Annotated in this window: 55 protein-coding genes (2 of these 55 cut by a window edge); 47 read left to right on the top strand and 8 right to left on the bottom strand. The window is 57.5% G+C overall.

The genetic code is table 11. From position 1 onward, the window contains the following. From HMPREF9451_RS05960 to accD, 10 genes are all read left to right on the top strand, one after another. A protein-coding gene (locus tag HMPREF9451_RS05960; RefSeq protein ID WP_009139401.1) for a bifunctional folylpolyglutamate synthase/dihydrofolate synthase crosses the window boundary here: on the top strand, positions 1-242 show its 3' portion. It extends 1,066 nt beyond the left edge of the window; the window shows 242 of its 1,308 coding nt (coding positions 1,067-1,308); the start codon falls outside the window, past its left edge; its stop codon occupies positions 240-242. A gap of 178 nt (positions 243-420) precedes the next feature. Continuing rightward, complete coding sequence (locus tag HMPREF9451_RS05955; RefSeq protein ID WP_009139400.1) at positions 421-1,278, top strand: DegV family protein; 858 nt, start codon at positions 421-423, stop codon at positions 1,276-1,278. An 82-nt stretch (positions 1,279-1,360) separates the two neighbouring features. Further along, positions 1,361-1,837, top strand: coding sequence for a MarR family winged helix-turn-helix transcriptional regulator (locus HMPREF9451_RS05950; protein ID WP_009139399.1), 477 nt, complete (start codon positions 1,361-1,363; stop codon positions 1,835-1,837). A 105-nt stretch (positions 1,838-1,942) separates the two neighbouring features. Continuing rightward, positions 1,943-2,164: an acyl carrier protein gene (locus HMPREF9451_RS05945; protein ID WP_009139397.1), complete on the top strand. Its 222-nt coding sequence runs from the start codon at positions 1,943-1,945 to the stop codon at positions 2,162-2,164. Positions 2,165-2,174: 10 nt separating this feature from the next. Continuing rightward, on the top strand, positions 2,175-3,149 hold the full coding sequence (locus tag HMPREF9451_RS05940) for a nitronate monooxygenase (RefSeq protein ID WP_009139396.1): 975 nt from the start codon (positions 2,175-2,177) through the stop codon (positions 3,147-3,149). 2 nt (positions 3,150-3,151) lie between these two features. Next, a complete protein-coding gene (locus HMPREF9451_RS05935) occupies positions 3,152-4,090 on the top strand; it encodes an ACP S-malonyltransferase (protein WP_009139395.1) in 939 nt (312 codons plus the stop codon). A gap of 44 nt (positions 4,091-4,134) precedes the next feature. Beyond that, positions 4,135-4,899 carry a 3-oxoacyl-[acyl-carrier-protein] reductase gene (gene fabG, locus HMPREF9451_RS05930; RefSeq protein WP_040626602.1) on the top strand — a complete coding sequence of 255 codons (765 nt, stop codon included), beginning with the start codon at positions 4,135-4,137 and terminating at the stop codon, positions 4,897-4,899. Further along, a complete protein-coding gene (gene fabF / locus HMPREF9451_RS05925; protein ID WP_009139393.1) occupies positions 4,896-6,176 on the top strand; it encodes a beta-ketoacyl-ACP synthase II in 1,281 nt (426 codons plus the stop codon). The genes fabG and fabF overlap by 4 nt, the downstream gene beginning before the upstream one ends. A gap of 12 nt (positions 6,177-6,188) precedes the next feature. Then, positions 6,189-6,626, top strand: a complete 438-nt coding sequence (gene fabZ / locus HMPREF9451_RS05920; protein ID WP_009139392.1) for a 3-hydroxyacyl-ACP dehydratase FabZ — start codon at positions 6,189-6,191, stop codon at positions 6,624-6,626. Between the two features lie 10 nt (positions 6,627-6,636). After that, positions 6,637-9,123, top strand: coding sequence for an acetyl-CoA carboxylase, carboxyltransferase subunit beta (gene accD, locus HMPREF9451_RS05915; RefSeq protein WP_009139391.1), 2,487 nt, complete (start codon positions 6,637-6,639; stop codon positions 9,121-9,123). Positions 9,124-9,147: 24 nt separating this feature from the next. Here the strand turns inward: accD and HMPREF9451_RS05910 are convergent, their stop codons facing one another. Then, the gene (locus tag HMPREF9451_RS05910; protein WP_009139390.1) at positions 9,148-9,732 is read right to left on the bottom strand and encodes a GNAT family N-acetyltransferase; all 585 of its coding nucleotides are present in this window, start codon (positions 9,730-9,732) and stop codon (positions 9,148-9,150) included. 735 nt (positions 9,733-10,467) lie between these two features. Here HMPREF9451_RS05910 and HMPREF9451_RS05905 point away from each other — a divergent pair. The 12 genes from HMPREF9451_RS05905 (at position 10,468) to efp (ending at position 24,609) form a co-directional block, all read left to right on the top strand. Further along, positions 10,468-12,144, top strand: a complete 1,677-nt coding sequence (locus HMPREF9451_RS05905) for an ABC1 kinase family protein (RefSeq protein WP_009139389.1) — start codon at positions 10,468-10,470, stop codon at positions 12,142-12,144. A 106-nt stretch (positions 12,145-12,250) separates the two neighbouring features. Beyond that, the gene (locus tag HMPREF9451_RS05900; protein WP_009139388.1) at positions 12,251-13,603 is read left to right on the top strand and encodes a replication-associated recombination protein A; all 1,353 of its coding nucleotides are present in this window, start codon (positions 12,251-12,253) and stop codon (positions 13,601-13,603) included. A gap of 41 nt (positions 13,604-13,644) precedes the next feature. Then, entirely contained in the window at positions 13,645-14,334 is a 690-nt protein-coding gene (locus HMPREF9451_RS05895) for a DUF948 domain-containing protein (protein ID WP_009139387.1), read from the top strand. A gap of 16 nt (positions 14,335-14,350) precedes the next feature. Beyond that, positions 14,351-15,709: an AI-2E family transporter gene (locus tag HMPREF9451_RS05890; RefSeq protein ID WP_009139386.1), complete on the top strand. Its 1,359-nt coding sequence runs from the start codon at positions 14,351-14,353 to the stop codon at positions 15,707-15,709. A gap of 123 nt (positions 15,710-15,832) precedes the next feature. Next, positions 15,833-18,466, top strand: a complete 2,634-nt coding sequence (alaS, locus tag HMPREF9451_RS05885; RefSeq protein WP_009139385.1) for an alanine--tRNA ligase — start codon at positions 15,833-15,835, stop codon at positions 18,464-18,466. A gap of 138 nt (positions 18,467-18,604) precedes the next feature. Continuing rightward, entirely contained in the window at positions 18,605-19,030 is a 426-nt protein-coding gene (ruvX, locus tag HMPREF9451_RS05880; RefSeq protein ID WP_009139384.1) for a Holliday junction resolvase RuvX, read from the top strand. A 41-nt stretch (positions 19,031-19,071) separates the two neighbouring features. Further along, positions 19,072-20,247 (top strand): endolytic transglycosylase MltG, encoded by a 1,176-nt coding sequence (gene mltG / locus HMPREF9451_RS05875; RefSeq protein ID WP_009139383.1) that lies wholly within the window; start codon positions 19,072-19,074, stop codon positions 20,245-20,247. 14 nt (positions 20,248-20,261) lie between these two features. Continuing rightward, positions 20,262-20,753, top strand: coding sequence for a YqeG family HAD IIIA-type phosphatase (locus tag HMPREF9451_RS05870; RefSeq protein ID WP_009139382.1), 492 nt, complete (start codon positions 20,262-20,264; stop codon positions 20,751-20,753). A 104-nt stretch (positions 20,754-20,857) separates the two neighbouring features. Next, positions 20,858-22,021 carry a chorismate synthase gene (gene aroC / locus HMPREF9451_RS05865; protein ID WP_051000975.1) on the top strand — a complete coding sequence of 388 codons (1,164 nt, stop codon included), beginning with the start codon at positions 20,858-20,860 and terminating at the stop codon, positions 22,019-22,021. A 4-nt stretch (positions 22,022-22,025) separates the two neighbouring features. Next, a complete protein-coding gene (locus HMPREF9451_RS05860; RefSeq protein WP_009139380.1) occupies positions 22,026-22,553 on the top strand; it encodes a shikimate kinase in 528 nt (175 codons plus the stop codon). A gap of 35 nt (positions 22,554-22,588) precedes the next feature. Continuing rightward, positions 22,589-23,704 (top strand): M24 family metallopeptidase, encoded by a 1,116-nt coding sequence (locus tag HMPREF9451_RS05855; RefSeq protein WP_009139379.1) that lies wholly within the window; start codon positions 22,589-22,591, stop codon positions 23,702-23,704. A gap of 344 nt (positions 23,705-24,048) precedes the next feature. Next, positions 24,049-24,609, top strand: coding sequence for an elongation factor P (gene efp / locus HMPREF9451_RS05850; protein WP_009139378.1), 561 nt, complete (start codon positions 24,049-24,051; stop codon positions 24,607-24,609). A gap of 697 nt (positions 24,610-25,306) precedes the next feature. Here the strand turns inward: efp and HMPREF9451_RS05845 are convergent. Further along, positions 25,307-25,597, bottom strand: a complete 291-nt coding sequence (locus HMPREF9451_RS05845; protein ID WP_148508543.1) for a hypothetical protein — start codon at positions 25,595-25,597, stop codon at positions 25,307-25,309. 65 nt (positions 25,598-25,662) lie between these two features. After that, positions 25,663-26,496: a hypothetical protein gene (locus HMPREF9451_RS09840; RefSeq protein WP_040626089.1), complete on the bottom strand. Its 834-nt coding sequence runs from the start codon at positions 26,494-26,496 to the stop codon at positions 25,663-25,665. 125 nt (positions 26,497-26,621) lie between these two features. On the opposite strand from HMPREF9451_RS09840, the gene HMPREF9451_RS05835 reads away from it, so the two are divergent. The 7 genes from HMPREF9451_RS05835 (at position 26,622) to dxs (ending at position 34,749) form a co-directional block, all read left to right on the top strand. Further along, complete coding sequence (locus HMPREF9451_RS05835) at positions 26,622-27,257, top strand: 4Fe-4S binding protein (protein WP_009139376.1); 636 nt, start codon at positions 26,622-26,624, stop codon at positions 27,255-27,257. A 310-nt stretch (positions 27,258-27,567) separates the two neighbouring features. Then, positions 27,568-29,457 (top strand): acetyl-CoA carboxylase biotin carboxyl carrier protein, encoded by a 1,890-nt coding sequence (accB, locus tag HMPREF9451_RS05830; protein ID WP_009139375.1) that lies wholly within the window; start codon positions 27,568-27,570, stop codon positions 29,455-29,457. A 2-nt stretch (positions 29,458-29,459) separates the two neighbouring features. Then, on the top strand, positions 29,460-30,809 hold the full coding sequence (gene accC, locus HMPREF9451_RS05825; protein ID WP_009139374.1) for an acetyl-CoA carboxylase biotin carboxylase subunit: 1,350 nt from the start codon (positions 29,460-29,462) through the stop codon (positions 30,807-30,809). Between the two features lie 764 nt (positions 30,810-31,573). Next, a complete protein-coding gene (locus tag HMPREF9451_RS05820; RefSeq protein WP_009139372.1) occupies positions 31,574-31,924 on the top strand; it encodes an Asp23/Gls24 family envelope stress response protein in 351 nt (116 codons plus the stop codon). A gap of 21 nt (positions 31,925-31,945) precedes the next feature. After that, positions 31,946-32,581 carry a transcription antitermination factor NusB gene (gene nusB / locus HMPREF9451_RS05815; RefSeq protein ID WP_009139371.1) on the top strand — a complete coding sequence of 212 codons (636 nt, stop codon included), beginning with the start codon at positions 31,946-31,948 and terminating at the stop codon, positions 32,579-32,581. Positions 32,582-32,589: 8 nt separating this feature from the next. Continuing rightward, positions 32,590-32,790, top strand: a complete 201-nt coding sequence (locus HMPREF9451_RS05810; protein ID WP_009139370.1) for an exodeoxyribonuclease VII small subunit — start codon at positions 32,590-32,592, stop codon at positions 32,788-32,790. 57 nt (positions 32,791-32,847) lie between these two features. Then, entirely contained in the window at positions 32,848-34,749 is a 1,902-nt protein-coding gene (dxs, locus tag HMPREF9451_RS05805; RefSeq protein ID WP_009139369.1) for a 1-deoxy-D-xylulose-5-phosphate synthase, read from the top strand. 155 nt (positions 34,750-34,904) lie between these two features. On the opposite strand, the gene HMPREF9451_RS05800 is transcribed toward dxs, so the two are convergent. Together HMPREF9451_RS05800 and HMPREF9451_RS05795 are read right to left on the bottom strand one after the other, a co-directional pair. Next, positions 34,905-35,357: a hypothetical protein gene (locus HMPREF9451_RS05800; RefSeq protein ID WP_040626087.1), complete on the bottom strand. Its 453-nt coding sequence runs from the start codon at positions 35,355-35,357 to the stop codon at positions 34,905-34,907. A 166-nt stretch (positions 35,358-35,523) separates the two neighbouring features. Then, the gene (locus tag HMPREF9451_RS05795) at positions 35,524-36,291 is read right to left on the bottom strand and encodes an RNA polymerase sigma factor (protein WP_262361691.1); all 768 of its coding nucleotides are present in this window, start codon (positions 36,289-36,291) and stop codon (positions 35,524-35,526) included. A 361-nt stretch (positions 36,292-36,652) separates the two neighbouring features. Between HMPREF9451_RS05795 and HMPREF9451_RS05790 the strand changes: the two genes are divergently transcribed. The 7 genes from HMPREF9451_RS05790 (at position 36,653) to HMPREF9451_RS09835 (ending at position 44,416) form a co-directional block, all read left to right on the top strand. After that, the gene (locus HMPREF9451_RS05790; protein ID WP_051001028.1) at positions 36,653-37,381 is read left to right on the top strand and encodes a TlyA family RNA methyltransferase; all 729 of its coding nucleotides are present in this window, start codon (positions 36,653-36,655) and stop codon (positions 37,379-37,381) included. Positions 37,382-37,471: 90 nt separating this feature from the next. Then, positions 37,472-37,870: a hypothetical protein gene (locus HMPREF9451_RS05785; protein ID WP_009139364.1), complete on the top strand. Its 399-nt coding sequence runs from the start codon at positions 37,472-37,474 to the stop codon at positions 37,868-37,870. Between the two features lie 156 nt (positions 37,871-38,026). Continuing rightward, positions 38,027-38,767 (top strand): TetR/AcrR family transcriptional regulator, encoded by a 741-nt coding sequence (locus tag HMPREF9451_RS09430; RefSeq protein WP_009139363.1) that lies wholly within the window; start codon positions 38,027-38,029, stop codon positions 38,765-38,767. A 113-nt stretch (positions 38,768-38,880) separates the two neighbouring features. Next, on the top strand, positions 38,881-41,499 hold the full coding sequence (locus HMPREF9451_RS05775) for a cation-translocating P-type ATPase (protein WP_009139362.1): 2,619 nt from the start codon (positions 38,881-38,883) through the stop codon (positions 41,497-41,499). A 371-nt stretch (positions 41,500-41,870) separates the two neighbouring features. Next, positions 41,871-42,317, top strand: a complete 447-nt coding sequence (locus tag HMPREF9451_RS05770; RefSeq protein ID WP_009139361.1) for a hypothetical protein — start codon at positions 41,871-41,873, stop codon at positions 42,315-42,317. A gap of 279 nt (positions 42,318-42,596) precedes the next feature. Next, on the top strand, positions 42,597-43,193 hold the full coding sequence (locus HMPREF9451_RS05765; RefSeq protein WP_187364032.1) for a protein kinase domain-containing protein: 597 nt from the start codon (positions 42,597-42,599) through the stop codon (positions 43,191-43,193). Positions 43,194-44,209: 1,016 nt separating this feature from the next. Then, positions 44,210-44,416, top strand: coding sequence for a hypothetical protein (locus tag HMPREF9451_RS09835; RefSeq protein WP_148508539.1), 207 nt, complete (start codon positions 44,210-44,212; stop codon positions 44,414-44,416). Positions 44,417-44,582: 166 nt separating this feature from the next. Here HMPREF9451_RS09835 and HMPREF9451_RS05755 read toward each other — a convergent pair whose 3' ends face one another. Beyond that, positions 44,583-44,828 (bottom strand): hypothetical protein, encoded by a 246-nt coding sequence (locus tag HMPREF9451_RS05755; protein WP_009139356.1) that lies wholly within the window; start codon positions 44,826-44,828, stop codon positions 44,583-44,585. 331 nt (positions 44,829-45,159) lie between these two features. Between HMPREF9451_RS05755 and HMPREF9451_RS05750 the strand changes: the two genes are divergently transcribed. The 9 genes from HMPREF9451_RS05750 to HMPREF9451_RS05710 all read left to right on the top strand — a co-directional run bounded on the left by HMPREF9451_RS05750 (position 45,160) and on the right by HMPREF9451_RS05710 (position 53,967). Next, on the top strand, positions 45,160-47,532 hold the full coding sequence (locus HMPREF9451_RS05750; RefSeq protein ID WP_148508537.1) for a molybdopterin-containing oxidoreductase family protein: 2,373 nt from the start codon (positions 45,160-45,162) through the stop codon (positions 47,530-47,532). After that, positions 47,532-48,071, top strand: a complete 540-nt coding sequence (locus tag HMPREF9451_RS05745) for a 4Fe-4S dicluster domain-containing protein (RefSeq protein WP_009139354.1) — start codon at positions 47,532-47,534, stop codon at positions 48,069-48,071. The genes HMPREF9451_RS05750 and HMPREF9451_RS05745 overlap by 1 nt, the downstream gene beginning before the upstream one ends. A 70-nt stretch (positions 48,072-48,141) precedes the next feature. Next, positions 48,142-49,119, top strand: coding sequence for an NrfD/PsrC family molybdoenzyme membrane anchor subunit (gene nrfD / locus HMPREF9451_RS05740; RefSeq protein WP_009139353.1), 978 nt, complete (start codon positions 48,142-48,144; stop codon positions 49,117-49,119). Between the two features lie 26 nt (positions 49,120-49,145). Then, complete coding sequence (locus tag HMPREF9451_RS05735; RefSeq protein ID WP_009139352.1) at positions 49,146-49,823, top strand: TorD/DmsD family molecular chaperone; 678 nt, start codon at positions 49,146-49,148, stop codon at positions 49,821-49,823. Positions 49,824-49,957: 134 nt separating this feature from the next. Beyond that, positions 49,958-50,368, top strand: coding sequence for a GntR family transcriptional regulator (locus HMPREF9451_RS05730; RefSeq protein WP_232204094.1), 411 nt, complete (start codon positions 49,958-49,960; stop codon positions 50,366-50,368). 14 nt (positions 50,369-50,382) lie between these two features. After that, positions 50,383-51,309, top strand: coding sequence for a slipin family protein (locus HMPREF9451_RS05725; protein WP_009139350.1), 927 nt, complete (start codon positions 50,383-50,385; stop codon positions 51,307-51,309). Between the two features lie 538 nt (positions 51,310-51,847). After that, positions 51,848-52,831, top strand: coding sequence for a hypothetical protein (locus HMPREF9451_RS05720; protein ID WP_009139349.1), 984 nt, complete (start codon positions 51,848-51,850; stop codon positions 52,829-52,831). A 44-nt stretch (positions 52,832-52,875) separates the two neighbouring features. Beyond that, the gene (locus HMPREF9451_RS05715; RefSeq protein ID WP_009139348.1) at positions 52,876-53,442 is read left to right on the top strand and encodes a hypothetical protein; all 567 of its coding nucleotides are present in this window, start codon (positions 52,876-52,878) and stop codon (positions 53,440-53,442) included. A gap of 123 nt (positions 53,443-53,565) precedes the next feature. Next, positions 53,566-53,967, top strand: coding sequence for a DUF6591 domain-containing protein (locus tag HMPREF9451_RS05710; protein WP_009139347.1), 402 nt, complete (start codon positions 53,566-53,568; stop codon positions 53,965-53,967). A 50-nt stretch (positions 53,968-54,017) separates the two neighbouring features. Here HMPREF9451_RS05710 and HMPREF9451_RS09655 read toward each other — a convergent pair whose 3' ends face one another. Next, on the bottom strand, positions 54,018-54,194 hold the full coding sequence (locus tag HMPREF9451_RS09655) for a helix-turn-helix domain-containing protein (RefSeq protein WP_009139346.1): 177 nt from the start codon (positions 54,192-54,194) through the stop codon (positions 54,018-54,020). Between the two features lie 248 nt (positions 54,195-54,442). On the opposite strand from HMPREF9451_RS09655, the gene HMPREF9451_RS05700 reads away from it, so the two are divergent. Together HMPREF9451_RS05700 and HMPREF9451_RS05695 are read left to right on the top strand one after the other, a co-directional pair. Further along, complete coding sequence (locus tag HMPREF9451_RS05700) at positions 54,443-55,513, top strand: hypothetical protein (protein ID WP_009139345.1); 1,071 nt, start codon at positions 54,443-54,445, stop codon at positions 55,511-55,513. 209 nt (positions 55,514-55,722) lie between these two features. Then, on the top strand, positions 55,723-57,093 hold the full coding sequence (locus HMPREF9451_RS05695; RefSeq protein ID WP_009139344.1) for an ATP-binding protein: 1,371 nt from the start codon (positions 55,723-55,725) through the stop codon (positions 57,091-57,093). Between the two features lie 30 nt (positions 57,094-57,123). Here HMPREF9451_RS05695 and HMPREF9451_RS09830 read toward each other — a convergent pair whose 3' ends face one another. After that, positions 57,124-57,147 carry the end of a hypothetical protein gene (locus tag HMPREF9451_RS09830; protein WP_009139343.1) on the bottom strand. 138 nt of this gene lie beyond the right edge of the window, so the window shows 24 of its 162 coding nt (coding positions 139-162); the start codon falls outside the window, past its right edge; the stop codon is at positions 57,124-57,126.

Here is a 57,147-nt window from a genome sequence, read left to right as displayed (position 1 = left end):
TGGCCGCTCCGCCCGACAACGACCGCGCTCTTTCTGCCGACGAACTTGCCGACGCCATTCGAGAGGTGCAGAAGGAAAAGGGGTCTGCGTATGCCTCCTGCGTTGCAGAGGCATTCGTCGAATCATGCCCGAGCGTGCATCTTGCGGTGCTGCGCGCTCGTGAGACCGCAGGTTCTGACGGCGTAGTGTGCTGCTTCGGAAGCCTGTACTCCGTTCAAGAGATCATGGAGGCGTTGGCGTGACAACGGCGCATAACCGAGCGCATCGCTTCGGAGCAATTGTGTCGAAAATATTATTAGGTAATAAAATAATTAGAAAGTCTAACTAAATACGGCTATACTACCGAAGTCGCCGAAAAAGCGTCCTGCGCTCGCATGATTGCGTTGGTCGAGCGCCGGAAACGAAACAAAAGGAGACCAGGTGAAAATAGCCATCATCACAGACTCTACGTGCGATTGGCTCGTCGAAGATTACGCGGCGCGAGACGTGACCATGGTTCCGCTACGCATTTGCTTCGGTGCTCAGAGCTTTCTCGACCAAAGGGAGATTGCTTCCGAAGAATTCTACGATCGCATGATCGGGGCGTCCGACTTGCCAAGCACCTCCCAGCCTTCCCCGGGCGATTTCGCGCGGGAGTTCGAGCGTCTTGCCGCCGAAGGATACGAAGGAGCCTTGTGCATGCACATCGCCCGCCCGCTATCCGGCACGCAGCAGTCTGTCGAAATCGCGGCGCAGAACGCGCCCATTCCTGTCAAGGTGGTCGATTCGTGCGTGACCACGGCAGCGCTCGGCCTTATGGTGGACGCGGCGTGCGACTTGCGTGACGAAGGCGTGGACGACCTCGAAGAGCTTTCCGAGCGCGTTGAGGCATTCGGCAGGAAGATACGTATCTTCCTTTTGCCGGAAACCCTCGAGAACCTCGTGCGCGGAGGTCGTCTTCCTGCCGAGGCGGCCGAGCAGATGGGGCTGCTCAACATTCGTCTCATTCTCACGCTCGCGCAAGACGGCAGCGTGGTACCCTTCGATAAGGCGAAGGGGCTCAAGGGGGTCGTTGCGCGCTGCGTCGACGCAATAGCCGCATACGAAAAAGAACACGGCGCCGTTTCGGTACGCTACGTTCATACGCGCAACGAGGCGGCGGTTGAAAAACTTGCCGATGCGCTTCGGGACGCTGGTGTGACGGTCGCTAAAAGCCACGTGCACGCATGCGGTGCCACCATCGCAACGCATCTTGGCATGGGGGCGGCATGCGTCGCCGTCGCGCCTGCTCAAGCATAGCGTCGTTGTAAAGAGGGCTTGGATTACGCCTGCGCAAAAGGGGCTCGCCGCACGGCGGTTCATGTCGTCAAGGGAAGGATACATGGCAAACACGGTGAAAAACGTCATAGGGAAGGAAGCACGGCGCAGGGAAATCAACGAACTGCTTGTGGGAACCTTCAACAGTATTCTTCGCGTAGAGGAGGGCGTTTTGCGCAACCGCCTCACGGAAGGTCTCACCATTGCCGAAATCCATACCATCCACGCCATAGGACTGCAAGGTGCAAGCCCCATGAATGTGGTGGCGTCGCGCTTGAACGTGACGCTTGCCACGTGTACGACGGCGATCGGCAAGCTTGTCGACAAGGGGTTCGTTAAGCGGACCCGAAGCGACGCCGACCGTCGTCAGGTGCTCGTTTCTTTGACGAAAGAAGGCAGGCAGGCATATCGCGTGCACGAGCTCTTTCACCGAGATATGGTGGAATCCGCTTTGGGGGAGTTAAGCGAAGAGGAGGAGGAAGTGTTTTCCGTCGCCTTGCTGAAAATCAAGGCCTTCTTCGATGCCCACGATCCTGCGTAAACGTGCTCAGGCCGGCCTGCGCGACGCTTCCGTCGTCGCGCAGAAGCCTCTCTTTTTTTGTCTGAAAAAGATAAGAGAATCAAACTATTAGAAAGGTAAACAATCATGACTACTCTTGAAACCGTCGCATCCGTCCTTTCCGACAACCTCGATATCGACGCCGATTCCGTGACCGAGGACGCAACGTTCGAGTCGCTCGGCGTGGATTCTTTGGACATGGTCGAACTGATTTGCGACCTTGAAGAAAGGTGCGATATCGAATTCGGCGAGCCCGAGGGGCTTTCCACGGTCGGTCAGCTCGTGTCCTACATCGATTCCCTTAAGTAGGCGCTGTTATATGGATACGCGTGTTACCAAGCTGCTAGGCATCAAGCACCCCATCATCCAAGGAGCCATGGCCCGCATTGCCGACGGCAGGCTTGCCGGAGCTGTTTCGGCGGCTGGTGGGCTGGGGGTCATCGCGTGCGGCGGGGCAAGTATCGCCTGGATTGAAGAACAGGTGCGCATTGCCCGTTCCATGACGGACAATCCTATCGGAGCGAATGTCATGCTCATGGACCCTCAGGCGCACGAAGTGGCCGATGTGCTCGCGAAACTTCGCGTCGACGTCATAACGACCGGTGCGGGAAGCCCTGGCAAGTACATAGAGCAGTGGAAAGAGGCAGGGGCGAAAGTCGTTCCCGTGGTGGCGTCGAGCGCTTTGGCCGCTCGCATGCAACGTTGCGGCGCCGATGCGGTGATTGCCGAAGGGACGGAGGCGGGAGGCCACATAGGAGAGCTTTCCACCATGGCCCTTGTGCCGCAGGTGTGCGACACCGTCACCATCCCCGTCATCGCGGCGGGCGGCATCGCCGACGGGCGCGGCGTTGCGGCGGCTTTTGCCCTTGGCGCGGAAGGCGTCCAAGTGGGCACGCGTTTTCTTACGGTCGAAGAATGCTGCATCGCCGAGGCCTACAAAGCCAAGGTGCTTGCGGCCAAGGATTCCGACACCATCGTAACCGGTCGCGGGGCCGGTCATCCCGTGCGGTGCCTGAAAAACGCATGGTCTCGCAACGTTCGCTCTCTCGAAGACGCGGCGGCTTCGCCCGACGAGCTCGAAGGGCTGTATGCGGGCTCGTTGCGCCGCGCCGTCGAGGGGGATGTCGATGGCGGGTCGCTTATGGCCGGACAGGCGGCCTGCTTGGTCCATGAGCGTAGAAGCGCGCGCGATGTGGTGGAAGAGTTGATGGCGCAGGGCATGAGTCGCGCTTCGCTCGGCCTGCAGGGGCTTGCTGATGCCTCGGCGCTTCGCGTGGTGCGGAAAAGGAGCTAACCATGGGAAAGGTGGCGTTTCTTCTTTCCGGCCAGGGCTCGCAAAAGCCCGGCATGGGGGCGACGTTATTCGGCGTGCCCGAGATAGACGAGGTGTTCTGCGAGGCGTCTGATGCGTGCGGCTTCGATGTCGCGGCGGCGTGCCTGGACGAAACAGGCGATTTGCTTGCCGACACGGCGGTCGCTCAACCGGCGCTATGCGCGCTTTCCGTCGCCCAGGCCCGGGCGCTTGTTAGGCGCGGCGTTAAGCCCGATTACGTGGCGGGGTTTTCCCTCGGGCAGATGGGCGCGCTTGCCGTTTCCGGCATGCTCGATGCGAAGACGGTATTTTCCCTGGTGCGAGATCGCTCGCGCGTCATGGCCGAAGCGTGCGGGCTGCGATTGGGCTCTATGTGCGCTTTGATGGGCGGCGCTGAAGAGGAAGTCCGTGACGTGTGCTCCTCCTGCGCCGAAGGCGACGTGCTCGTGCCCGCCAACTTCAACGCACCGGGGCAGATCGTGGTCTCGGGAGATGCGGCGGCGGTGGCGCGTGCGAAAGAGGCGTGGTCGGGCCCGGGCAGGCGCAGCGCGATGCTGGCGACGGCAGGCGCATTTCACAGTCCCTTGATGCAGCCTGCCGCGGAGGCGTTTTCAGCCTGTCTCGAAGGCGTCGTATTCGACGAGCCGAAGATCCCCCTGGTTTGCAACGTGGATGCGCGGCCTCTTCGCGCCGACGATGCCGCCGCTCATCTCGTGGCTCATCTGACCTCCCCGGTTCTTTTCAGCCAGAGTGTGGCGTGGCTGGTCGAACAGGGGGTTGACACGTTCGTGGAGTGCGGAACGGGCGGCGTGCTTGTGGGGCTGGTCCGTCGCGTGGACAAGGGCGCCGTGCGCATGCGCATAGAGTCGCGCGAGGATTTAGAGGCGGTTGTCGAGAAGCTCGCAGAAACACAGGATGCTTAAAGCCGGTGCACGGCTTCGAGGAAAGGAATCGCATGGAGTTCCGGATGGCGGATAACGATCTTTGCGTGCAAGGCTGCGCCGTGGTGACGGGCGGTGCGCGCGGCATAGGGAAGGCGGTTTGCGAGTCGCTTGCGGCGGCGGGTTACAACGTGGCCGTCAACCATTCGAACGCAAGAAGCGCCCAGGTAGCGGCCGATCTTGCCCGAGACTTGGAGGAGCGCTTCGGCGTTTCGGCCCGCGCCTTCGAGGCGGACGTCTCGTCTTTCGAGGCGGCCGTTTCGCTGCTTGAAGGTGCTGCTTGCGCCTTGGGGCCGGTGCGCGTGCTGGTCAATAATGCGGGCATCACCAAGGATGGACTCATGATGCGCATGAAGGAAGAGGATTTCGACCGCGTTATCGCCGTGAATCTCAAAGGTACGTACAACTGCTCCCGCGCCGTGATTCCGGCTATGGTGAAGGCCCGACGGGGGCGCATCGTCAACATGAGCAGCGTGGTGGGCGTGTTCGGCAACGCGGGACAGGCGAACTACGCCGCATCGAAGGCGGGCATCATCGGGCTGACGAAATCGCTCGCCCGTGAAGTCGCGTCGCGCAACGTCACGGTCAACGCCATCGCTCCCGGATTCATCGAGACGGATATGACGCGCGCTATGAGCGAAAAGGCAAGGGAGGCGGCTCTTTCCCGCATTGCTTCCAAGCGCCTTGGGCAGCCAGAGGACGTGGCGAACGCGGTCGCGTTTTTGGCGAGCGATGCGGCCGGATACATCACGGGACAGGTCATAGGCGTAGACGGAGGTATTTCGCTATGAGCACGAACGAAATGCGCAAAAGCGACGGCACGCATCGTGTGGTCATCACAGGCATGGGATCTGTGTCTCCTGCTGGCATCGGCGTTATGCCTTTGTGGAGCGCGGTCAAAGAAGGGCGTTGCTGCATAGGCAAGGTGACGAAATTCGATGCAAGCGGTTTTGCGGGAAGCGTTGCGGCAGAAATCCCCGATTTCGACCCTGTGGCATGCGGGTTTTCCAAAAAAGAAGCGCGCAGGTTCGCCCCGTTCGTCCAGTACGCCATCGTTGCGGCCGACGAGGCCATGGCCCAAAGCGGCCTTTGCGCCGAAGAGGGCGACGCCTGCCGCATGGCGTGCGTGTGGGGAAGTGGAATAGGCGGCCTTGAGGAGCTCGAAAAAGGTTGCATCACCCTGCACGAAAAAGGCGCGAAGCGCGTGAATCCGCTGTTCATCCCCACCATGATTGAAAACATGGCGGCAGGAAACCTATCCATTCGCTACGGGCTGAAGGGCGATTGCCTCAGCATCGTCACGGCGTGCGCGACAGGCTCCCACTGCGTGGGCGAGGCGTATCGTCTCATTCGCCATGGGTATGCGGATGCGGCCTTGGCTGGAGGAAGCGAAGAGTCCATCTCTCCTATCTGCCTTGCCGGATTCGGCAATCTGGGGGCGCTGACGAAGGCGGAAGACCCCACGCGGGCTGCGATGCCTTTCGACGTGAACCGCAGCGGATTCGTTCCCGGCGAAGGAGCCGGCGCATTGGTGCTCGAGTCCCTCGAGCATGCGACGGCTCGCGGCGCCCGCATTCTCGCCGAGGTCGCGGGCTTCGGGTCTACGGGAGACGCGTTTCACATGACCGCGCCCGACCCGAGCGGCGAAGGCATCGTGCGCGCCATGCGCCAGGCGCTATCCGAGGGAGGCTTCGCCCTCGAGGACGTGGGGCACCTCAACGCGCACGGCACTTCCACCCATGCCAACGACGCGACCGAGTCTGCGGCGCTTCGCGTCCTTTTGGGCGAAAAGGGGCGCGAGGTTCCCGTCACCTCCGTCAAGGGCACGGTAGGTCATACGCTCGGCGCAGCCGGCGCGCTCGAGGCGATTGTCTGCGCGCTTTCGGTGTCGGAATCCGTCGTTCCTCCGACGGTCGGCACGACGCAGGTCGATCCCGAGTGCGGCGTAAACGTGGTCACGGGCCGCGCGCTCGAAGGGTGCGAGCAGAAGGTGGCCTTGAGCAATTCGCTCGGGTTCGGCGGCCATAACGCGTCGCTTGCCATTGCGCCGTACCGTGGGCTTTCGTAGAAAAGGCGAAGAATGGACATTGCATTCCCTTGTGGAAAAGAGGGCGTTGAAGCATTGCTGCCGCATCGCGCCCCCTTCGTCTGGGTCAGCCGAATTCTTGCGTGCGAGCCTGGCGTGGGCATCGTGGCGGAGCTTGACGTGGATCCCGGGCTTCCTTTGTTCCAGGGACATTTCCCCGGCCATCCCGTTTTGCCGGGCGTCATCATCATGGAGGCGCTTGCTCAGGCCGCCTCGTGCTGCGTGCTTGCTGCTCGCGGGCAAGAGGGCGCGATCGGGTTTTTGACGGGCATCGACGGCGCGAAGTTTCGTCGCCAGGTGGTTCCCGGCGATACGGTTCGCCTCGAGGCGATTATCGCGAAGTCCTCGCGACGCATGTGCGTTGCCGAGGTGAAGGCGACGGTCGACGGCCAGGTTGCGGCGTCGGCGGTTCAAAAGTACGTTTTGGCATAGAGGAGTTACGGTGTTTGCGTCTGGGTCTAAAAAGGCACGCGGGGCCTATATAACCATCCCGACCGAACTTCCCGCCGACGAGCGCGACCTTTCGCGCATCGGCGAACTGGTCGAATCGGCGAAAGAGCAGTACAAGCACGAGCGCGGCGTCTCCGATGCCATGGTTGCAGACGAAGACGAACTCGTGAGCCTTGCGGACATGAGCCTCGACGGCATCGAGCGCGTGCTGGTGGTAGGCTGCGGACCCCGTGTCGAAGAGGTCCTGGCCGCATGCCGTGCCGCGGCGCTTGCTCCCTGTGCGGCCTATACGGAGGATTTGAAAGACGCCCCGTATCTCGCCTTGGCAGAGCAGAAAATCTGCATCGGGGCGCGCAAGGCCGACGGCGCCTTCGACGACAACTACCGCGTGCTTTCTGCGGCGGAGGTCGTTCGTGCCGAGGCTATCTTGCTGATCGATTCTCATCTTGCCGACGACGAACGGTTCGTTGGCATGGCATGCGACGATGCAAGGAGCGTTTTTCGCCTTGAGGAGGCGTCGACGACGGACGCATTCGGGGGTCTGACGAAAGCATGGGCTTTTTGCCGTTGCGAAAGCGGAATGTTGGCCCAAGCGAGCCCTGATGCCTGGATGGTGTGCCCGAAATGCCGCGCGGTGCTCGACGCAGCCCATGTGCGCGAGAGGCACAAGACGTGTCCCTCATGCGGGCATCATTTTCGCATGACCTCTTCGGAGCGCATCTTCGACCTTGTAGACGAAGGGTCTTTCGAGGACTGGGATACAGCGTTCGAGGAAGGCGATCCGCTTCGATTTCCGGGGTATCTCGAGAAGCTCGAGGCCATGCGTGCGCGTACGGATCTTTCCGAGGGCGTGCGTTGCGGCGTGGGCCGCATTGCCGGCATGCCTGTTGTCGTATGCGTCATGGACTCGACGTTTTTCATGGGGTCCATGGGCTCGGTCGTAGGGGAGCGCATCACCTACGCCGTGGAGCGTGCGACGGCCGAGGGGCTGCCGCTGGTGATTTTCTGCGCCTCCGGGGGAGCGCGCATGCAGGAGGGGCTGGTGTCCCTTATGCAGATGGCGAAGATATCATGCGCCATAGAGCGTCACGCGCAGGCGGGTCTGCCGTACTTCTCCGTCATAACCGACCCGACCACAGGCGGCGTTACCGCGTCGTTCGCCATGCAGGGGGACGTGATCATTGCGGAGCCAAAGGCCCTTATCGGGTTCGCCGGGCGCCGCGTTATCCAGGACACCATTCGTCAGGAGCTGCCGAAAGAGTTTCAGACCGCAGAGTTCGCGCTTGAACACGGCCTGATCGACGCCATCGTGCATCGTGCTGATTTGCGCGGCGAGTTGGCGAACCTGCTTGCGCTGTGCGCTGCGGGCTCGTGCGGACGAAAAACGTCGTTTGGCGCGAGCGGCCTGGGGCGTGAATCGGTCAGGGGCGTTTCGGAATTGCACGACGCCTTGGCGGCGCATCCGAGCGCGCGCGAATGCCTGGAGGGCGCCGTTGCGAGCGCGGGAGGCTCAGAGAACGTACGTTCTGCGGAATCGTTGCGCAGTGCTTTCAGAGCTGCGTTTTCCCACATGCCCCGTCCGCGCAAGAAGCAATCCGCATGGGAACGTCGCAGCAGGGAAGAGAGCAGCAGGAGGCTTGCGGCCCTGTTGACGACACCGGTGCGCAACGCAGACGAAACGGGTGCAGACGGTGCGCAAAACCCCGCATGGGCAAGCGTTCAGATAGCACGCGACGTGCATCGTCCGACGTCGATGCACTACCTCAGGTCCATGACGGATGGGTTTTTCGAATTGCATGGGGATCGGGCCTTCGCCGACGACGGCGCGATCGTGGCGGGCATCGGCTGGATCGGACGGCGGGCCGTGGCGGTGATCGCTCAGGAAAAGGGCGCGAACCTCGACGAACGCATCCGCCGCAACTTCGGCTGCCCTCAGCCGGAGGGGTATCGCAAAAGCCTGCGTGTGATGCGCCTTGCCGAGCGTTTCGGCCTGCCCGTAGTGTGCCTGGTGGACACGCAGGGAGCGTTTTGCGGCAAGGAGGCTGAAGAGCGCGGGCAAGGGGGCGCCATAGCCGATAACCTCTTCGCCATGGCGGGCCTTCGCGTGCCCATCGTAAGCGTTTTGGTCGGAGAAGGCGGGTCGGGCGGTGCGCTTGCGCTCGCGCTTTCCGACCGCGTTGCCATGCAGGAACACGCGGTGTATTCGGTGCTTTCGCCGGAAGGGTTCGCTTCCATTCTGTGGAAGGACCGCTCCCGCGCGCCGGAAGCTGCTGCGGTCATGCGCATGAACGCCTATGAGATTTTCGAGATGGGCATCATCGATGCGGTGCTCGAGGAAGGGGAGGGTTCGGCGAGCGCGAACCCCGAGCTTGCCGCGGCCGTTGTGCGCGGGTATGTGATTCACCGGCTTGACGAGCTTTCGTCGCTTGACCTCGAAGAGCTTTTGGACCTTCGTTATGAGCGATTCAGGAAATTTTAGGCATGCGTGCGCAAGGCGGCGGTTCTACTCGACGGCTTCCAGAATCGCCTTGACCTTTTCGGGATCGAGTTCGGTGATGGGTACGACCGGGGCGGGAGGGCAGGAGAAATCGCCCAGAATCTTTTCGTAATGCGCCACATCGCGCCACTGTCCAAGCTTGAATCCGACATTGTCCATGACGCCGACAAGGCGGAATCCCATGGCAAGGTGGAGCTTGTCGCTTTTTTCATTCGGCTCGGTGACTTTGCCGTGAGCGCTGCGGACGCCCTGGAGCGTAAGCAGGTCAAGAAGTTTTTTGTAAATGACGCGTCCAAGGCCGCGCCCGCGGAAATCCTGCGCGAAATACACGGAAAGCTCCACCGCCCATGCATACGCTTCGCGTGCGAAAAGTCGGCTTGCGTATGCGTAGCCTACCGGCTTGCCGTTTTCTTCGCATACGATGAAAGGATACATGCAAACGCGCTCTTCGATGCGTTTGCGGAACTCTTCCACGCTAGGGCACGTGCATTCGAACGTGATCGATGTTTCGATATACGGCGCGTAAATGGCTTGGAGTGCTTCGGCGTCTGCGGCGGTGGCCAGGCGGAACGTATATACGAGTTCGCTCATGCGGGTCCTTTCGAAAACGAATGCGAAATAGGCAAAGGTCGCTGACGGAGCTTGGCCGTAGCGGCGTATATGTTTCGGTTGCCGGGATTGTGACGTGTTTTGAGTGCGTTGAGTGGAAAATGTGACGGCATTTTACACCCGAAAAGGCGCGAAGCGACGGGTGAACAAAAAATATTTTGCCGCTTATACGCTTTGTCTGCGCCATAGCTGTCGGTAATCGCCGGGGCGATGCGTGCATTCGGGAAGGCTTAAGCGACACGATGCTTGTATTCGGCACCGTGCCGAAGCGCTCAGGCGCTTGGAATCTGCGTGTGCGGGGCATGTCGACAAAAAGAGCCCCGCCCCCGGCCTAAGGATGAACCCACCTAGACAAGGTGGGTGCTCGCAACGCGCTGCAAAGCTTTCGTGTCAACGGACGCGAATCCCTGTATTCACGCGTAATCTAGAGCTCCCTGAGAAAATGCATCGGTCCATCGCAAAATGACGGCTTCGGAAGCAGGGCTTGATTCGAGTATATCCAACCCTCAACGGAAAGATACCTCTTGACATGAAAACCGAAAAGAGAATATGACCGCAGGTCTGCGGCGCATTGCGGTTGCTAAATCGTTGCATATTGCGGCCGCGGAGTCGCGATGCGTCGCGGCCGAAGGGTTACGATGCGGTGTCGGTCGCGTAAGGAGGGGCGCGCTGCGCTACAATGGCTGGTGTTGACGCGGCTGGGGAAGGGGGCTGCATATGGCGCGCGCGAAAGACGTCGTCAAGCTTGTGCGCGACGGATTGGGCGATACCACATCGGCGGCCCGTCTGCGCGAGATAATCAAAATCCTGCGTCGCAACGAGGTTTCCAAGGGTCTTACCCCGGAGAAGCTCGTTGCGCTTCTTGAGGATCTTGGTCCGACGTTTATCAAGCTGGGCCAAATACTCTCGTCGCGTTCCGACATGCTTCCGCAGGAATACTGCCTTGCGCTGCAATCGCTTCGAAGCTCGACGACTCCTGAACCGTTCGAACACATCGAGCAGCGTTTTCGCAATTTCTACGGAGAACGCTACGACGACATTTTTTCCTCGATTGAGCAGACGCCGCTTGGCTCCGCTTCCATCGCGCAGGTCCATCGAGCCGTTCTTGCCGAGGGCGATTCCACGGTGGCGATAAAAATTCGCCGCGACCATGTCAAAGAGGACATGCAGCGCGACATTCAGCTTATGCGCCGTGCGGCCGACCTGATGAACCTTGCCGGATCGACTGTGCTTGCGGGCGTGGACATCGTCACGGTCATTGACGAGTTCGACAGAACCGTTCGCGAGGAGATAGATTTCAAAATAGAGCTTGAGAATCTCCGCCGTTTTTCCCTGGGGCTCAAAGGGGAGCGCGGCGTGTCGTGCCCGAGGGTTTATCCCGAGTATTCCGACGAGACCGTCCTTGTGATGGAATTCGTCGAAGGGGTGTCTCTCGAGCATGTCGACGCCTTGAGGGAGGCGGGCTATAGCCTGAGAGACCTCGGCGATCGCATCGCGAATTCCTATATGCACCAAATGGTCGACGCGGGTTTTTTCCATGCGGACCCCCATGCGGCCAACATCATCGTGCGTCCTGCGTTGACGAAGGAAGAACGCGAAGAGGGCAAGAAAGACCGCGGCGAGGTCGTATGGATCGATTGCGGCATGATGGGAGAGCTATCTCCCCACGAACGCGGCCTGTTCTTCGACATGATGAAAGCCATGGTGTTCAAGGACGGCCATGCCCTCACCGATTTGTTCATAGAGTGGGGGCGTGTCAGCGACGCTCCGGGCAAGAAGCTTAATTACGGGCAATTGCTGCAAGACCTCACCACGTTGGTGAACCGCTACGCCGCCGAAGATGCCTACTCCATGGACATAGCCCAGCTGCTAAACGATATCATGGCCATTCTCGACACGGCGAATGTCATCATGCCGCGCAGCTTCGTCATGCTTGTTCGCGGTCTCGCGTCTTTGCAGGGGACGCTTATCTCCCTCACTCCTGACATCAGCATTCTCAAGGTGGTCGAGCGCTATGTGCGCAGCGCGGCGAATAGGCGTTTCGACCCGTTCAAAGAGACCGAAGACAGGCTCGTTCAAGCCGTTGCCACAACCGACAAGGCAATGCAGATTCCCGAACGCGTTGTGAACGTGCTCGATATGGCCGAGAAAGGAAGGCTGAAAATCGGGTTCGACCTTGCCGAGGCGAATCAGCCCATGGAGATGCTCGGTAGGATTGTTGACCGGTTGAGTCTCGCCATCATCACGGCGGGTTTGTTCATAGGGTCTTCGACCATTTATTCGGCGGGTATGCAGCCGCAGCTGTTCGGCGTTCCGGTCATCGGTTTTCTCGGCTATTTCGGAGCGGCGGTGCTCAGCGTTTACATCATTGTCAAAATACGAAAAGGCGCATAAATCGAACAAATGTTTTCTTATAAGGGCCTATCATCTATAATTCGTGCATCGGCGCATAGGTTCGTGTGCCGTGTATTCTGACGTCGAGCGGAAAGGAGGAGCGTCTATGGAGAATCTTTTTACCGAAATGGACAATGCCGCGAAAATGGCGGCAGCGCCTCTTGCTGTTCGCATGCGCCCTCGCACGCTTGACGAGCTGGCGGGGCAACAGCATGCGGTTGGTCCTGGGAGCTGGCTTTTTGCGGCCATCGCATCCGACGCCCTTTCGTCGGTCATCCTCTTCGGCCCTGCGGGAACGGGAAAGACGAGCATCGCGCACATCATCGCCGAAAGCACCAAGGCCGCCTTCGTCGAGGTTTCCGCCATCGGCGGCACGGTTTCCGACCTCCGCCGAGAGATCGCCGCGGCCGAGAAGCGGCTTGTTCTCAATGGAATGCGCACCATGCTTTTCGTCGACGAGATCCACCGTTTTAACCGAAGCCAGCAAGACGCATTGCTCCATGCCGTGGAAAACCGCACGGTCGTGCTTATCGGCGCTACGACGGAGAACCCGTTTTTCGAAGTGAACTCGGCGCTGATATCCCGCTCGCGCGTCATTGAGCTCGAGGCTCTCTCCGACGAGGATATCGCTTCTATCGTCCGCCGGGCTCTCGAGGACGAACGCGGGCTGAAAGGCGAATTCGAACTGACGAATGACGCGCTCGATGCAGTGGTGAACCTTTCGGGGGGCGATGCCCGCAGCGCATTGACAACCCTTGAGCTTTCGGCCGGGCTTGCGCGGGAAAGCGCGCGCAAGGGCGTTTTGTCCGAGGGCGAAGCCTTGCGCATCGATGCCGATATGGTGGCGCTGGCAACGCCTCATCGGGCTCTTCCGTACGATAAGAACAAAGACATGCATTACGACGTCATCAGCGCGTTCATCAAATCCATGAGGGGCAGCGACCCCGATGCAGCCCTGTATTGGCTCGCGCGCATGATAGACGGCGGCGAAGACCCCAAGTTCATTGCTCGGCGAATCTTCATTCTGGCGAGCGAAGATATCGGCAACGCCGATCCGCAGGCGCTGCTTATCGCGGAAGCGGCTTTTCGGGCGGTCGAGGTCATCGGCCTTCCCGAGTGCCGCATCAACCTTGCTCAGGCCGTTATCTACATGGCGCTTGCGCCGAAGAGCAATGCGGCCGAGGCGGGAATAGACGCGGCTCTTTCCGAGGTGCGGCGCGGCCCTCGTCGCGACGTGCCGAGTTATCTGCGCGACAGGCATCGTCCCGGTTCCGAGCACTACGGGGAGTACAAGTACCCGCACAATTATCCGGGGCATTGGGTCGACCAGCGTTATCTTCCCGAAGGCCTTGAACGGGGCTGTTTCTACCATCCGAGCGAAAACGGCTGGGAGTCCTACCGTGTAGATGCGGTCCGTCGAGACAGGAGCTCGGCCGCCCGTGATACACTGCACAGCTGAACACGCTAAATCGGAGCATTTTCGAAGGTCAGGAGTAGTTTATGGACGCATCGGTTATTTCTGGGGTCGTTCTTCCCATCGTCTTCATCGTTGTGGGCGTCGCGCTTGTGTGGGCGCTTGTCGAACTCATCATGGTTCTGCGCCGCACGCGCACGACCGTTGAAACCATGGAGGCGGAAATCACCCCTATTCTCAAGGACGTGCGTGAAATCACGGAGAGCGTCAAGCCTGCGGCGGACAAGGTCGATCCGCTCGTGGAGCGAGTTTCTCTTGCGGTAGATGCTGCCAACCTCGAAATCATGAGATTGGACGGCATCCTGGAAAACGTGAACGAAATCACCGAGACGGCGGCGAGCGCCGCGAATGCGGTCGATGCCGTGGCGAACACCCCGCTGCGCCTTGTTAACACGGCTACCGAGAAGCTGCGCGATGCGTTCTCGGGACGCAGGGTCTCTGACGAATCCGCCTATCTTGCCGATGCTCAGGAATCCGGCGCAGGCAAGGCAGTCCCGAGCGCATCGGGGGAGGATTGCGCTCAGACGGCCGCCGAGAATGCGGCGGCAGAGCAGCCCCGCGCGGCGCACGACGAGGGGGCCTCTGTAGAGCCTCTCCAGGCTTGCGAGCAGAATGCTTCGCAGGACGGCGCTTCTTGCCCCGATGCCGCGAAGTCTGAATCGGGCGAAGCAGGTGCGCAGGAGAAGTATTTCACCTACGGCTCAAAGCAAGAATAGGGTCGGGCGGGGTCGTATGTCTCACAAGGGCAAGACGAGTGCGCAGCGCTGCGATGACGCGCGTCGCCGTTTCTATGTCGTCTGGATGCTCATCGGCATTGCGTTTCTGGTATATCTGCTCGGTCGCGTGCTCGATGTCTTGGCCGTGCCGGTGGCCGTTGTGGCATGGACGGTCGTCTTCGTGCTGTGCTTGAGGACTCCTGTCGCAAAGCTCGAGTCGCTCGGGGTGCCGCGCGTTGTCGGAACGGCCCTTTCGTATCTGGGCATGGGCGCGGTTGCGGCAGTGCTTCTGGCCACTATGTTCTCTCCTGCTTCGGGAATCTCCGAGCAGTTTTCCAACATGCTTGCCGGCTTGCCGGGCTATGCCCAGGCGCTCATAGAGTGGGGAAACCATCTGTACAGCCAATACGCCTCGGTCCTTCAGGACGAATCGGTACGCAATTGGCTGAATTCGGCGGCAGAGACCCTGACTGATTGGGCGTCGACCACGGCGCGGCTCTCGGCGGACGGCGTCCTCGTCTTCGGCACGGGCGTCGCCAATTCCCTGATGATCATAGGTTTTGCGCTTGTTGTGGCATTCTGGGTGCTTATGGAGCTGCCATCGATCGGTCGAGAGGCGAAACGCTTCATTCCCGAGAACCGTCAGCAAGAGGCCGAAATGCTCCATCTCACCTTTACGCGCGTCATGGGCGGTTATTTGAAGGCCACGCTTCTTCAATGTTTCCTCATTGGCCTTGCGTGCGGCATCGGTTTTCATTTCATCGGTATTCCGAATGCTGCTGCACTCGGCCTTATCACGGGAGTCATGAACATCATTCCCGTCGTGGGTCCTTGGATCGGCGGCGTCATAGCGGCGCTTGTGGGATTGTTCGTCGATCCCTGGGCGGCGTTTTTTGCCCTGGTTCTCACCATCGTCGTGCAGCAGTTCGTCTACACGTTCATCTCTCCGAAGATCATGTCGAATTCCGTAGACGTCCATCCCGCCATCGTCATCGTAGTGCTGCTGGTTGGAAGCGCGATAGGCGGTTCCATGGCGGGGCTTGTGGGCAGCGTTGTCGGTATGCTGTTCTCTATTCCGCTCGCGGCTATTTTGAAAACCGTGTTCGTGTTCTATTTCGAAAGAGAGACCGGCCGGCAGGTGGTTTCGGAAGACGGGGTCTTTTTCAAAGGCATGCCGTCCGATTTGTGCGACGAAGACGGGGCTCCCGATGCTGTGGCGGACGCTGTGGCTCCGGTCCGCAAGCACAGGTCGTTTGCCGCCGTCTTCCTGGGCGAGGGAAAGCGCTCACGCGCGGAGACCGACCGTCTTTCGCAATCGCCCCTAGGATCGCATGACGTAGATTCTCGTGAAGAATCGGGCCGTAACTCCGATTAATGCGTAGAATGCAGGAAGCAAACGCGCTTAACGTCAGCGCGCTCGCCTTGTTTTAGGTATTATTTCGCTGTTCAAAAAAAGGCGCGGATGCGCTGAGACGAAAACGAGAGTGAGACCAGCTAGATGAAGTACATGACTACCGCGGAAATCCGCGAGAAGTACCTGAGCTTCTTCGAGGAGAAAGGCTGCAAACGCATGCCGTCCTCTTCGTTGATTCCCGATGACCCCAGCCTTCTGCTGACCAGCGCAGGCATGGTTCAGTTCAAGCCGTACTTTCTTCATGTCAAGGAATTCGACCCCGCCTACATCGGATCGACCACGGTTCAGAAGTGCGTGCGCACCAATGACATCGACATTATCGGTACGACGGGCCGCCACCTGAGCTTCTTCGAAATGCTCGGCAATTTCAGCTTCGGCAAGTATTTCAAAGATGAAATGTGCGCATGGGCCTACGAGTTCGCCACCGAAGTGCTCGAGCTTCCCAAAGAAAAGCTGTATTTCACCGTTTTCGAGAACGACGACGAAACTATCGAGATCTGGAAGAAGCTCGGCGTTTCGGAAGACCACATCTCCCGTCTGGGCGAGGATGACAATTTCTGGCGTGCTGGGCCTACCGGTCCGTGCGGTCCGTGCTCCGAAATCTACTTCGACCAGGGTCCCGACTTCGGCTGCGGCAGCCCGGACTGCGCTCCCGGATGCGATTGCGACCGCTTCCTCGAGTTCTGGAACTGCGTCTTCACCCAGTACGACGGTCAGGAAGATGGCACGCTTGCTCCCTTGCCCACGAAAAATATCGATACCGGCATGGGTCTTGAGCGCATGGCCGCCATCATGCAGGGCGTTCAGTCCAACTACGAAACCGATGTTATGCGCGATCTGATTTCGGTCGGCGAACGCCTGAGCGGCAAGTCCTACAAGGAAAACGCCGAAAGCGATCTTTCGCTGCGCATTATCGCCGACCATAGCCGCAGCGTTACCTTCATGATTGCCGATGGCATCCTTCCTTCCAACGAAGGTCGCGGATACGTTTTGCGCCGCCTGCTTCGCCGTGCCGTCATGCACGCGCACAAGCTCGGCATCGAGGGCGCATTCTTGAGCAACTATGTCGACGCGATCGTGCGTCTTATGGGCCATGTGTATCCCGAGGTCGTCGATAATCGCGAGCTCGTCGAACGCGTCATCCTCTCGGAGGAGGAGCGCTTTGGCGTCACGCTTCGCCAGGGTCAGGCGTACCTCGCCGATGCTCTCGAAAAGCTCGAGGGCACGGTGCTTGACGGCGCCACCGCCTTTACGTTGCACGACACCTACGGCTTCCCGGTCGAAATTACCGAGGAGATTTGCGCCGATGCAAACATCACCGTCGACAAAGAGGGCTTCGAGGCATGCATGGATCAGCAGCGCGAACGCGCCCGTGCTGCCACGAAAGACGATGCCGAGGCTGCATGGAGCACGTACGGCGGCATCCATGACGATCTGCTTAAAGAACTCGGCGCTACCGGCTTCGTGGGCTATGATCGCTTGACCGCTACGGCCGAGGTAAAGGCTGTTGTCAAAGACGGCAAGCGCGTCGAGTCCCTTGCGCAAGGCGAGGAAGGCGAGGTTGTTTTGGGCCTCACGCCGTTCTATGCCGAAATGGGCGGCGAAGTGGGCGATACCGGCACCATCGAAGCCGAGGGAATCAAGCTTCAGGTCGTGGATACCAAAGCGCCCGCGAAAGGCCTTGTTGTCCACTCTGTGAAGGTTGTCGAAGGCAGCGTGCATGCCGGCGATACTGTGCGTGCGATCGTCGACGAGCTTCGTCGCAAGCGCATTACGCGCAACCACACCTGCACGCACCTTCTGCATGCCGCGCTTCGCGAGGTGCTCGGCGATCACGTCAAGCAAGCCGGCAGCTACGTCGGCCCCGATCGCCTTCGCTTCGACTTCACGCATTTCGAGGGCATGACGGCCGAGCAGATTTCCGAGGTGGAGCGCGTTGCCAACAACGTCATCATGCAGGCTCTCCCCATGAACATTTACGAGACTTCGCTTGATGAGGCTCGCGAATCGGGCGTTACGGGCTTGTTCGGCGAAAAATACGGCGACGTCGTTCGCGTTGTCGAAGCGGGCGAGTTCTCCCGAGAGCTGTGCGGCGGCTGCCATGTTGCCAATACGGCGGAAATCGGCTTCGTGAAAATCGTCTCTGAGTCCAGCGTCGGCGCCAACGTCCGCCGCATCGAGGCCGTGACGAGCTTTGACGCGCTCGATTACATGAACAAGGTCGAGTCCGAGCTCAAAGAGGCGGCGGCGCAGCTCAAGGTTTCCATGTTCGACGTTTCCGAGCGTACGGCCGCAAACCTCGAGGCCATCAAGGTCTTCGAGGCCGAGCAGAAGCAGGCCAAGAAAGCGGCGGCCGAAGGAAGCGTCGCCGAATATCTCGAGTCCATGGTCGATGTGGGGTATCCGCTTGTGATTGCACGCATCGACGGTCTTGATTCGGGCGCGCTGCGCAACACTTGGGATATCATGCGTTCTCGCATGCCCAAGCCGGGCGCGTGCGTAATCGGCACGGTGAACGACGGCAAGCCCGTCATCATGGCTGCGGGCACCGATGAGGCGGTTGCGGCTGGCTTTAACGCTGGCGCTCTGATCAAGGAGATTGCTTCCAACATCAAGGGCGGCGGCGGCGGAAAGCCCACCATGGCTCAGGCCGGCGGTAAAGACGCCGAAGGCATGGATGCGGCGCTCGACGCGGCACGTGCCCATTTCAATCTGTAGGAATGATTGCGAAGCGGCTGCGTTTTCGAGCGTGGCCGCTTTTCGCGTTGCGACGAATCTACGTCGAAGCGGTCGACGTCGAGGGCTCGCATGCGAACGGTCCACTTCGGCAAAGGACGCTGTAAAGGAGGGTCATTCGTGAGGACGATGGCTTTGGACATAGGGGAGGTTCGCATCGGCGTGGCGATAAGCGATTCCGAAGGAAGAATCGCAACGCCCCTGAAGGTGCTCGCCGCCTCTGACGTTCTCGGTGACGGAGCCGAGTTTCGTCGGCTCGTGCAGGATTGGGAGGTCGAGCAGCTGCTCTGTGGGCTGCCTTACACCCTGTCGGGGGAAGAAGGCCCGCAGGCCGCTTCCATCAAAGAGAAGGCGTCGCGTATCGCACGCGCCCGCAACCTTCCTCTGTTTTTCGCGGACGAACGCATGAGCTCGCGTGAAGCGAAACGCATTTTGCGTGAAGAGGGTTTGGATGAAAGGGCAATGAGGGGTAAAGTAGACATGATTGCCGCGAGTTTGTTTTTGCAAGCGTGGCTGGATGCTCGATTCGAGCACGAAGACAAGTAAAAGCGCGCACGCAAATGCGCCTGTAGATGTGAGGAACGTGCATGCCTCGTAGACAGATTACGTATAGCTCTCATCCAACCCATCGCGCCCGCATGGTTCATGCGCAAGGGGAGCGCCAGTTCAGGACGTATGATACGTCTCAGATTCGCCCGAAGAAGAGCAAAGCCCCCATGGTGATCGCTCTCGTCTTGGTGGCAGTTGTCGTGATCGTTGCCGCCTTTGCTATCTTCAACATCACCAAAGGCTGTTCGAAATCCGGTCTTGAGGGAACGGAGCAGATTGTCGCCTCCGATGTGCAGGTGACCGTTCCCGAAGGCGCTTCGGCTTCCGACGTTTCGAATGCGCTTGCATCTGCCGGCGTCTCGGTATCCGCGGATGCGTTTCTCGACCGCGCGAAAGAACTTGGTGCCAATCAGAAGTTCCAGGCGGGAATGTATAGTTTTTCCGCGGGCATGACGGTCGATCAGGTTATACAGGCCATCGCTTCGGGCGATTTGGGCGGATATTCGCTCACCATTCCCGAGGGCTATAAGCTTTCTGATATTGCCTCCGCCGTCGAATCCGCCACCAACGGGTCGATCAGCGCGGCGGACTTTTCGGCTGCGGCATCAGATGCAAGCGTGTACGCTGCGGATTACGACTTCCTGGAAGATGCGGGAACCAATTCGCTCGAGGGCTTCCTGTTCCCCAAAACCTACCAGCTTTCTCCGACCGATACGGCCGATGCCGTCGTTCGTATGATGCTCGACCAGTTCCGCAACGAGATAAGCGCCCTGGATTGGTCTTACCCGGAAAGCAAGGGTCTCTCCATCTACGATGCCGTGAGCCTTGCGTCCATTGTTGAAAAGGAATCCAGCGGTGACGAGCAGATTCGCTCTCAGGTTGCTGCTGTCTTCTACAACCGCCTTTCCTCCAGCAACAAAGAGACGTTCGGCTTCTTGCAGTCGGATGCGACCACCGCCTACGAGGTCGGCCACGACCCTTCGGCGGAGGAGGTCCAGGCGGATACGCCGTACAGCACTTACGCCAATGCTGGGCTGCCTCCGACGCCCATCTGCTCGCCGGGCCTTGATTGCCTGCAGGCTGTGTGCGCCCCTGCGGATGATTACGGCGACTATTATTACTTCATCTTCTGGACGAACGACCAGGGTACGACGGAGTATGCGTTCAGCAAAACCTACGAAGAGCATCAGGCCGCTATCGCCGAGCACCTGTAGGGATTGGGATTGTCTTGCTCCGACCCGATTGTTATTTCAGTCGCATTTCGGCGATAGACCCCATTGACGATTTGCGTAAAAAAGGGGTGCGGGCCGTCCTTCTCGACATGGACAACACGCTTCTTACGCGCGATACCCATGAGGTTCCCGAGGATGTGAAACAGTGGCTCAGCGATGTGAAACGGGCCGGTATTGCGCCATGCATCCTGACGAACAATTGGCACAGCAGCGCGCACGATTGCGCCCGGGAAATCGGCCTGCCGATCGTCGCCCGTGCGCTCAAGCCCTTGCCGTTTTCTTATTTCGTCGCTTGTAGGAAGCTTGGCGTCAAGCGCTTAGAGACTGCATGTATCGGCGATCAGCTCATGACGGATGTATGGGGCGGCCGTTTGCTCGGGATGCGCGCCATCATGGTGAAGCCTCTTGTGGCGAAGGATCTGAAGCATACGCTGTTCTTGCGCAGGATTGAAAAGCGCATTTTGTGCGATATGCCGATCGAACGCTGACCGAAGGGGCGTTCGCCCTAAACCCTGGCTTTCTGATCAAGGCCGCAGGGTCCATTGTTTCCCGCCATGCTACAATCGCTTAGAAACAAACGCATGTTGGGAGCATGATGCACTACGAAATAGCTGGAGAATCGAATAGCGCGCTGCTGAGTGCCGTTGTGAGCGGTGTTCCTGCGGGTCTGCGCATAAGCGAAGAGGCCATCGACGCCGATGTGGCGCGGTGGTCTTCTCGTATGAGGGCTTTGTCGGGCGAAGGCCAAAACTCTGATTGCGAAGATCACGTGAACGTTCTATCGGGCGTGGCAGATGGTCGCACGACGGGAGCGCCCATTGTTCTTGTTGCGAACAATGCCGCTCGTCGCCCTGGAAGCGAATTGCAGAATATGCCTTTGGCGGGTTTTCCCGTTCGCCCCGGCACGGTCGACCTGGGTGCTTCGTTGAAGTACGACATTTCCGATTGCTCGGTTTTGGGGCGCAGATTCAATGACAGACTCGATATCATGCGCGTCGCCGCATCGGGGATTGCTCGCGAACTGCTTGCCGAGTTCGGGATTGAGATCATCTCGTGCGTCACCAGAATCGGGGGCGTTTCTGTTCGGGAGGACCCATTCGCAGACAATGCGCCCGCGCTTTCCCCTCTTGAGGTGGAGGTGTCGTCCGTCCGTTGCCCCTCTTCGCAGATGACGCGCGCCATGGAAGACGAAATAGCTCGTGCGGTTGCCCAGAGGGATACGCTCGGGGGATCTTTCGCCCTTGCGGTATATGGGCTGCATGCAGGCATGGGAACCGCTTGCCGCGATAAGGGGAGCATCCAGTCAAGGGTGGCCGCTTCGGTGTTTTCCATAGAGGGCGTAGACGGCATCGAGTTCTGCGATGCATCCGCTCGCTCGCTTCTGTCGGGTTCGGGCGCCTACGACAAGCCGTCGCTCAACGGCGCGCAGGGCTTTTCGCGCGCAAGCAATAAAAGCAAGGGCGTAGAAGGGGGCATCTCGACGGGCATGCCTCTTGTCGTTCGCGCGAATGTCGTTCCTTCTCCTCGCATCGGTCGCAGCCAGTCGTCCTTCGATATGGGAACGCTTTCTTCCTGCGAATACCGAACGGCAAGGTATTGCTGCTGCGAGGTGCCGGCTCAGGCCATTCTTGCCGAGGGCGAAGCGGCCTTTGCGCTTGCGAACATGTATCTCGAGAAATTTGGCTGCGAAAGCATGTCGGATATTCACGCCGCGGTTTCCGCCTACGAGCGTCGTTTGAAGATGTCGGCCCGGTGATTTAATGGGTACGCTATCGCGCAATGTGTTCCTCGTGGGGTTCATGGGGGTGGGCAAAACCACGGTGGCTCGCCGTCTTGCACGCGATCTTGGTGTTGCGGCCATAGACGTCGATTCGTTCCTGCAGCGAAAGTGCGGCAAGGATGCCAACCAGCTTTTCAAGCAGCGGGGCGAGAAAGGGCTGCGCCGTGCCGAGTCGTGCGCGTTTGCCGAGTGCTGCACAATGGGTCCTGCGGTCATCTCGTGCGGCGAAGGGATTGTGGTGGCGCCCAAGAACAGGGGATTGCTGAGAAACGAAGGATTCACCGTCCTTCTCGAATCTTCCGCTGAAGGCTCTTTGGCGCGCGTCAGAAGCTACAAGACAAGGCCCTTGCTGGCTTCGGGGTGCGATACCGACAAGCTTTGGGATGACAGGAAGCCCTTGTATGAAGAGGTGGCCGACGTCATCGTTGACGTGCGGGAAAAGGGTACTGCTTGCGTTGCCCACGAGATCGCCGAGATCCTCAAGGCGGAGGGGGTATACCGCGCGTAGTTCTTTCTGTAGTTTGAGATAAGGAGGAATATCGCATGGAGAGCCATTTGAACCGCATGCGTGCCTGCATGCGCGAAGAGGGTATGGCCTGTTTTTGCTGCACGGATCTTTCCAATGTGAAGTGGCTTACCGCATTTGACAACGTATTCGACGACGAGCCCGCTCACCTTGCATTCGTTTCGGACGACGAAGCCGTCTTGCATACCGATTCGCGCTATGCGGACGCGGCGTGTCGTGCCGCATGCGGCGGACCCTGGAAGGTCGATGCGTCGGGCGGTTTTCATGCGCGATGGGTTGCGGACAAGCTTTCTCGTGATGGGCGCAAAGCGCCTGGGGATGGTTTGCCTGCCCTTGCCATCGAGGACTCCATGTCGCTTGCGGCATTTCGCCGATTTGAAAAAAGCTTTGAAGAGAAGGAGCTTCCGCCCGCTATCGAGACGAGCGATTTTGTTTTGAAGCTGCGTGCCGTGAAAGACGACGTGGAGATCGAAGCGATGAAGGCCGCCCAGGCGATTACCGATGCGGCTTTCGAGCATATCGTGTCGTTCATGCGCGTCGGCATGACGGAGCGAGAAGTCCAGCTGGAGCTGGAAGAGGCTATGCGTCACTTGGGGGCCGAAGGCCTCGCGTTCTCTTCGATCGTGGCTTCAGGAGCCAACGGTGCCGCTCCGCACAGCATTCCGGGCGGAAAGGTTCTTGAGTCGGGGGACATGGTCGTGCTCGATTTCGGCGCACGCAAGGGCGGCTATTGCTCAGACATGACCAGGACCGTCTGCATGGAATACGCGACCGAGGAGGCGAAGCGCGTATACGAGGCCGTTCGCACTGCGAACGAGGCGGTGGAGCGCATGCTTCGTCCCGGCGTTACGGGCGCCGAGGCGCACGAGCTGGCGGAGCGTGTCCTTGAACATGCGGGCTACGGAGGAAAGATGGGCCACGGCCTCGGTCATGGCGTGGGCATCGACATCCACGAGCAGCCGAATCTGTCGCCGCGTAACACGGAACCGCTATGCGCCGGAAACGTGGTGACGGTTGAGCCGGGAGTGTATCTCGGCGGAATCCTAGGCTGTCGCTTGGAAGATTTCGGCGTTATAACTCCCGATGGTTTTGAGGTTTTCACGCAATCGACGCATGAACTCGTTATAATATAGCGTCGCGTTTTTCGTTGAATATGCTGCGATCGCGTGAATCAGCGCCGGCATAGCATCTGGGTCTGTTTGCTCCATGTGGGCCATGCGTCGCTTGGCGAGGAATCTGCGGATGAGGTTTTCGCGGGCGATCGCGGATGACGAGCAGCGCGCAACATAAGGTAAAGGCTGAAGCGTCGGCTTCGTTCGATTCTGCTCAATGACGGCCCAGAGTGCGTCCTTGCACCCGATCGACGGAGCGAATTGCCCTCGGCTTTCTGCGAATTCTTTCGTGGTCTGCTCAGCAGCTTCGAGCGCGAAGGCCAGCGGGGCAAGGCGCCCGTCCAGCGAGTTTGAAGGAGGAAACAATGGCAATCTCTACCGCCGATTTCAAGAACGGCATGTGCATCATGTACAACAACAAGATGTGCACCATCATCGAATTCCAGCACGTGAAGCCTGGCAAGGGCGGTGCGTTCGTTCGCATGAAGCTTCGCGACATCAAGACGGGCCGCGTGCTTTCCGACACCGTGAATGCAGGCGTGAAGTTCGACACCGTTCGTCTTGAGCAGCGCGAGATGACCTATCTGTACAACGACGGTTCCGACTTCTACTTCATGGACCCCAACAGCTACGAGCAGTTCTCTCTTCCGACCGATCACGTCGGAGATGCCGCTCAGTGGCTTAAGGAAAACGACCCCGTTACGCTGGAGTATGCTGACGGTGAGCTAATCGGCTGCGAGCCTCAGATGTTCGTCGAGCTCGAAGTCACCGAGACCGACCCTGGCTTCAAGGGCGATACTGTTCAGGGCGGCACTAAGCCTGCTACGCTCGAGACTGGCGCCGAGGTGAAGGTTCCCATGTACGTCAACGTGGGCGACGTTCTTCAGATCGACACGCGCGACGGTCGCTTCGTCAAGCGCATGTAACAGCTCATTGCTATCGTGGGTCGGTTTGCTGAAAGCGGCGAGTTGTTCTGCCGTGGACGGCAAAGCCGACTCGTTATGGACGATGGATTGCGGCGGCCTTTTCGGCCGCCGTTTTTATGTATGCCGTGGCCGACGGAGCTTCGATTCAGATCCGATTTGCAGCACGGCTCCTTCATCCCGCCGCTCAGCTCGATCTAGCCTCGGTTTCGAGCGCCTTAGGTTGCTTTTTTGGCTTCGGACGTCCAGACTGCGGTATGGCATGCTATTTCGTTCGTTTGTGCATGCGTTTTGGCAAAGCGAACGAAATAGTATGGATTGTTGCGGTGCTTCGTTTTCCTCAAAAGCAAAATACCAGGCCAGAGAGCCGTGCCTTCGGCTCTCTATTCGTCTGTGCTGCTTTTTCCATACTATGTCGGCGAAACGTGCGTTTCGTCTGGCAAGAAGTGTCGAAATAGTACGGATGCTATTCGTGGGTCTAGGGTCGGGGCTGAGATTTGGGGTTCGAGATTCGGAATCGAGAGCCGGGGGAGTGGGATTCGGGGTTTGAGGATTGAAAGTCAGATGCCGTAAGTTGGTGGCTGAGCAATCGGATTAAAAGGTTCCGGCAGGGGATGAAAGGTGCGAGCCAGGAAGTTTCTAGCAAGGGGCTCTGGCTCAGGAGTATCGGAGCGTGCCAAGTTGTTTCGCCGATTGCGAACTAAAGCGCGAATGGCCTGACGAGCTGTGCGTGCAAGCTTTTTTGTCGTTGCTCGGGATCGGAGATGCGCGAGCGTGGCCGAATGCCCAAGGTTTCTTTCAACAACGTAGCGAACCGCTTGAATTGGTCGAAGTCGCGGAATTGCTCGTTGCTTAGGGTGAATACGCGAACTCTCTGCTCGATAAGGGAGTTTCTTTTGATCGAGTCGCGATGGATGCTGAATTGGTGTTCGTGGTATTGTTCGCCCTGGTATTCGACCACGATGGTTTTGCCAGAGATATGCCACACCATGTCGCATTCGAACGACTCGATATAGCTTGTTCCGCCGTATTGGTTTCGCGTTCTCACCGGCTTGTCTAATCGGACGCTTTCGTTGATTGCAGGGCGAGGCAGTCCAAAGCCTCCCTTTCTAATCGGGAGTGACAAAACAGAGCGACATCTACTTCTCTGGGCGAACGGGTATTTTCGATGATGTAGGGCAGAACCGCGGACGCTTGCTTTCTTCCGCTCATCTGAGGAGACGCCTTAAGGTGCTTTCGAATAACGTGTACGTTGGTCAAAGGCTTGCGCGCAGGTAGTCTGCCGGTATCCGCTGGCGCCGCGAAGCGTCCGCATAGTGCGGATCCGTAGCGGATTGCATCAACGCGAGAAAGAAGGCAGGCCATCTGCATAAAGCTTATTCCTGGCGAAACGATGCCGATTTTCGCCCCAGCCGAATATCCGAGAATCGATCGAGGCGGAAGTTCGCCGTCGATGCTGTGAGACACGGCTCCTTCAAGGATGCGTTTGTTATTCTGCCCGCTTACGAGGAAATGGAGCGGTTCGTCCTGCTCGATCGAAAAGGCGGAGCGGGCGGCATCGAGGCAATCGGCGCTCAGCGGCCGGCGTTCGGCAGCGTCGTGTCTGCAGGTCGCGGCATCGCAATGGCAATCGGCAATGCCGGCTTGGCGATTGGCGGCAAGCGCGCGTCGGCTGGCATTGCCGAGATGGCAATCGGCGCTCAGCGGGTATTCCTTGCTGTTTGACGAGGAGTCGAGGAAATGGCGCGGAATGTCTTGCTGGCCGCAAGAGAGCCAGAACCGCGCTGCCGATATGTGAGAAATCGCTGGAACCATGCGAGCATGATAAAAATCGGAAAATTCTTTGTCCAGTGAGCGAAAAATATAGAAAAATGGTACTTCATCAGGCATTATTAGAACTAGGTAAAGAGCTTGCGAGCTCTTTTGGCCCCTTTGGTAAGATTGAACGAGGAAAAAGGTCAGACTGCGTCCGAGTGCGTTGTGGACTTGAACCGCATAGGCGAAAGGGAAAAAGAATGGATTTCGTCAACGATTTGATGCGCATCGTGCGCGATGTGCAGCGTGTAGTGATCGCCACGGTCGATGATGCGGGAATGCCCGAAACGCGTGCCGTGGAGATGCTCGACGCGGACGCCGAGGGTCTTTATTTCATCGTCGATCGCACCACGGCTTTCTATGCGCAATTGATGGCCAGGAAATCGCTTGCTTTCACGGGGGTTCAGGGAGCTTCGTATGGCGAGTGCGCTACGGTGACGCTTCGCGGTCGTGTTGAGGAAATGGGCTCGGGGTTCGTTTTGCCGCTGCTTGAGAAAAACGAAGCGGTTTTCGAGTTTTATAAAAACGAAGAATCGCGTAAGAACCTTACGGTGTTTCGGATGTATCAGGGCGTGGGGGAGCGAACGGAGCGTCACGCCGGGACGGTCGCCCGCACTCCTCTTCGCTTCGGCGACGAACGTATGAACGCCGGCATCAAGAAACGCTCGTATTTCATCACCGAAGATTGCGACGGCTGCAGGGCGTGCGTTTCGAAATGTCCAGAAGGGTGCATCGATGTGAGTATGGTTCCCGCCGTCATAGACCAGGAACGCTGTACGCGATGCGGCAATTGCGAAATGGCATGCTTCCAGGAAGCGATTATTGTCGTGAAATAGCTCTTAGTCGTTGCGTGATGCAGAAATACGGTGTGCAGCAAGAGCTCATGCGCATGGTCGAGGGGGCCGATCGCTGACGTTTCTCTACCGTAACGCTTCGGCAACCTGGAAGGTGCATTCTCGACAATGTAGCATTCGAGCGATATAGTGCTTTAGTGCATTAAAGCGTACGTTCGCCAGAAAACGGCCCTCGCCAAAGATTTCTGGCCTTATGGAGCGTATATAATTCACTAGCTGTATATCTATGTTAGAAGCAAGTTACGCAAAACGCTCTCGGTATGGAGGCGTTTCGGAGATGGAGAGGTGAAGCATGCCAGGTTTGCAACTGATGGATACCACCATCCGTGACGGCCAGCAAAGCCTTTGGGCTACCCGCATGCAGCTCGGCGACATGCTGCCCATTCTGCCCAAGATGGACAAGGTGGGCTATTGGGCTGTCGAGGCTTGGGGCGGTGCAACGTTTGATACCTGTCTGAGGTTTCTGGACGAAAACCCTTGGGAGCGCCTGCGCTCCATCAAGGCGCATATGCCCAACACTGACCTCGCCATGCTTTCGCGCGGCCAGAACCTGGTGGGCTATAAGCATTATTCCAAAGACATCGTGAATCACTTCATCGCGTGCGCGAAGAAAAACGGCATCCAGGTATTCCGCGTTTTCGACGCCTTGAACGATATTCGCAACGTGGTTGACAACGCCGAGGCCATCAAGGCGTGCGGCGGCTGGTTCGAGCCTGCCATTTCCTACACGGTTTCCCCCGTGCATACCTTGGACGGCTATCTGGAGTACGGTCAGCAACTCAAAGACCTTGGCGCAGATTCCATCGCCATCAAGGACATGGCGGGCATGCTCACGCCGTATCGCACCGAGCGCTTGGTCAAGGCTTTCAATGCCGAAATCGGCCTTCCGGTGCACGTTCACTGCCATTACGTGGGCGGCATGGCTCCTATGAACATCATCAAGGCCGCCGAGGCTGGTGCCGCTATCGCGGACACCGCTTCCGCCCCGCTTTCTTTCGGCAACAGCCATCCTGCGGTCGAGACCATCGTGGCGGCGCTTCAGGAAAGCCGTTATGACACCGGCTACGATCTCGATCTTTTGTTCGAAATTGCCGATTACTGGGAGGAAGTGCGCAAGCGCGGCCATTACAAGCGCGGCGTCTCCTCTCTCACTCATATGAAGGTGTACTCGCACCAGGTTCCCGGCGGCATGATGTCCAACCTAGTTTCCCAGCTGGAAATCCAGAACGCATCTGACCGCTTGGACGAGGTCATGCGCGAAATCCCGCGCGTTCGCGCCGAGGTCGGCTATCCGCCGCTGGTCACCCCCATGAGTCAGATCGTCGGCACGCAGGCCGTGTTCAACGTGCTCACGGGCTCTCGTTGGAGCGTTGTCTCCAAGGAGATGAAAGATTACCTGTGCGGTTACTATGGCAAGGCGCCGGGCCCCATTTCTCCCGAGATTTACAAGAAGGTTGTTGGCAACGCGGACGTGCTTCCTCCCGATGTTGCTCCCGCCTCCCTTGCAACAACGACGTTCGAGCAGGTCAAAGATGAAATCGGCGATCTGGCAACGTCTGAGGAAGATGTGCTCATGTACGCCTTGTTCCCCAACGAGGCGCGCACTTTCCTCTCCAAGCATCGCGCTACCGAGCAAGTTGATTTCCTGCTGGAACGTGAATCCAGCCAGACCAAGGAGGACGATTACGTGGACATCAATCAGATTCGTGAGCTGGTAAAAGTTGTCGAAGAATCCGGCGTCGGCGAAATCACCGTTGAAGAGGAAGGCATGCGCATCAGCGTCCGCATGCCCGGCTCTGCTCCTGCAGCCGCCGCGGCTCCCGTTGCTGCAGCTGCGCCTGCCGCTCCTGCCGCTCCTGCCGCAGCCGCGCCCGCTGCCGTTCCTGCCGAGGCCGCTCCGGCTCGTCCCGCGCATTGGGTGGAGGTAACCGCTCCCATGGTCGGTACGTTCTACGCCGCTCCGGCTCCGGGCGAAGCTCCCTTCGTCAAGGTGGGAGACGAAGTTGCCGCGGGCGAGACCCTGTGTATCGTCGAGGCCATGAAGCTCATGAACGAAATCGCTGCTCCTCAGATGGGCACCGTGCGCGAGGTTTGCCTCGATGACACTACCCCCGTCGAATTCGGCACGCCTTTGTTCTATATTGAGCCTCATGGTGCCGCAGATGCAGGCGAGGGGGAATAGGCGTGTTCAAAAAGATTCTGGTTGCCAACCGCGGAGAGGTCGCGCTGCGTATCATGCGTGCCGCTCGCGAACTTGGCGTGAAAACGGTCGCGGTGTATTCAACGGCGGATAAGGACACGTTGCCGGTGAAATACGCCGACGAGGCGGTTTGCATCGGACCTGCCCCGGCAGGAAAGTCCTACCTGGTCATGTCCAACATCATTGCGGCCGCTGTTACCACGGGTTGCGAAGCGGTGCATCCCGGCTACGGTTTCTTGGCCGAAAACGCCGATTTCGCCCGCGCATGCGCTGAAAACGACCTTGTTTTTATAGGTCCTGCCCCCGAATGCATCGAACGCATGGGCAACAAAGCGGTTGCCCGCGAGACCATGGCCGCATGCGGAGTTCCTACGGTTCCCGGTTCGGACGGCGTGGTGGAAACGGTCGAAGACGCCCGCGCATTCGCCGAGGCCGTCGAATACCCCGTTTTGATCAAAGCTTCTGCAGGCGGCGGCGGCAAGGGCATGCGTGAAGTGCACAGGCCTGAAGACCTGGAGGGCGCGTTTACGGCTGCCAAGGCCGAGGCTGCTGCCGCGTTCGGCAACGACGATGTATATCTCGAGAAGCTCGTGCTGCGTCCCCGTCATATCGAGATTCAGGTTCTTGCGGACGATTTCGGCAATCATGTGGCTCTGTGCGAACGTGATTGCTCCATCCAGCGTCGCCATCAGAAGCTTCTCGAAGAGGCCCCTTCTCCGGCGCTTGACGACGAGCTTCGCGCCGCCATGGGCGAAGCCGCGGTCAAGGCTGTCGAGGCCGTGGATTATCGCAACGCCGGCACGATCGAGTTCTTGCTTGACGAGAGCGGCAAGTTCTATTTCATGGAAATGAACACGCGCGTGCAGGTGGAGCATCCCGTGACCGAACAGATCACCGGTACCGACATCATCAAGGAGCAGCTGCGTATCGCTTCGGGCGAGCCTATGAGCTGCGCCGATCGCGCTCCGTTCTCTCCGAACGGCCATGCGATCGAATTCCGCATCAACGCGGAAGACCCCGAGAACGGCTTCCGTCCTTGTCCGGGCACCATCACGCGTTTTGACGTTCCGGGCGGCTCTGGCATTCGTGTCGAGTCTTACATCAATGCAGGGTCGGTTATCTCTCCGTTCTATGACTCCATGGTGGCCAAGCTTATTGTTTGGGGCCAGGATCGTGAAGAGGCGCTTGCTCGCGGACGTCGTGCGCTCGAGGAGTTTAAGATCGAGGGCATTGCAACGACTATTCCGTTCCATAAGCGTGTTCTTGATGCCGAAATCTTCCAGAAAGGCGAAGCTCGCACGGACTTTTTGGATGTGGCCTTCGGCGAGGAATAGCTGGAATAGGCCATAAAGGAAAAGGCCTCAAAGATACATGCAAGCGGCGTCCGGTTGGGCGCCGCTTTCGCATGCAGCGCGTTTCGCGCCGGTTTGCATTTGTGGATCCAACGGTTGTGCGTCTGCATGTGGAATGGGATTCGCCGTCGACAAAGGGGCACGCCTTCAAGTCGGCACGAACCGCCGTTTTGTCACCGAGCCGTCAGGCGTGGCCCGGCTATCGAGCCGCCAGGTCGCCGGATGTTGTCCCTCGCGGCCCCGTCACCGAGCCGCCGGGTCGTTGCCTCGCTATCGAGCTGTTGCTCTGCAGGCCGCCGGGCCGCTCGTCCATACTATAAAGGCCGTTTGTGCAGCCAAAATGCACCTTTCGACGAGATAGCATGGATTCGCCTCGGACATTCGGGCCTTGCGCGCAGAGCGTCTTGTAAAACACCAGGTCAGAGCCGTGCGCTCGAGCCTTGCGAAAAAGAAGGGGCGCTTCATCCATACTATTTAGGCGTTACGTGCATTTCGCCTGCGCAAACGGACGAGATAGTATGGATTTTCGGCCGCCGGGCCGCTTGCGCGGGGAATCGGGGCCGCTTGCTCGGGAGGTCAAGGCCGATTTCCGGCTCGTGGGCTGCTTGCGGTCCCGAAACGGTTTGCAACTTGGGATTCGCAGCGCGTTTCGTATATTCCGTGGAACCAAGATGGGTTTCGGATGCCGCCCATGTTTGGGGTAGAATGATAGGATGCTTATTCAACAACGAGCCGAAAGGACCGTCATGAGCGAAGAATTGTATGTCGACGGCTTGGGTCTTGCCCCTGGCGTTATGGAAACTATCGTGGCCATCGCCGCTAAAGAAGTCGAGGGCGTTGCGAGCGTGGGTGCCTCCACGTTTTCCGGCATCCGTTCGCGTTTCGTGTCCAACGCGGCAAGCCAGGGTATCGAAGTCAGCATGAACGAAACCGAAGGCGTGGATATCGCCGTGCATATCGACGTTTTCTACGGCAGGCCCATTCCTGCCATCGCGTCCGATGTCCGCCAGGGTGTTGCCGACGCCGTTGTCACCCAGGTCGGCTTCAAAGTGTCGTCGGTGGACGTGTATGTCGACGGTATTCGCTTTTCGGCTTAATACATTTGATTGAGGGGTTAGATGAAACGACACGAACGCTCTTTGGCGCGCCGTTGCGCGCTGCAGGTTCTGTATCAGAGCGAGCTGCTTGATAAACCGGCCGACATCGTTGTGGAGGAAGGTCTTGTTCCCGAAGATGCAGGCATGGGCGATTATGCGCGCATGCTCATCTTCGGCGTTGCCTCCCATAGCGCGGAGCTTGACCGTACTATCAGCATGTGTTCACGAAATTGGGCGATCGACCGCATGCCCGTGGTTGACCGCTGCTTGCTGCGTCTTGCCGTGTTCGAGCTGAAATACGTTGAAGACGTGCCCGTTTCGGTTTCTATCAACGAGGCGGTCGAGCTTGCCAAGGAATTCGGCGGCGAAGACGATTCTCATCGATTCGTCAACGGCGTCCTGGGTCGTCTTGCGCGCAAGCTGGATGGCGAAGACCAGCAGGACTGCGAGGAAGAAGCCAAGGGCGAGGAGCAATCCGACCCTGCGGCCCAGCAGGAAGCCCCTGCGTCTTTCGCAGAAGAAGAGGCTGCCGTAGAAGGCTTTAAGGATGAACGCGACCAGGCTTCGACGGAAGATGCCGTTTCGGCCGAGGACTGCAGTGAGCTGAATGCGACTTTGCAGACGGATTCCGCCGATCCTTCGACGGTCGCTGAATAGGTTCAAGCATGGACGTGGCATCCGATAGGAGTTTTACGGAAATTCGCAGCCGCCTAGAGGAAATTGCATCTCAGGTGCGCGGAGACGATATAGCCTTGGACAAGGCACTCGACCTCTACGATGAAGCAGTGAAGCTTGGCATGATGGCTACGGAGCTTCTCGAGGTCATCGAAGAGGACGATTCTGGAAACGTCGACAAACAGGTATAGCGTGCGGGTGCGATTCGTATCGCACCCGTTTGACAACCCGCAACAAAGGCAAGGTCTATGGAGCACCGTATTCTTGACATGATTTCATCTCCTGCTGATCTCAAGCTCCTTACCGATGAGGAGCTTGGCATTCTTGCCTCCGAGATTCGCGAACAGATCCTTTTGACCACTTCCAAGAATGGTGGGCATGTCGCCCCGAGCCTCGGCGTGGTCGAGCTTACGCTGGCATGCCATAGTTTGCTCGATTGCCCCCATGACAAGCTTCTGTTCGATGTGGGTCACCAGTCATATGCCCACAAGCTGCTCACGGGTCGTCTCGGCATTTTCGACACCTTGCGCCAATACAAGGGCATGTCTGGTTTTCCCAAGGCCGCCGAAAGTCCTTACGACGTGCATCCTTCGGGCCATGCGTCCGATTCAGTGTCGGTGGCGCTCGGTCTTGCCATGGCGCGCGACTTGCGCGGTGGCGATGAAAAGATCGTCACGATCATTGGCGATGCGGCTCTTTCGGGTGGCATGGCGTTTGAGGCGCTCAATCATGCCGGACAGCTGCAGACGCCCATGGTGGTGATTCTGAACGACAACGAGATGTCCATCTCGCGCAATGTCGGGGCGCTTGCCACCTATCTCGGGCATAAGCGCGCATCGCGCGAATACACCCAAGCTCGCGATGGTCTTCAAAGCGCGTTGGAGGCCAAGGGGGACTGGGGTCATGGTCTGGTCGATTTCGGACGCAACGTGAAAGATTCGATCAAACAGATGATCATTCCCGGAGAGATGATTTTCGAGAAGCTGGGCTTTCTCTGCACGGCGCCCGTCCCCGGCCACGATATCGCAGCGCTCAAGCATACATTGCGCGTGGTACTCGATGCCGAGGTTCCTGTGCTCATGCACGTGGTCACTAAGAAGGGCATGGGCTATGCTCCGGCCGAGCAGCGCCCGGATGTATTCCACGGCGTCGGGCCGTTCGACCTTGCCACGGGCGAAGTGAAGAAGTCGTCTTCGAGCGCTCCCAAGTACACGAGCGTGTTCGGCAAGGCCCTCGTGCGCGAAGCCGCCGCCAACGAGGATATCGTGGCTATCACCGCCGCCATGAAAGACGGCACGGGTCTGAACGAATTCGCCGAAAGGTTCCCAAAGCGCTTCATTGACACGGGTATCGCCGAAGAGCATGCGGTCGCTCTTGCAAGCGGCCTCGCAATCGGCGGCAAGAAGCCCGTTGTGGCAATCTATTCCACGTTTATGCAGCGTGCGGTCGACCAGATGGTCATCAACAATGCGTTGCCCGATCTTGACGTGGTGTTCTGCCTTGATCGTGCGGGGCTTGTCGGTGACGATGGCCCGACGCATCACGGCGTGTTCGACATCGCCTATACGCGCATGATTCCGCATATGAAGATCATGGCGCCTTCCGACGAGGCCGAGCTGGTGCACATGCTGCACACGGCGCTTTCGTTGCACGGGCCTGTCGCCTTGCGTTACCCGCGCGGAGAAGCACGCGGTGTCGAACTGCCTGATGCGCCGGAGGTGCTCGAGGTGGGCAAATCGCGTACGACGCGCGAAGGAAGCGATGTGGCCATTCTCGCCTTCGGGCGTATGGTGCAAGAAGCAGAAGGCGCGGCCGATATTTTGGCCGAAGAAGGCGTCTCGGTTCGCGTGGTCGATATGCGTTGGATTAAGCCGTTCGATGAAGACGCTGTGCGTAGGGCGGCGATGGAATGCTCGCTTGTCGTCACGGCCGAAGAGGGTGTTATCGAGGGCGGAATAGGCGAAGGTATCCTTGAGGCGCTTGCGGCCAATCCGCCGGCGAAGGTCCCTCCTGTTCTGACGTTCGGCATCCCCGATCGTTTCGTCAGCCAGGGCAAGATTCCTTTGTTGCATAGGGAGCTCGGCATCGATGCTGAAGGCATAGCGCAGCGCATCCGCGAGAAGCTTGCTTCCATGAAGAGTGAGGCGTAAGCGAAAACGTGTGGCACAATCGACTTCGCGCCAGATTGTGGTTCGAATTTGAAAAGACGGCGACGGGTGATTCCGTCGCCGTCTTGCATACAAGGCACTCTTGAGCGGGCAAAAGACTTATAGGACGGCTGTCGGTCGCGCCTCGTTGGCGTTCGCTACCCCTGCCAGACTTTCATGTCGGCGATGGTGACGCTCGTTACATCTTCTGGATTGGCCAAGACATCGAACACGTAGCTTTTGTGGACGTTCGTGGTGCCATCGTCGTTGGTTCGGCTGCTCGCACCGCTTTCGGTCGCATCGAGCACGGTACCGTCCGAGAGTGTGATCAGGATGGGGAGATTCATAATGCGATCCATCTCGGCCGAATTATGGTCGGACATCTTACCATCGCTTTGCTCTTGCCAGTTCATGACGTCATGTGCCGTGTAGTCGACGGTGATGCCGATAGGGGAGATGGCCACCGATTCGACGTCGGCGCTCAGACCGTTGTAGTCAACGGAGAAGCCGGCGGGAAGGTCGATGGTCGTGTCGTCGTAGTTCATCTCAAACTTGAGGTCCCAGGTGCCTGCGAGGCGACGGGTTTGCAGGCAGCGGTAGTCGTTTCGCATGCCGCGCTTTTCTGGCGTTCGGCGATGGCGCGGGCCAGATCGTTCGTCATGCGTTCGGCGGTTTCTTCGGGAAAGGCCATGGCGTCAAGGGCTTGACGGTATGTTCTATTCATGATGACCTCCAAGGAGACGTAGGTCGGATGCAAGAGGATGCGTCGGGCGCGTTTTACCGACGGAGGGTTTGGCTCAAGCCTGCGATTGGCGCCGAAGCGATGGCGTTTTGTCGCTCGCGACGGTTGAAGTCGTGCTTCGATGCCTTGCCGGCGCTTTTGCGGCCGTCAGGCGCACGTGGCGCATGCTTTCTTCCTGCCGCGAGGCTGTCTTCGCCGACTGTGTTTTCGTTCTGATTGGAACCGAGCTCGCCGACCTTTTCTCCAAGCGCCGTGCGCAATTTCGTGCGGCCGCGGCTCAGATGCGCCGCCACCGCAGACACGGTGCGGTTCGTTATGGCGGCAATTTCGGCAATGGAATACCCTTCGTAATAGTGCAGGTAGATTGCTTCGCGATATTTCTCGTCGAGCTCCATCACCGCGTCCAAGACGGCGCTTCCTTCGGGTTCTTCGGGCGCACGGCAGGCGTCGGCAGCTTCAAGCGGGGTTGATGTGCGGCGGTAAGCATTGCGCAGTGCGTCTTTGCAGGCGTTTGCCGTGGTTCGCACTACCCAGGCTTTCTCATGCTCCAGGTCCTGGAATGCCTTCTGGCGTTCGATGAGCTTCATCAGGACGCTTTGGCAGATATCCTGCGCATCATGGGTAGATTTCAGATAGGTAAAGCTGAGACGCAAGATCAGGTTTGAGTATGTGGATACGAGGCGTCGTGCTTCAGTTTCGGGGTCGATGTGCGCAGCGCGATATCGAGGTGTGACGGCGCGTGCGCCGCATGTTCGTTCATGTGCATGGCGCCCTCCTTCGGTTTCATTCGGTATCCTTTGCAACGTTGCTCGCTTACAATACGAACGGGCGATGCGTTTCTTGACATCGTAGGAAAGAAAAAAGCAAAGTTTTTTCAGGAGGTTGTGCAGCGCGCTTGATTGGCCGGCATGCGTCGCAAGTCTGCGTACGGGGCTTCTTCGAAGCGCGTCGTCTCCCTTCCGTCATTATGAAGAAAGGTTCGTTGTGTCGAATTGCGAAATCAGCGAAGTGGACTCTGGGCGTTGCGACCGTGCTGCCTCAATGCAGTGCGGTTCTTCGAACAGCGAGTTCCCTGCCGCCGCGGCCCAAGATGCGTCGAGGAATGAGGCGAACTCCTCATCCTCTTTGGGACGAAATACCGAGTGCAAAACCAAACCGAAAAAGATGCGTCTGGACGACCTGCTCGTCGATCGCGGGTATTTCTCCGATCGGGGGGAGGCTTTGCGTGCCGTATTGGCCCATGAAGTGAGGGTCGACGACGTGTATCCCATGAGCGCGGCTGTGAAAGTGAGGCAGGACGCCGATATCTTCGTGAAAAACAGGCGTGCGTTCGTCAGCCGAGGCGGACATAAGCTGCAAGGAGCCATTGATGCCTTCGGGCAGAATGTCGAAGGGGCGCGTTGCATCGACATTGGAAGCTCGACGGGCGGGTTCACCGATTGCCTGCTTCAGGCGGGAGCGGCAAGCGTTGCATGCGTCGACGTGAACTACGGACAGCTTGCCTGGAAGCTGAGGGAAGACCCGCGCGTTTCGGTGTTCGAACGCACGAACATCAAGACAGCCTCTCCCGAAGAGCTCGGCGCTCCGTTCGATGTTTTGGTGGCCGATCTGTCGTTTATAGGGTTGGCGGGGCTTGCTCCCGTGTTTGCGGCACTTTGCGCGCGGGGAAGCGTGGTGCTGGCGCTCATCAAGCCCCAATTCGAAAGCGCGCACGACGAAACGGATCGTGGCATCGTTCGCGACGAGGCGGTGCGTCGTCGCGTTGTGGAAGAGGTGAAAGAGGCGTTTGCCGCGCGGGGCTTTCGTATCGAGGGGGTCGTCGAAAGTCCGATCAAGGGCGCCGAGGGCAATGTGGAGTACGTCGTGAAGGCGATTTACGAAGGCGCCGCCTAGCTTTTTCGTCCATGGCGCGGTTCTTCGTTACAATGATGCGTTGCAGAATACGGCGCTGCATGCGCTTGAAATGAAGGGAAAGAAGGGGATATGGATTTCGTCGGCATGGTCATGTTCGCGGTGCTGGTTGCGCTGTGCGTGTTTTTCATCGTATGCGGCATACAATTCGGTCGGGGCAAATGGCTCGGGCTTGTCATCAAGCAAAAGCCCGCATCCACAAAGGCGCATCCTTCCAAGAAGAACGGGAATGCGCGAAAAGAGGAACGCGCCAAGAAGCGTCAGGAAGAAGAGCGCCTTGCCATTGGGGCGAGCCTTTCGTATGTCATGTTCGCCGCAGCCTTCGCATCGTTTTTACAGATTATGAGTCAGGTGCTTATGTTCGCGGATATTCAGCCTTTCGCGACAATCATGTTTGCCCTTACGTTCGCTTCCTACATTGGCGTTTTCTTCCTCCTTTTCCGCACGATTCGAAAGATTCAGAGGCGTTAGGGGAGCGTCGGTCAAAAGGGCGTTCTGCTAACGTTATGCGTCTCACGAGGTAAGAGGGTCTATGGACCCTCTTTTTATGACCTGCGACTTTTTATATCTATACGCTGTAAATAAACTACGGTACCATATGGGTGGTATCGTAAAGGAGGACTATAGATGGCCGAGCAGAAGAGAAAACGGGGTACGCTTACCAAGGCTGAGGTCATTGCGGCGGCATATGCCATCATCGATGCCGACGGCGTGGATGCCTGCTCCATGCGGGCGCTTGGCTCGAAGCTGGGCGTTACGGCCATGGCGGTGTACGGTTACGTTCCTTCGCGCGAGATGCTTCTCAACGAAGTTATGGCGCGTTTCCTCGAACGCGTGGATACGCGCGCGGTTCGCGGCGAGCAGTGGGGCGAAACGTTGCTTCGTACCATGCACTCGCTTCGCAAGGCGTGCGTCGAGCACCCTCATTTTGCCGAGCTTATGAACAACCCGTGCATTTCCGACGGGCTTGAGCTGTATATGATGCGCCTGCGGGCGATATATCTTGCCCAGGGAATGCCTGAAGAGATTGCCGTTCAGCTGTTAAGCATCGCCGACGCGTTTTTTGCGGGCTTCTGCCTCAGGTCGTTCCAGCGCGTTGAGAAAGGGGAGGAGCCGCCGGCGCCCGACCCCAATGTCCACGGAGCAGGCGACGGAACCCGTTTTGCCACCGAGTCGCGCGTTCCAGGAATGCTTACGGGGCATCGCGCTCCTACGACGCGGATTGTGCGCCCTAACGAACGGTGGCGCCGTACGGTCAAAGCGGGCTATTCCGAACGCTCTTTCGAAAACGGTCTCTTCGTGATCATCGAGGGTATTCGCGCCGGCGCGGCGCCCGACCCTTGCGCGTGGCGCACTCCGGTGCAGTAAAAGCAAGCCGCACGCATCATTCTTTCATGTCGGAAACGGTTGATGCTTTCCAGGGATGCGTCTTTCTTTCCTCGTTACACTGCTCGGCGTGGGAAAGAGAGAAAGGGGAAGTTATGGCTGAGCCGTATTACCGCATGACGGCATCCGAGGCCCTTTCGCGCCTCGATGCCTCTGCGGACGGTCTGTCCGACGAGCAAGCGAAGGAGCGCCTTGAGGCGCATGGCCCCAATCAGCTTGCGGAGGGCAAGAAGAAAAGCGTTGCGATGGTCTTTTTGGACCAATTCAAGGATCTGCTTGTGGTGATTCTTATCATCGCGGCGGGCATTTCAATGCTGACGGGAGATGTGGAAAGCACGGCGGTCATCATTGCAGTGCTGATTCTGAACGCGATTCTTGGCACGGTGCAGTATGTGAAGGCAGAAAAGTCGCTCGATGCGCTCAAGAGTATGTCGGCGCCGGTTGCCAAGGTCTTGCGCAACGGCGTGCGCGAAGAAATCGCAGGTCCGAATGTCGTTCCCGGAGATATTGTCTTTCTGGAAGCGGGCGACATGGTGGTTGCCGACGGCAGATTGATCGAAAGCTATTCCCTTAAAGTGAACGAAAGCTCACTGACGGGTGAATCCGAGGCTGTTGAGAAAAGCGTCGACGCCCTCGAAGGCACCTCAGTGGCTTTGGGCGACCAGGCGAACATGGCGTTTTCCGGTTCGCTGGTGACGTATGGCCGCGGCGTGATGCTGGTTACGGGGACGGGCATGCAAACCGAGATTGGGCATATTGCTCATCTGATGAACCAGACCCAACAGCGCAAAACGCCGCTGCAGCAGAACCTGGACGATTTCTCGAAGAAGCTTGCCGTAGCGGTTTTGGCCGTGTGCGTTCTGGTGTTCGCGCTGTCGGTGTTCCGTAGCCGTATGCCGGTCATGGACTCTTTGCTGTTCGCTGTGGCGCTTGCCGTTGCGGCTATTCCTGAGGCGCTCAGCTCCATCGTCACGATTGTCTTGGCGATGGGCACGCAGAAGATGGCCAAGGAAAACGCCATCATCAAAGACCTCAAGGCCGTGGAAAGCCTCGGATCGGTGCGCGTTATCTGCTCCGACAAGACGGGTACGCTCACGCAGAATAAAATGACGGTTGTCAAGGCGTGGGCGGATGGCGACGTCGTTGAAGCTGCCGATGCCTCGACGGACGATCCGGTCATGCTTCGTTTGGTTCGCGTGGGCCTTCTGGCAAGCGATGCCACAACGGACGAAGAAACCGGTGCCGCTGTGGGCGACCCGACCGAAATCGCCCTGGTTGATTGGGGTGATGCCCACGGTCTTCGTGAAGAGGATGCGCGTGTTGAGTACCCGCGGCTTGCAGAGCTTGCGTTCGATTCGGACCGAAAGCTCATGAGCACCGTACATGAGCTCGATGGTTCTTTGCTCATGCTGACCAAAGGTGCTCCCGATGTCTTGCTCGCACGTTGTGCGCGTATGATGACTCATGAGGGCGATGTGGAGATGACCGACGAGATGCGTGCGGACATTGCTGCCGCGAACGACGCTTTCTCCAAGCAGGGTCTGCGCGTGCTTGCGTTTGCGAACCGCACGGTTCCAAGCGCCGATATCTCGCTTGATGACGAACGCGATTTCACGTTCGTGGGTCTTGTCGCCATGGTTGACCCTCCGCGTATGGAAAGCGCGCAGGCGGTCGCCGATGCCAAGCGCGGCGGCATTCGCACTATCATGGTCACGGGCGACCACAAAGTGACAGCCGCCGCCATCGGGCGCACCGTGGGCATTTTCGAAGACGGCGATATCGCGCTTGAGGGAACCGAGCTCGACGCCATGAGCGACGAGCAGCTCGACGAGGTGCTGCCCAAGGTTTCGGTGTATGCGCGCGTCTCTCCCGAGCACAAGATTCGCATCGTCTCGGCGTGGCAGCGTCGCGGCTGCATCGTCTCCATGACGGGCGACGGCGTGAACGATGCTCCTGCTTTGAAGAAGGCGGACGTCGGCGTGGCAATGGGCATCACGGGCACGGAGGTCAGCAAGGACGCCGCCTCCATGGTGCTTGCGGATGATAATTTCGCCACTATTGTGAAGGCCGTTGTGAACGGGCGAAGCATCTACGCGAACATCAAGGCGTCCATTCATTTCCTGCTTTCGGGCAACATGGCGGGCATCATGGCTGTTTTGTTCGCGTCGCTTGCGGCTCTGCCTGTGCCGTTCGCGCCGGTGCATCTGCTGTTCATCAATCTTTTGACGGACAGCCTGCCCGCTATCGCGCTCGGTCTTGAGCCCGCTCGCAAGGGCCTGCTCGACCAGAAGCCGCGCGACCCTAAGTCGTCCATTTTGGACGCTCCGCTTGCACGCAAGGTGGTTTGGCATGGTGCTCTGATCGCTGCGGCATCGATGACGGCGTTCTATCTGGGGCTTTCTGCAGGCGGTGCCGCTCTTGCTTCTACGATGGCGTTTGCCACGTTGGCGCTGGCGCGCCTGTTCCATGGGTTCAACTGCCGTGGCGAAGAGTCCATTTTCAAACTGGGACTTTGCACCAATAAGTGGGTTCCCCTGGCATGGCTCGGTGGATTCGTCCTTCTTTCGCTGGTGCTGTTCGTCCCGTTCTTGCAGAGTGCGTTTTCCGTTGCGCCGTTGACGGGTATGCAATTCGCGCAAATCGTGGGTCTTGCGTTTGCTCCTACCGCGGTCGTGCAGGTCGGCCGTTTGTTCAAGATGCTGCTGAAGAAGTAAAGCTTCGAGCAAAGTCACGCATTCAAGGGCGGTCTGTTGTGCGGGCCGCCTTTTTCGTTTCCGGGTAACGTAAGGAGTCCATCTAGAACTGCGCACAAGCCGTACGGTCCCTTTCGCGTCCGGGCAATTATCGGTTGTTCCTTTGGCCCGGAACCGTATTGGCGCAAATCGTTCTAAACTTGGGAGCATACCGTCTCGAATCATGCTTGGGGACGTCGTGGCGTAATAGTTTCGGAGGGAGGCAAACGATATGTTTTATTCCTTGAGTCGTGCTTGTCTCTTCGAATCGCACGGCTTGCTCGTTTCGTCGTTCGCGCGATGTCGTGCCGAATTCGTTTGTTCGTAATGTGTATCTGAATGATGGGAATGTTATGCCTGAAGAGCGTTTGACCGAAGATTTGCTTGCGCGTCTGCGTGCTGCAGCGAGTCCGCAGGAATATCTTGACGAGGAAGTCACGCTCGACCGTACGCTCAGCGCGTATCTCCATGAATTGTTGGATGAAAAAGGCATGAAAGTCGCCGAGGTGATACGCGCGTCGGGCGTACAGCCTCCCACGGTCACCTACGATATCTTCAAAGGAAAATGCCTTCACCCAGGTCGGGATAAAACGATTATGATCGCATTCGGCATGGGATGCACGTTCGAAGAGACACAGCGCATCCTTCGTTTGGCGGGAGCGTCTGAACTATGGCCGAAAGTGCGTCGTGACGCTATTATTGCATGGTGCATCGATCACGGCATGACGCGGGAAGAGTGCGACGATACCTTGTGGGATCTCGGCGAGAAGACGCTTTTAGGAACGGGTCCTCTGCGTTAGCCTGACGCGCCTCTGATCTTTCAATGGCCTGATTGGACGGCCTTTCCTGTCGGGTCTGGTCAAACATCGTACCGATTTCGGTTTGCCTCGATTCGAGCCCTCGTCGATTCCAGGCTTGCTGTACCGCACTTTCTCCAAATTCAGTTGTGCACTGATGAAGCGATTGCACGTTCTGTTTACAATTTCGACCGACGTTTGTTCGGATGTTCGCTTGCGGCTTCGACGAACGCGCCAGAAAAGGTGGTTTTCGTACCTATGCCGCGAACGAGGATAGTTGGTTTGAATGAAGAGCAGCTCATACATGCGCTGAGCATCGACGATGCTTACCATGTTGAGCGCACGTTCGTTGAAAGCCACGGCAAAGGTGTGACGGAACGTGTAACCATGGAAGGGTCGGGTCCGTTCGTCCGCAAGAAAATCCCGCTGAATCTTGCCAATCGTGCAGTATGGGCTGTGCTTCAAGAGTGCGACTCGTTGCGCTTGCCCCGGGTTGCGCTGACGTACGAACTGCCCGATTGCTTTGTCGCGGTGTATGATTTCGTGCCGGGAAATACGCTCGAAAGTCTCGTGGCCGCTCGTGGTCGGCTGCCAGTAGATGAAGCCGTACAGGCGGTGCAGGATGTATGCGAGGCGCTTGCCGATATGCACGTGCATGGAATGGTTCATTGCGACGTGGCTCCTGCGAACGTTATCATTGCGGCCGACGGCGCTCATCTAATCGACTTCGGCATTGCCAAGTTCGAGTTTCAGAAATCCTCCGATGACGTTGCGAGATTCGGCACATGGGGTTTGCCGCGCCCGAACAGTACGGGTTCGCCCCTGCGGATGTGCGCAGTGATGTGTATTCCGTTTCACAAATGCTGGGGTATTTGCTGACAGGGGTCAGCCCTGAGCCGGGAAGCAAAGCGTTTTCGCAGGCGATCGGGGATTCGCAGGTGGTTCCGGCCGATATCGCCGAAATAATAAAGAAGGGAACGGTCTTCGAGCCGGGCAATCGCTACCAGTCGATTGTCGATTTTTCTCGGGCGCTGGCTGTGACGTGCGAAAACCTCGGCAATCCAGGTGCGTTGGATTCTCGGAGCCGGCAGGACGCTTCCGAACCGTCGGATTCGCGGTTCCAAGCTGACGATTCCGGTTCGCAACCTCGGTCTGATGAGTCCTTGAAGAGAGAGGCGCTTGAGTCGGCCGCTGCTCATGTTGCTGCGCAGGACCAAGCAACGCTGCGTGAAAGCCGTGTTCACGCGGCGTTGAAAATAGGGCTTTTATCGGTGGCGGTTGTTGCTGCATTAGCGGCGTCTCATATTAAATGTCAGCACGTGCGCTCGTCTTGCGGAAGGCTTCGGGGGTAATTCTGCCGCGACGAGCCAAGGCGGCATCGCGAACGGCGCGTCGGGCAATGCCGCCGAAGAAGACGCTGTTGCCGAAGCGGCACAGGCCGGCGTCGAAGAAGGGTTGAAGCGCGGATCGAACCTGCCGTCGTTTGAAAGCGGCGAGAGCTCTAACGCCGATGGGGAAGCTGCGTTCGATGCGCTTTCTATAGCGGATTCGGGTTGGTCTGTCGATTCCGGCGGATACGTTAACTATGCGTTTCTCCTGAAGAACGAAAAAGACGGTTTCAGGGTTTTGTTTCCCACGGTGAAAATCACGGGCAGGGACGCTTCGGGCAAGGTGCTGTTTTCTCATGAGCAGGTTCTGCCTGCCATCAACCCCGGTGAGACGGTTTGCTATGGATTTGTTGCCGGAAACGGGACGCCGCCTGAAGACGTTGAATTCGTGGTAGCAAGGCCGGAGACTATAACATTTCGAAGCATGCAGCAGAGAGTCCGAAATTCGAGGTATCCGCTGCGTCCGCCGTGCCTGACGGTTTTGGCGGGGCCAATTTTACCGGTGAGGTGGCATATCTCGGCGGCGTGCTGCCCAGCGTTTCTACGGGAGGCGTGGCTGTGACGGTCGTACTGAGGGACGATGCGGGAAAAATAGTCTATGGGGCGACCACCCATACGGATTGTCCTGCGGAAGGCGAATCAACGACTTTCGAGATTCTTGGTGGCAAGCTGCCTCCGTACGACTCTATAGAGGCGTACGCTCAAGCGTGGTAGTGAGAAGGCGTGTAATTTCCGCACGCCTTTTTTGCGCAGTAGCCAGAGGTGGTCTTTACTGAATATGAGCAGGAAATTGTCAATAGGAAAATCGGGTTGTCTCGGATAAGGCTGCAGGATGGAGTGACAACTCCATGCGACGGTTTGCATGCGTCGACTATGTTGTTTATCGCCTAGCGCTGACATGCCAACTTTTGTGTTGCTCTTCGGACGGTCTCTTTATCAGGTCGAAGCCGACGGCGTGGGCTTGCAGGCGTACTTGGCGGAATGATGGATGGGCTTGGCCAGCCGGTTGTCTCTGGGCGTCGTAGCCGAAGACGCAGAGCAGGTCGCCGGTCGTTGTGTTGGGCGAGATGACGGCAATTTTGCGGACATAGATGCCGAGGCCGACGAAGGCGGTGGCTTGCGGCATGAAACAGCTCTCCCGAATGCGAGCCGTCGCTGTCTAGTTGGATTCTGCTCGTTGTCGGCCTAATCAACGGATGCATATATGCTGCAGGGGCGTTTGGCTTTCATGTCTTGCTCACGCTTTTGTTTTCAAGTTTATCCTCGAATCAGGATAAACTATATTTGATTGAATTATGCTAATATGACAATAGGCAAATGGGTAAAGCCTGTTGAGCGGAGCTAGGATCCGCTGCGATTCATACGGTTCAGATTGGAGGGAATCATGGGGGGAAATCTCAAGACGCAGTTTTGTTAAGGGAGCTGCAGCTCTTGGTGCGATGACGGCTGCCGCCGGTATGACTGCTGCGCCGTTTGTCGCTTCCGCCGCCGAAGAAGCCCCGAAGGGCAACGTCGAGGTCAAGCATATGTGGTGCCAAATGTGCGGCGTTTCCGAAACCTATTGCGGTACGCTATGCACGGTGGAAGACGGTGTCTTCAAGCATGTCGAGGGCAATCCTCTGGCGGGCAATAACGGCGGCCGTGGCGGACGTACGTTGTGCGCGAAGGGAAACTCTGCACCGCAGTTGGTCTACGATCCCTCCCGTATCCTGTATCCCATGAAGCTCGTGGGAGAAAAGGGCAGCGGCAAGTTCGAACGTATCACCTGGGATGAGGCCCTTGACACTATCGCCGATGCATTGAAGAAGGCGGCCGAAGAGTACGGCCCTGAGACCTTCTTCATCCTCTCCGGTCAGTCTGCTGAGGTTGTTGACGTTATGGGTATGCGCTTCCTCAACCACTACGGATCACCGAACTGGTGTCACAACGGCATCTGCTGGGATCAGCGAGAAACCACCAAGGCCTGTACCATCGGCGGCGCTTCCACGTTCCCTGGCCAGATTGACAAGACCAACCTGCTGGTCTGCTGGGGGCACAACAAGGAGAACACCGGCGTTAATCAGACCCGCGGCCAGAACGCCAACCGTCTCGATCAGCGTGACCGCGGCATGATTACCATCGACATCCGCCCGATGCTCAACACGCTGGGCGCTCATTCTGATATCTGGGTTCCCATTCGCCCTGGCACCGACGGCGCGTTGGCTTTGGCCATCCTGCATGTGATCATCGGCGAGGATCTCTACGATCACGACTTCTGCGAGAACTGGGTTAACGGTTTCGATAAGCTGGCTGAGCACGTTAAGCAGTTTACCCCCGAGTGGGCTTCCGAAATCACCGGTATCCCGGTGGAGCAGATTTACCAGATCGCCCGTATGATGGGCACCATCAAACCCATGGCCCTCATGGACGGCAACGGCTTCGGCGATCAGACCAACGATGGCACGTGGACGGCTGTCTCCATCTTCCTCATTCAGGCTATCACGGGCAACCTCGATGTTCCTGGCGGAAACGGTGCAGGTCTCAAACTGCCTGCGCCTATGTTTGAGATTTCGGATATGGGATGGTTCCTGCCTACCTTCCATAAATTCGACAAGCTTGAGGCAACGCCCGAGGATATCGAGCACGGCTGGCCGGCTGGCACTTCCAAGCTGCTGTGCCCCGAGTTCCCGCGTGATTTCTACAAGGACTTCTGCTATTCGCTGTCTTCATGCAACCCCCGTGTTATCGAGGCCATCGATTCCGATCATCCCAAGAAGCCCCGCGTCATCTTCTCTCACGCGACCAACTCGCTGTCCTGTCTGCGTCAGCCCAAGCGCACTGCCGAGTGCCTGGCGAAACTGGACTTCCATTTCACTATGGATACGAACTGGAACGACACCTGCAACTACTGCGATATTGTGCTTCCCGCATGCACGCAGTACGAGGCGTCCGACCAGCTGGCCATTGTGAACCGTCTGGAGGGTACGTTCCTGGGACTGAACCACAAACTTATCGAGCCCTTGGGCGAATCTAGGTCCGATTATCGCGTCTACGCCGACCTTGCCGTGCGCATGGGCTTCGGTGCGGACTGGTGGGATGGCGACACCGATGGCATGCTGCGACAGCTGCTCGAGGGATCGGGCTTCACGCTGGAAGAGCTGCGCGCTCCTGAGAACAACAAGGGTGTCTTCGTCGAGCGTCCCGTTGAAGAGCGCGTCATGATTGAACCAGAATACAAGCGCTACCAGGAGCTTTTCGCCAAGCTGCCCAATAACAAGGTGCAGGCGTATCACGAGCTGTTCGGCGGCAAGGTGGACAACACCGACGAGGGAACCCTGGGGTATCTTCCTGAGTACGTCGGTGCGCCCGAGTCCCTTGCCGGCACGCCTGAGATCGCCGCGGAATTCCCGCTGATCTTCTCCGACGTCCACGGACATCGCCTTGCCGAGCACAGCCATCGCAATAACCTGCCCTGGTGCCGTGAGATCGAGCCCTACCCCTGGGTCAAGATCAACCCCGCGACCGCCGCTTCCTACGGCATCGCCGACGGCGATTGGATTAAGGTCGAATCGCCCCACGGCTGGGTGGTTCTAAAGGCGAAGCTTTTCGAAGGCATCTCCCCTGAGGTCCTGATGGCCCGCCGCGGTTGGTGGCAGGATTGCCGCGAGCTCGAGCTGCCCGGCTACGGCTGTTTTGACGGCGGAGCGGAATGCAACGTCCTCTACGACAACAACCCTGCGAACTGGGATAAATTCTCCACGGCTTCGGCCAAGCAGACGCTGGTCAAGATTTGCAAGTGGGACGAAGAGCCGGCCGAAAACGAAATCGTCATTGAGAACGGAGAGCTGTAATGTCTGAACAGTTGATGATCTACTGCGACGATGAGCGTTGCATCAAATGTTACGCATGCCAGGTCGCCTGCAAGCAGTGGCATGGCTTCAAAGCAGGTGGTGTGAGCAGGCGCAATGTCATCGAGCACACGTCTGGGACCTTCCCGAACGTGACCCGCACCTTCTCCAGTCTTTCCTGTCAGCACTGTGCTGAGCCTGCCTGCGCCAGCGTGTGTCCCGCCGGTGCCATCAGCAAGCGTCCCGAAGACGGCATCGTCGTGGTTGATTCCGATAAGTGCATCGGCTGCCGCTATTGCTTCTTCGCATGCCCCTTCGGCGTTCCCAGCTACGACGATGATGGCATGAACAAGTGCGATATGTGCTTAAGCCTGGGCGCCGGCGAGGACGGCCGCCCCGATCCCCACTGCGTTGCAACGTGTCCGACGCAGGCGTTGTACTTCGGCAATGAGTCCGAAATCAAGGAGATCATCCAGGAGAAGGAGGCGCTGAGGCTGAGCGGTCGCGCAGATGCCCGTGCTACCATGGAGGATTTCGCGTAGACCCCATCGAAACATTTGGCGGCTGGCGATTGTCGTGCCAGCCGCCTGATGGAAGAAAGGAGGTAACTCAATGTCCGGTGTAGTTCAGACCACTTGGGTCTGGGAGCCTGCAATCTATCTGTTCTTGGGCGGTCTTGCCGGCGGTGCATTTTTGGCCGCGACTTTGGTGCGGTTCTTGAGCAAAGACGCCTTTCCGCGGGTTACGGTCTTAGGCACGTGGCTGAGTACCGTAGCGCTGGTGGCCGGCTTGCTGTTCTTGGTCGTGGATGTGGCCAAGCCGTTCCAAGCCATGATGATGTGGAAGAGTTTCATTAACCTGGATTCGTGGATGGCCATCGGCGCCTGGCTGCTATTTGCTGCAGTGGTTTTCATGGGTCTGTGCTCGGTGTTCTCCACCCCGAAGCTGGTTTCCATCGTCGAATCGTTTTGCAAGCCGCTCGCCAAGTACGCAGAGAGGATTTCCAAGGTGTGCATGGTGGCGGGCGCCATCTTCGGCCTGGGCGTTGCGGCGTATACGGGTATCCTGCTTTGGAGCGCCCATAGCATTCCTCTGTGGAATACCCCGCTGATTCCCGTGCTGTTCACCATTTCGGCTCTCGATGCTGGTGCAAGTGCTATCCTGGCTATTCTGCTGTTCGAGAAGTCCGATAAGGCTGCGGCGTTTGTTAAACGCGCAAGCATTGCGTTGATTGTACTGATTATTGCTGAGGCGTGTACTCTCGCAGCCCTGTTCTTCTTGCACCTGAACGGGGCGGAAAGCCAGATGCTCAGCGCCAATACGCTGCTTAACGGCGAGCTGAGCCTGCAGTTCTGGGTTCTTGTCGTAGGCGTTGGCCTGGTGATTCCTTTCGTACTCACCGTTATCGATATGACGCATGTCGTGAAGAACCATGAGCTCGCCCGCCTGCTGCATCTTATCGCCATCGCATGCGCGCTGGTCGGCGGGTTCACGCTTCGATTCGTCATCCTCACGGCTGGCATGCACGCTGTGCTCGTGAGCCCGGATGCGTATCAGGCGATGCTGGGTGTTTATACGTTCATCGGCTGACGCCGATGTGTTCGAGAGGAACAAGGATGGCTTTGAATCATTGTGAGGCCGCTCAATCTGCGGACGCCCGTCGTATGGCGTACTCATTTTTCGCCGATGTGTTCAGCGCTGAGGTGAACAGGGATTTCGTTGCCGGTATGTCTTCGTTTGAGGCCGAAGAGGGAAGCAAACTGGCCGAATTCACGGCATCGCTCGATGGTTGCGACCTTGACGAGGCAACCCAGGATGTGCGCTCGGAATTTTGCGCCTTGTTCCTCAATATGTGCGCCCACCCCGTGTACACGTCTGAGTCGGTCTATCTGAGCGACAATCATGTCATCATGCAGGAGCAGCGCGATCAGATAGTCGAGGTCTATCGGATGTACAAGCTGTCCGTGGACCGGGGATCGTTCGATTGGCCGGAAGACCATATCTCCATGGAGATGCTGTTCATGGCTCACCTGTGCGAACTCGAGCGCGACCTGTGTCTTGAAGCCGAGAAATTCGGCACCGAGGCCGGTTCTGAGGCCGAAGCGGTGAACGCACGCATTAAAGCCATTGCGAAGGCGCAGCAAGCGTTTTTCACTGAGCATCTCGATCGATGGGCCCCTATGTTCATCGATGAGCTTTCATCGCAGGCTAAGACGCTGTTCTACCAGGGAATCGCTGAATATTTGGCCGGATTCCTGGAAGGGGAGCGCGAATTACTCGACTCTGTGGCATAGAGGCCGAGTCGGTTTTCGCCATTGGCATATCGTGCAAGGCCACGTCGCAGACGCGTCGTGGCCTTTTGCATCTGAAATGATTCAAGCAGTAATGATAAAATGAACCGATTGAAGACTGTTCGAAGGTTGCTAATTTGAGCGTAAGCGCAGAAGACAAAAAATCCCTCATCACGATAGACCAGGATAGCGGCATGCCCATCTGGCTTCAGTTGCGCCATCGGCTGGTCTACCTGATTGAATCCGGCCTTTTCGAGGAGGGGGAACGTCTTCCGACCGTTCGCGAGCTGTCTGTGAGCCTCGGTATCAACTACAACACCGTGAGCAAGGTGTACCAGGATATCGAGCGTGACGGCTACATCAATTCGAAGAGGGGTAAGGGGACGTTTGTCTCGCAGATTGCCTCAAGGGGTGAGGCGGGCGTAAAAGATGAGGCGGAAACTCTAACTGATGACTATATCAGAAGGTGTCTTGAGCTGGGAATTCCGTTGTCTCAGATTGCTTCCCTGCTCGAGGGGCGGCTCGAAGTGGCAAATGGTTCTTGTTGAATGGGGTGTTCTAAATGGGTTTTCTGAAATGCGGATCCAAGGATGAGAATGCTCAGTCTGAAGCGGCTCGTAGGCAGATTGCCGAGACCGAGCTCGAGTCCAATGATGCTTCGCGCATAAGCGCATACACATTCGCCTTGATTGTGTTCGCAATTTCGTCGGCGCTGTTTGTGGGCTTGTGGCTCATCCTGGCTCCCTTGACGTTGCTGACGTTCGTTCTGGCGGCGCTGTTCGGCTTTGTGGTTGCTAACACCGTTCATGTGGTTCCCGAATGGGAGCGTGTCGTTGTTCTACGTCTTGGGAAGTTCCGCCGCGTGGCGGGGCCGGGCTTCTATATGTGTATGCCGTTCGTCGATTCGGCTGCGATTCATATCGACCAGCGCACCATGACCACTTCGTTTTCCGCCGAAGCGGCGCTTACGGCTGACCTGGTTCCTGTGGACGTGGATGCGATTCTGTTTTGGATGGTTTGGGACGCGAAAAAGGCTTGCCTGGAAGTGAAGAACTATCCGAAGGCGGTCCTGCGCAGTGCGCAGACGGCGCTTCGCGATGCTATCGGCCAGCTCAATCTTGCCGATATATCAACCCGGCGCAAGCAGATTGATCACGAACTCGAGAAGATGTTGGATTCCAAATGCGAAGCTTGGGGAATTACGGTTCTCTCGGTTGAGATTCGCGACATCGTCATTCCAGAAGAGCTGCAGGATTCGCTTTCGCGTGAAGCCCAGGCCGAACGTGAGCGCAATGCCAGGGTGATTCTCGCCGAGGTGGAAAAGGATATTTCCGAGATGTTTGTTGAGGCGGCCGACATCTATGCGGAAAACCCTGAAGCCATGAAACTACGCGCCATGAATCTTGCTTATGAAGGGGTTTGCAGCTCGGGTGGTGTTCTGTTGGCTCCTAGTGAGTTGGCGAGTGCTTTTAACATAGGTGGCAAATAGTAGTGTTCTTGTCACGACTTCAGTGCCGAATTCGAATGGCTGCTTGGGAAACCGGGCGGCCATTTCTGTTATGGGTGGGCAATTGCCGATAGGGCAAAACGGGTCCGTCTCAGATTCGGTCACGGGATAGGACCGACGGACCTCATGCGGCGGGTCGGACGTTTGTTGCCGGCCTTGGCGATGCCGCTCGGGCGGTCTTCTTGCCGCTCGGATGAGCGAGCTCCGGCTATGCGGCTTTGAATCTGGAGAACTCGTCGGTCCCGAATGCTGTGTTGGCAGTGCTTGTGGCATTGGCGACCTTCGGCCTGCGACGCGAATTCGCTCTTTCTTATGGAAAGCTTCCGTTTTGTGGCATCCTGCTCATATCGTTTCATGGGCGGATTTGTCTTGTTTGCTGCGCTCCTCTTCGCGGACTTTGCCAGATGTCACTTGGATTTCATGGCGCTTTTCTTTCCCGATTCAGTTGGTAACTGAGGAAATTCTTGGATTGTTTCTGCATTCTTGTCCGTGTTGCAAAATACTGAAGGAGGAAAGCGGAATGAAGGGTTCTTACATTGTCGCCTCTGCGCTGGCGATCGCCTTGAGTGGGTTCGTCGTAGCGGGTTGTTCCAGTTCCGACCAAGATGGCCAGAGTGTTGGCGTGCAGGAAACGCAGCAGCGGGAAACAAAGGAGTCGTCGGCGTCTGTGTTCGACCTTAGCGGAACGATTGAGCCGACCGTGATGCTCGATAACGACATTATGACCATCGAGGCCAAGGATTTGACATATAAGAACAATGTTGCCTATTTGACGGTCGGCGTGACGAACAAAACCGCGTCAGACATCGATGTCTACGCAGCAACTCTTGGGTTTAGCGGCAATTTCGTAAATGGCTGCATGGTGGACGATGGCTATATGAACTGCAGTATTACGGCTGGTGAAACTGTCGATGAAGAGATTGACTTCAATTTGAAGAACTTGCAGGTCAGGGGTATCTCGGGAATTGAGGAAATCGGTCTTGGCCTTCGTGTAACGGATTCGAATTACGATGAAATCTATCGCGACATCGTTTCGGTTTCAACGAGCTCCAAAGGCAAGGAGAAAGACCGCGCATTTTCCGATGCGATATCAGACCCGACGATACAGAAGCTGGCGGAGTTTGAGGTGACGCCCTCTTCCAGTTCGTTCAATGGCGTTGAATGGGGCGGTATTGCTCCCGTGTCTGCCTGCCTGGTGGTTAACAAGGACGGGGAGCACTCTGTAATGATGGAAGTCGAGAATACAAGCGATGGCAATGCGTCCATCGTATTAAGCGGGATAACCATCGACGGAGCTATCGCATATGAAAGCAGGTGGTCTTCGACTGCCATTGCGCCGAGCAAGAGAGCGGTCGTATATGTCACTCTTGAAAGAGCAATCGATGACGATCAGCTTGAAAGCTTCGACCTGAGCGAAATAAGGAATGTAAGCATGGACGTTTCTGTCGAGGATTTCAGCGGTAACACGCTCGCAATGCCGACCTCGGTAGATATCGCCTTCTAAATATCGCTGCATTTGTTGAGAGAGATAGCGAAGAAGGGTTCAAGATGGTAAGTGTTGCAAGCGATAAAAACAGGGGAATTACCGATAAATTACCCTGGATAGTTTCCGCATTGGGTGCGTTTCTGCTCGTTGTCGCGTTCTTCCTTCCTTACGCGACAGGAACCGATGAGTATAAGGAGCGCATTGCCGCTAATATCGATGGCGTGTCCATCGAAAGCATAGGGATGACGAATGCGGACGCGGCGGATGCTTCGATGATGGAGTACACGCGCGTATATATGTCCGCAGAGATGCTGGGGGCAAGCGAGTTTTACCTCATCTATGTCCCGCTCATGGCTGGACTCTTTGTATGCGCCTTGCTTGCGTTGCTGTTTTCTGTGTTGCGCAAGCCCATTCCCGTGATGGTGTTTTCCGTTTTTACGTTAGGGCTGAGTCTGCTTATCAATTGGGATTTCGAAGACAGGGGAGTCGTGCCCAGCAGCCTTTACGATTGGGGCGTTGCGAAATGGGTGTATATAGCCGCCGCAGCGATTGCCATTGCCGGTGCCGTCTGGCTGCTTATCGTGAAGGTGAAAGAGAAGCGGGCGTTGAAGGCCGGTGGCGTTCGCTAGCATTTTCGTCAAGCAGAGGAATGAAACGATATTGAAAGGTGCATGAAAATGTACAAAAAGATAGCCGTTGCAGCGTGTGCGTGCTTTATGGCAGCGGTTCTTTCGGGATGCGGTGGCTAGTCTTTGGAGGAAGAGGTCGACCAGCTAGACGAGAGAATCGATCAGATGGGTGAAGAAGTCGACCAGTTCGGAAGAGAACTCGATGGGTCTTCCTCGAGCGACGCTGCGAAACAGGGTGGGGATGGTGCCGACCAAGCTTCCGTGGACGGTGTAACCCCCGAATTCAAAGAGGCCATGGATAGCTATGGAGCGTTCTTCGATGAATACGTTGCCTTTATGAAGGAGTACAGAGAATCGGGCAATCCTGCATCGATGATGGCCGAGTACGGCACGTATATGCAGCAATATGCTGAAACGATGTCGGCTATAAGCGAAATTGACAAGGATACGCTCAGTGAAGCCGATGCGCTTTACCTTGCGGAAGTAAGCGGACGTATCGCGACGAAAACGGCGGGGCTGCTGTAGTGGGACGAGGGTCAGAAATCGATTAGGTCGCTCACTTTGACGCCTAGGGCTCAGGCAATTTTGCACAAAACGTCGATGCCTATATCGGCCGATCCGGATTCGATTTTCCAGAGGTAAGAACGGCTCGTTCCCGTCATCAGGGCGAAACGACGCTGCGAGATGCCCTGCTTTTCCCGGGCGGTTTTGACGGCGAGGCCGAGGCGTTTCTTTTCGCGAGCGTTCTCCATTCATCTAGTGTAGGTGTTTTATTGTTTATAGCGGCTCTCTGTAGAGAGCCGCTACTGTCTTGCTTGGCAAAATGGCGAAGGCGAGGGATTTCGAGCATGTTTTTGCACTGCGATTGGAAAAACCGCCAACTTGACTATCGAACACTCCGAGAGCCAAGAATTTTGGCGACTGGAGAGGCTTAACGCGTATCGTGCTTGAAGAATGACGTTTTGTCTGTGCTGGGGTCTATGCAAAGGGGGATTGCACTATGGTCGAACAGAAGGCTAACATGACGGACGCTACTGTACATGAAGCCAACGAGAGCGAAAGTCCTGCCTCGCACATAATGGATAAAAGAGGCCTCGACGAATCGGAAGCCGAAAAGTTTGCATATGAACTTGTCCGGCGTGCGGTCTCTCTGACGGGTGTCAAAGTTGAGCGTGAGAAATTCTTCCGCAATGAGCTTGCGAAATATAGCACGAATGTAGACATCGAACGAGCCATAGCGTCTACGCCTATCGCCGCGGGTATGACGGCGGAGCAGGTGGATAAAGCTGCACGTGCCGTGATTGATTTCGAGACGAAAAAGTGCTCCGCGATTTCTTTTGCGACGGGCATTCCAGGAGGCATTGCGCTTGCTGGTACCGTTCCTGCCGATTTAGTCCAGTATTTTGCGCACGTTCTGCGTGTTGAACAGAAACTTGCGTACCTTTACGGATGGCAGACGTTTCTTGATGATAACGATGAAATTGACGACGAAACCATTCTGGAGCTTGTGGTTCTCATGGGGGTTATGCTTGGTGTTGGGACTGCTGCGACACAGCTTACTCGTTTCGCGGCGGAGGTTGCCATGCCCCATGTCGTAAAGACGGTCGAACGCAAAGCGCTTACGAAAACCGCCTGGTATCCCCTGATGAAAAAGATTCTCGGTGCCATAGGAATCAAGGTGACGAAGAATACGTTCGCAAAAACAGCTGGAAAAGCTGTTCCCGTAATAGGTGGGGTTGTATCGGGAGGAATGACGTACGCATCATTTAAGCCGAGCGCTGAACGACTGCGCAAACACTTGCGCTCATTGCCTGCGTCGGGCATTGCCCCAGACGTAGAAGATGCAGGTAAAGACAGAGTGTCGGAAGCCCTTCTCAAAGCATCCGAGGATATGGGTCGTGCGACCAATGTGGCGGTCGATGCGGCAAAAGGAGCAGGAACGGTTGCTGCGGAAGGCATGCAGAAAGTTGGTGCGGCGGCTTCTGGAGCGGTGAAGATTGCCGGCGATACCGCCTCCCAGGCAACTCAAACGGTTTCTGATTTTCTTGGATCGTTGCGAAAGAAGAGCTAATGCGTCCATACTCTTGACTTGCTGTCTGAGACGATGAATCGGAGGTTAGCTTCGATGCCATTCTGCTTCTTTTTAATCGTTCGCCATTAGCTTACTTTGCGTATCCCCTAAGACCCTTCATCCTATCCTTGTTTTATAAATCTTGTCGTTTCAGGCGACAAGATTTATACTTTCTTGTCGCCTGAAACGATAAGAAATGGGTGATTGCTATGATCTCACAATTTCATTCCGTTGTGGTCGATAAGCTGGCCGAGTTCTATGACCAGGGAATTCCCGATGTCTTCAAGAGGGATATCTCTCTCGGTGAGGTTCAGAAGCCCGCTCGATCAAACCTTGTTCAGGTCGTCGTCGGAGTGCGTCGCTGCGGCAAGACCTATCGTCTTTATCAGGAAATGCACCGTATTCTTGAATTAGGATATGACTTCGAGTCAATTCTGTATTTCAACTTCGATGACGAACGCCTCAAGCCGTACGACTCTTCGGTTCTCAACGACGTGGTAGAGACGTATTATTCAATGCATCCAGCTTCGAAAACCAACGGAGCGTTTTTCTTTTTCGATGAGATACAGGAAATCCCCGATTGGGGAGCATTCATGCGACGCATGGTGGATACTCAGGTGGCGACGATATACGTCACGGGTTCGTCGTCGAAAATGCTTTCCCTCAACTTAGCCACGGAATTTCGAGGGCGCGCATTGTCGCGGGAGATGTTCCCGATGAGTTTTTCCGAATACGTTAGGTTTCACGGGCATCAAGTCGCTGGCGGCGTTTTGTCGGGTGATAAGGAGGCATCAAGCGCCGAACGCGCTCGATTGAGAAAAGCGTGCGGTTCGTACCTTGAAGGTGGCGGGTTTATCGCGGCTCAAAATCTTAGTCGCGCAGATGCAACGCAGCTTTTGCAGGAATACGCTAACAGAACGGTGAACTACGACATCATCGAGCGCTACGGCATAGGGAATCCCTTGGCGGCATCGCTTTTTCTCTCGCGGTGCATGGCAACATCGGCGCGCGAACTGTCCGTAAACAAGGTTTACAACGAGTTTCGCAGTCGCGGAATTTCGATAGGGCGGGAATCCCTCTCTCGATTGTTGGGATATTACGAAGAGGCGTATCTGCTGTTTTCGGTCAAGAATTATTCAACGGCTCTTGCTGACAATGCGCGTTCCGCGGCAAAAGTGTATGCTGCCGATCCGGCTTTGTTCGCTTCGTTTTCGCCTTCGTCTTCGGTCGATTCTGGCCAAAGGCTAGAAACGGCGGTATTCGATCGCCTGAGACGTGTATCTCCCTCGATGCGCCAAGGGGCTATTTCTCGTTGTCTATTTGAAGACGGCGGAAAAAGGCATGAAATAGATTTCGTGGTGGGGGATGCATTGCTGCTCGAGCCCCTTCATCTTATCCAGGTGTCCGTATCGCTGAATGATCAGAAAACGAAGAAGCGCGAAGTGGCTGCTCTTGTGGCGGGCATGAGGAAGCTTCATGCTCAAGATGCGGTTATTGTGACATCTGACGAAGAAGGCGAAATCGAAACGTCCGAGGGCGTTATCAAAATCGCTCCGGCATGGAAGTGGCTTCTGGGCTAGGGAAGAGGAAGGATTCCATCGAAAGAGTTATCAAAGCGACGCGTCAATCATTGT

It is taken from the genome of Slackia piriformis YIT 12062, assembly GCF_000296445.1.
Taxonomy (GTDB): domain Bacteria; phylum Actinomycetota; class Coriobacteriia; order Coriobacteriales; family Eggerthellaceae; genus Slackia; species Slackia piriformis.
Note: the sequence above shows the minus strand (reverse complement) of the source record. Positions and strands in the feature narration are given on the sequence as shown.

Bases quoted from the DNA above. Each gene is read 5' to 3' on its own strand.
- HMPREF9451_RS05785 (WP_009139364.1), top strand. From the start codon at position 37,472: ATGGATTTCGTCGGCATGGTCATGTTCGCGGTGCTGGTTGCGCTGTGC.
- HMPREF9451_RS05715 (WP_009139348.1), top strand. From the start codon at position 52,876: ATGGTAAGTGTTGCAAGCGATAAAAACAGGGGAATTACCGATAAATTA.
- HMPREF9451_RS05905 (WP_009139389.1), top strand. From the start codon at position 10,468: ATGGCGCGCGCGAAAGACGTCGTCAAGCTTGTGCGCGACGGATTGGGC.
- HMPREF9451_RS05910 (WP_009139390.1), bottom strand. From the start codon at position 9,732: ATGAGCGAACTCGTATATACGTTCCGCCTGGCCACCGCCGCAGACGCC.
- HMPREF9451_RS05820 (WP_009139372.1), top strand. From the start codon at position 31,574: ATGAGCGAAGAATTGTATGTCGACGGCTTGGGTCTTGCCCCTGGCGTT.
- fabG (WP_040626602.1), top strand. From the start codon at position 4,135: ATGGCGGATAACGATCTTTGCGTGCAAGGCTGCGCCGTGGTGACGGGC.
- HMPREF9451_RS05810 (WP_009139370.1), top strand. From the start codon at position 32,590: ATGGACGTGGCATCCGATAGGAGTTTTACGGAAATTCGCAGCCGCCTA.
- HMPREF9451_RS05835 (WP_009139376.1), top strand. From the start codon at position 26,622: ATGGATTTCGTCAACGATTTGATGCGCATCGTGCGCGATGTGCAGCGT.
- nrfD (WP_009139353.1), top strand. From the start codon at position 48,142: ATGTCCGGTGTAGTTCAGACCACTTGGGTCTGGGAGCCTGCAATCTAT.
- fabZ (WP_009139392.1), top strand. From the start codon at position 6,189: ATGGACATTGCATTCCCTTGTGGAAAAGAGGGCGTTGAAGCATTGCTG.
- HMPREF9451_RS05790 (WP_051001028.1), top strand. From the start codon at position 36,653: ATGCGTCTGGACGACCTGCTCGTCGATCGCGGGTATTTCTCCGATCGG.
- HMPREF9451_RS09655 (WP_009139346.1), bottom strand. From the start codon at position 54,194: ATGGAGAACGCTCGCGAAAAGAAACGCCTCGGCCTCGCCGTCAAAACC.
- HMPREF9451_RS05725 (WP_009139350.1), top strand. From the start codon at position 50,383: ATGGGTTTTCTGAAATGCGGATCCAAGGATGAGAATGCTCAGTCTGAA.
- HMPREF9451_RS05900 (WP_009139388.1), top strand. From the start codon at position 12,251: ATGGAGAATCTTTTTACCGAAATGGACAATGCCGCGAAAATGGCGGCA.
- fabF (WP_009139393.1), top strand. From the start codon at position 4,896: ATGAGCACGAACGAAATGCGCAAAAGCGACGGCACGCATCGTGTGGTC.
- HMPREF9451_RS05770 (WP_009139361.1), top strand. From the start codon at position 41,871: ATGCCTGAAGAGCGTTTGACCGAAGATTTGCTTGCGCGTCTGCGTGCT.
- dxs (WP_009139369.1), top strand. From the start codon at position 32,848: ATGGAGCACCGTATTCTTGACATGATTTCATCTCCTGCTGATCTCAAG.
- alaS (WP_009139385.1), top strand. From the start codon at position 15,833: ATGAAGTACATGACTACCGCGGAAATCCGCGAGAAGTACCTGAGCTTC.
- HMPREF9451_RS05950 (WP_009139399.1), top strand. From the start codon at position 1,361: ATGGCAAACACGGTGAAAAACGTCATAGGGAAGGAAGCACGGCGCAGG.
- HMPREF9451_RS05860 (WP_009139380.1), top strand. From the start codon at position 22,026: ATGGGTACGCTATCGCGCAATGTGTTCCTCGTGGGGTTCATGGGGGTG.
- HMPREF9451_RS05755 (WP_009139356.1), bottom strand. From the start codon at position 44,828: ATGCCGCAAGCCACCGCCTTCGTCGGCCTCGGCATCTATGTCCGCAAA.
- HMPREF9451_RS05695 (WP_009139344.1), top strand. From the start codon at position 55,723: ATGATCTCACAATTTCATTCCGTTGTGGTCGATAAGCTGGCCGAGTTC.
- HMPREF9451_RS05945 (WP_009139397.1), top strand. From the start codon at position 1,943: ATGACTACTCTTGAAACCGTCGCATCCGTCCTTTCCGACAACCTCGAT.
- HMPREF9451_RS05940 (WP_009139396.1), top strand. From the start codon at position 2,175: ATGGATACGCGTGTTACCAAGCTGCTAGGCATCAAGCACCCCATCATC.
- HMPREF9451_RS05735 (WP_009139352.1), top strand. From the start codon at position 49,146: ATGGCTTTGAATCATTGTGAGGCCGCTCAATCTGCGGACGCCCGTCGT.
- HMPREF9451_RS05935 (WP_009139395.1), top strand. From the start codon at position 3,152: ATGGGAAAGGTGGCGTTTCTTCTTTCCGGCCAGGGCTCGCAAAAGCCC.
- HMPREF9451_RS09430 (WP_009139363.1), top strand. From the start codon at position 38,027: ATGGCCGAGCAGAAGAGAAAACGGGGTACGCTTACCAAGGCTGAGGTC.
- HMPREF9451_RS05750 (WP_148508537.1), top strand. From the start codon at position 45,160: ATGACTGCTGCGCCGTTTGTCGCTTCCGCCGCCGAAGAAGCCCCGAAG.
- HMPREF9451_RS05845 (WP_148508543.1), bottom strand. From the start codon at position 25,597: ATGGTGTGGCATATCTCTGGCAAAACCATCGTGGTCGAATACCAGGGC.
- HMPREF9451_RS05890 (WP_009139386.1), top strand. From the start codon at position 14,351: ATGTCTCACAAGGGCAAGACGAGTGCGCAGCGCTGCGATGACGCGCGT.
- efp (WP_009139378.1), top strand. From the start codon at position 24,049: ATGGCAATCTCTACCGCCGATTTCAAGAACGGCATGTGCATCATGTAC.
- HMPREF9451_RS05895 (WP_009139387.1), top strand. From the start codon at position 13,645: ATGGACGCATCGGTTATTTCTGGGGTCGTTCTTCCCATCGTCTTCATC.
- mltG (WP_009139383.1), top strand. From the start codon at position 19,072: ATGCCTCGTAGACAGATTACGTATAGCTCTCATCCAACCCATCGCGCC.
- nusB (WP_009139371.1), top strand. From the start codon at position 31,946: ATGAAACGACACGAACGCTCTTTGGCGCGCCGTTGCGCGCTGCAGGTT.
- HMPREF9451_RS05720 (WP_009139349.1), top strand. From the start codon at position 51,848: ATGAAGGGTTCTTACATTGTCGCCTCTGCGCTGGCGATCGCCTTGAGT.
- HMPREF9451_RS05745 (WP_009139354.1), top strand. From the start codon at position 47,532: ATGTCTGAACAGTTGATGATCTACTGCGACGATGAGCGTTGCATCAAA.
- HMPREF9451_RS09840 (WP_040626089.1), bottom strand. From the start codon at position 26,496: ATGCCTGATGAAGTACCATTTTTCTATATTTTTCGCTCACTGGACAAA.
- HMPREF9451_RS05800 (WP_040626087.1), bottom strand. From the start codon at position 35,357: ATGCGAAACGACTACCGCTGCCTGCAAACCCGTCGCCTCGCAGGCACC.
- aroC (WP_051000975.1), top strand. From the start codon at position 20,858: ATGATGCACTACGAAATAGCTGGAGAATCGAATAGCGCGCTGCTGAGT.
- HMPREF9451_RS05775 (WP_009139362.1), top strand. From the start codon at position 38,881: ATGGCTGAGCCGTATTACCGCATGACGGCATCCGAGGCCCTTTCGCGC.
- accB (WP_009139375.1), top strand. From the start codon at position 27,568: ATGCCAGGTTTGCAACTGATGGATACCACCATCCGTGACGGCCAGCAA.
- HMPREF9451_RS05855 (WP_009139379.1), top strand. From the start codon at position 22,589: ATGGAGAGCCATTTGAACCGCATGCGTGCCTGCATGCGCGAAGAGGGT.
- HMPREF9451_RS05700 (WP_009139345.1), top strand. From the start codon at position 54,443: ATGGTCGAACAGAAGGCTAACATGACGGACGCTACTGTACATGAAGCC.